The following is a 57,671-nucleotide window of genomic DNA, read 5'->3' on the forward strand; positions in this document are numbered from 1 at the left end:
ATGCACGGCAATTTAAGCTGGATGGTAAACGGGAAAGGGCATATCCACGAGTCCTTAAAATGAGCAAAAACAAGTTTCCGGTTAGACCAAAGAAAAATGCCGTTCACTCTTAAGTGAACGGCATTAGGCATTAGGCCGGTATTTTTAGTGGGATTAACCCTTAGCTCTGTTGTTCACGGGCAATGGCGCGATAGCCAATATCGGTACGGAAATACACATCATCCCAATGGATTTCATCAACCAATTGATAAGCGGCTTTTTGTGCTTCGGTCACTGTGTTTCCTAAGGCTGTGGCGCATAACACGCGGCCACCGTTGGTGACCACATGGCCGTCTTTCATCTCAGTACCCGCGTGGAAGACTTTGGCATCATGATTACCTAGGCTTAGGCCGTCAATCACATCGCCTTTGCGGTAGTCATCAGGGTAACCGCCAGCGGCTAATACGACACCGACTGCGGCGCGCTCGTCGTACTCAGCGGTGACTTTATCTAGCTCGCCGCGGGTTGCTGCTAAACAGAGTTCAACTAAGTCTGATTTTAAGCGCATCATAATAGGTTGGGTTTCTGGATCGCCAAAACGGCAGTTGTATTCCAGTACCTTAGCGCTGCCGTCTGGTGCGATCATCAGACCCGCATACAGAAAGCCTGTGTAAACATTGCCTTCGGCCGCCATGCCATCCACCGTTGGGCGGATAACGTTAGCGATTGTCCAATCGTGTACGCTTTGGGTGACCACAGGAGCAGGAGAGTAAGCACCCATTCCGCCAGTGTTTGGACCGTGGTCGGCGTTATCACGGGCTTTATGGTCTTGGCTGGTCGCCATCGCGAGGATATTTTTACCATCGACCATAACGATAAAGCTGGCTTCTTCGCCTTTTAAGAATTCCTCGATCACCACGCGAGAACCCGCATCGCCAAACTTATTGCCCGCAAGCATATCTTCGATGGCGGCATCCGCTTCGGCTTGGTCTTGGGCGATGATCACGCCTTTACCCGCCGCTAAACCGTCAGCTTTGATTACCACTGGGTAACCCGTCTTGCCTGTCAGTTCACGCACAAAGGTTTTAGCGTCTTGGATTTCGGTACAGTTTTTATAACCCGCGGTAGGGATATTATGGCGAGCTAAAAAGTCCTTAGTGAAGGCTTTAGAGCCTTCTAACTGTGCAGCCGCTTTGGTTGGGCCAAAAATGGGCAGACCCGCAGCGTTAAAGGCATCGACCACACCTAATACCAGCGGTGCTTCCGGGCCAACGATGGTGAGTTCGATCTGATTGGTTTTAGCAAAATCGAGCAGGGCAGGAATGTCAGTTGCACTGATATTTAAGTTTTCAAGCTTTGGCTCGAGAGCAGTGCCCGCGTTACCCGGTGCAACATAAACCAGTTCTACCTGAGGTGATTGTGCCGCTTTCCAAGCTAGGGCATGTTCGCGGCCACCGCCACCAATAACTAATACTTTCATGTTAAGTCATCCCTTTGAGTTTTAAATTCTGATGGTTAGATTCTTAGCGCTACAGAGTGCGATAAACGAAACAGCCAGCACTTGGCGTGCTGGCTGTAGGTGGCATTAGTGACGGAAGTGGCGCATGCCCGTCATCACCATGGCCATGCCGTGCTCGTCGGCCGCGGCGATGATTTCCGCATCGCGCATTGAACCACCTGGCTGGATGATGCAGCTGATGCCCGCCGCCGCTGCGGCATCGATACCGTCGCGGAATGGGAAGAAGGCATCGGACGCCATCACAGAGTTCACCACTTCTAAGCCTTCATCGGCAGCCTTGATACCCGCAATCTTAGCGCTGTAGACGCGGCTCATTTGGCCTGCGCCGACACCAATTGTCATGCCGTCTTTGGCGTAAACAATCGCGTTAGATTTAACGAACTTAGCCACTTTCCAGCAGAACATTAAGTCCTTCAGCTCGCTCTCGGTCGGTTGACGTTTAGTTACGACTTTAATGTCATCTAAGCCAACCATGCCTTGGTCGCGGTCTTGCACCAGCAGGCCACCGTTTACGCGCTTATAGTCTAAGGTCTTGGTCTTAGTATCCCATTGACCGCACTCTAACAGACGCACGTTGGTTTTCTTGGCCACTACATCGCGGGCACCTTGGCTCACGACTGGCGCAATAATCACTTCAACGAATTGACGCTCAACGATAGCGCTAGCGGTTGCTGCATCTAACTCGCCGTTGAAGGCGATAATGCCGCCAAAGGCTGACGTTGGGTCAGTTTGGTAGGCGCGGTTATAGGCATCGAGCAAGTCTTTACCCAGTGCAACACCACATGGGTTAGCGTGTTTAACGATAACGCAGGCGGGCTCGCTGAACTCTTTCACACACTCAAGGGCGGCATCGGTATCGGCGATGTTGTTGTAAGACAGTGCCTTACCTTGCAGTTGAACGGCAGTTGCGACTGAGGCTTCGTCGATCTTAGTGTCAACATAGAAGGCCGCAGTTTGGTGGCTGTTTTCACCGTAACGCAGATCTTGCTTCTTCACTAATTGAGTGTTGAAGGTGCGTGGGAACTTTGAGTCTTCGAAGCACTCATCAGTGCTATGCGCTGGAACCATAGTGCCGAAGTAATTGGCGATCATGCCATCGTAACCCGCAGTGTGTTCGAAGGCGGCAATCGCTAAATCGAAACGGGTCGCGTGAGTCGTGCTGCCATTGTTGGCGGCCATTTCGGCTAATACGCGGTTATAGTCGGCCGCATTTACCACGATAGTCACGTCTTTATGGTTTTTCGCCGCAGCGCGCACCATAGTCGGGCCACCGATGTCGATGTTTTCAATCGCATCTTCTAAGGTGCAACCGGCTTTAGCAACGGTATCGGCAAAGGGGTAGAGGTTAACCGCAACCAGATCGATTGCATTGATATTGTTAGCAGCCATGACATTTTCATCAAGACCGCGACGCGCCAAAATGCCGCCATGCACTTTCGGGTGCAGGGTTTTAACGCGACCATCCATGATCTCAGGGTGTCCTGTATAGTCAGATACTTCGATAACAGGCACGCCGTTATCCGCTAACAAGCGAGCGGTGCCGCCCGTTGACAGCAGTTCAACGCCTTGGGCGTGTAATGCTTTGGCGAATTCGAGAATTCCGGTTTTATCTGAAACGCTTAACAGCGCGCGACGAATGGGTCTGGCATTATTTGCAACAGTCATTTGGGTACAGGGTCCAGTTATTTTAGTTTCAAGGATCTTTCGGAAAACAGAACAACTTCAATCGGTTCTGCTTTCCAAAAGCCCCTTGGTCCTACTTATATTTTTTGTCCCAACGTCAGGCGCGCGTATTCTACCGTAAAACGGGATTTACGGGTGTTTTTTCTGCGCGATTTCACAATATTGATATCAGAACAAAGTGGAATGATTTTGGGGTGAAGTGTAAATTTGAAAATAGCCCTTGACCTTGGAGTAGGCTCTAAGGTTTATACTCGCTCCATCATATTGATTGTCAGTGTTGCTTGAGAAGATTCGAGTAAAACTGCAAAGGATTAACTATGTACCGAATTGGTGAGTTAGCCGATTTATGCGAGGTGAAGGCCGATACCCTCAGATTCTATGAGAAACACGGTCTACTTTCGCCTTCGAGCCGAACCGACTCTGGCTATCGGGTCTATACCGATGCCGACGCGGCTAGGCTGCGTTTTATTCTGCGGGCGAAGGCCGTGGGTTTTACCTTGAGTGAAATCAGTGAGCTGTTGTCTATCGATCTTGATAAATCCAATTGGGCCTGTGCCGATGTAAAGGGCATGGTGGACCTGAAGCTGGCGCAGGTACAGGCGAAGATTGCCGAGTTACTGCATTTTCAAACCAGTTTGCAGAGCTTGTCGGATGCCTGCTGCGGCGGGCCTCGTAGCGCCGAACATTGCTCGATTTTAGAGGCGTTAGAGTCGAGTACCGAACGAGTACGCGTTGAGCATGATCATGGTGCAGCCCACAGTGCTACAACCCCAGATAAGTCAGGGAATTAATTATGTTACTGAAGAATTTTATCGATCTGTTTTTAGATTCCGCCCCTTGGCTGCTGCTTGGCTTGATTCTGGCGGGTTTACTTAAAGTATTCGTGCCTATGGCCTGGATGCAAAAGCAGCTCGGCGGACATGGCTTTAAAACTGTGGTCAAGGCAGCGTTATTGGGCGCGCCTTTACCTCTGTGTTCCTGCGGTGTGATCCCCGCTGCCGTGGGGCTGCGCCGCTCTGGGGCATCGAAAGCGGCAACCACCTCCTTTTTAGTCTCCACTCCTGAAACTGGGGTTGACTCAGTAACGGTTTCCTACGTGTTACTCGGCCCTTTTATGGCAATAGTGCGCCCAATTGCGGCGATCACCAGTGCCATTGTTGCGGGCTTACTGGTGGGACGTGATGATGACGATGGCAAGCCAGCGGCTAAGGCCGAGGCCCTGTCAGACACGGCTCAGTTAGACAAGACTCAGTCAGACAAGGCATTAGCTAGCGCTGCGCCTGTCGCTTCATGCTGCGCCTCAAAATCCCCGTCGCCAGAGACAGTGGTAAAAGCCGAAGCGGTAAAAAGCTGCTGCGCCTCGACTAAGGCGCCTGCAATTACGCCGGTCAAATCTTCCTGTTGCGGCAGTGATAACGCGAAAGCGCCATCAACCGAACCGAAAATCAAAATGACACCTATGGCTAAGCCTAGTCTAATGGCGACTGGCGGCCCAAGCATAGGGGCTGTAGGTATGGTTAATGCGGCTAAAGTCAGTGCGGTCAAGGTTGAAAATGCTGGTTCATGCTGTGGTACTCAAACTGCCGCGCCTGAAAAAATAGTCGTAGTCAAGAAGGGCGCTTGTTGTGGTAGCTCAAGCGCGAAAACGGCTGAGAGCCATCAAGCCGAAGGCGAGAGCTGCTGTGCGTCGACTCAGGATATGGCGACTGAGTTGAAGTCTGAATCTGTGATTGCACGTATTGGTATTGGGCTTAAATATGCGGCGACGGATCTTGTGCGTGATACGACCCTCTGGCTGCTGGTGGGTTTATTCTTCGCAGCATTAGTACAAACCTATGTTCCTGCTGACTTTTTAGCTAAATGGGGCGATGGGTTGCTGGCCATGCTGGTGATGGTACTAGTGTCTGTACCTATGTATATCTGCGCAACGGCTTCGACACCGATTGCTGCGGGCTTGTTACTCGCTGGCGTGTCCCCCGGCGCCGTGCTGGTGTTTATGATGGCAGGTCCTGCAACCAATATCGCTACTTTAGGTGTAGTGACTAAGGAGCTGGGTAAGCGTGCGCTCTATGGCTATCTTGGCGGTGTGTTAGGTGTTGCCTTAATAGCTGGTGCCTTAGTGAACTATCTAGTGGCGAACTTTGGCTTTGAGGTAATGCCACAGATTGGTCATGAACACCAAATGCTACCAAGTTGGTTAGTGGCCACCTCGGGCATAGTACTGGCGTTGTTGATGGCGAAAGTGGTGTTTGAGAAGATCCCAAGAAGCTGGTTACGCCGCAGCGATTGCTGTTCATAGCGCTAACGCTAAATAAAAATCCCCAGCAATGACTGGGGATTTTTATGGTAAAGCCTAATGCGTATCGCTAGTGGCAAATAGCTTACTTGCGATGCTTAGTCGTTTGTTAGTTCGACTTCTTAGCATCGATAAAGGGCAGAGTGCCCGTTGGTAAGACTGTGGTTGGTAGTTTTCCATCCCATTTCTCGGCCTTGGTCAGTTCGACAAGGTTTTGATTTTGTGCCAGTGCCTCGGCGCGGCTCTTAATCGCAGAGGCTTCTGCATCCCCTTTAATCCTAATACTTTCGGCCTCAGCCTTCGCGCGGGCGAGTTGTGAGTCTGCTTCCGCTTGCGCTTGGGTCACGGCGATTTGGGCGCTGACTCTTTCTTTCTCTAAGTTTTGCAGTTGGGTTTGCACTTCAACCTCTGCGCGCATTCTGTCTTCAACAGATTTCTCATAAGCGTTGGAGAAATCGATATTTTCAATCTGTACCGAGGTGATCTCGATTGGCCCTTTCACCGATTGGGTGATGGCATTGGTCACATCGATACCAAATTTGATCCGCTCCTGTACCACTGAAATTGCAGTGTATTTACCAAAAATGTTTTCAACTTGCGTTGGCACTTGGCGGTCGAGTAAGCGCGCCACCATGGCATCGATACTTTTGAAGTTGGCATAGACTTCTTCGACCCGATCCGGCGGGACACTAAAGGTGACTGAAGCGTTAAGTGTCGCGGGTTGTTGGTCACGGCTATAGGCTTGTAGTGAACTGTAGCTAGTCGTGTGGGTTTGGGTTGAGATTTTTACTACGGTGTCAAACATGGGCAGTTTAAACCCAAGTCCCGGCTCTGCTGTACCAATGATCTTACCGTTACGTAGAATCACCCCGCGTTCACCTTGGTCAACCGTGTACCAACTGCCAAAGAGTGAGATAAATAGGATGAGTAAAATCACTAAAGGAATGATTTTAGATAGGCCAAAGGAACTTGGCAGGTTGAGTTCATTTTTTATCATTTAGCTTCCTTTGCTAGGGTCGTCGAGATGGGGTTGGAGTGAGCGCGGATCGTGTTGATGACTATTTATATCGAGACGAAACGGTTGCTGCAAAATGTATCTTAATGGTTAACGGCTGGCAACAATCGGGTATCTAGCTTATCAATATGTGACAGTAATATCACAACTCATCCTTACACTGTAAATCTTATTGCGAATTATTCTCACCATGGCTAGAGTCCTGAGATTCAAATTCTTCCATTGCTTTCATGCGTTTATCTTTTTATAGGATATACACCGAGCATAGGCAAATGGACTCGAATGCTAACGCTTTGTGGTGAGAGGAAAACATCCCGTGTTGCAACTTATATCTGTGTTAGCGACGCTGTTGGCCTGCTTGTTATTTTATGTGACGAATAAGCAGCAAAAACTATTTGCAAGCTCCCTTCCTAAGCGGCCTTGGCGGTTACTCGCCTATGCTTTTGCCTTTGCCAGTTTACTCGGTTGGCTCAGTCTCTTTACCCTTAGCGCCGCGATTTTTATTTGGTTAGCCCTGTTGATGTTATTGACGGGGTTAGTGCCTTTTGTCTCACTTTTGGGGCGGAAATAACTCATGGCACGTTTAGCTGAACAGGACAAATTACAGCCTGATTGGTGGACTAAATCACTGGCGGGATTGATTTTAGGATTTACCTTAGCGCTTGGATTGGTGGGGTTATTTGCCTGGTTTGGCCCAGGCGGTATCGATGCCGATACTAAAGTGCAGTTCAACATGTGGCTGATAACGCCTATCTGGTTATTGATCTTAAGTTTTAGCTTTATGTTTAAAACCGGACTCAGGGCAATTGGCTACTTGAGCCTATTTAACATTTTGACTTATATAGTGTTATATACCTTTAGGTGACAAGGATGAAAGTTCGCAGTGATGTGTTACGGGTGTATCAGTCTATCCATATTTGGACTGGTATCATCGCCGGAATCGTATTGTTTATCGGCTTTTATGCTGGTTCGCTCACCATGTTTAAGGGGGCGATTGACGCTTGGTCAATGCCGCCAGCCCTAACTTTGCCTCAAGTGCCCGCTGACAAACTGGATGATTTAGTTGCGCAAGTGTTAGCGCAGGATGATAAGGCCAAAACCGGTTTTAGTTTGCACTTAAATGATGAACATCAATCGCCGATGACCTGGTATCAGCAGGGCTCTGAGCGTGAACTCAGCATGAGTAATCAGCTTTGGCATGCCAGTCTTGACGAAAATGGGCAGCTACTGACACAGTTAAGTACGCCCAGTGAGTTGGCTGAGCTGATTGACCAATTACATCGCACCGCAGGGATTGCCGGCGAAGTCGGTCACGATCAAGCGGGCGTCTATGTGCTCGGCGTCGCCGCCTTCTTATACTTCTTGGCGCTGGTTTCTGGGGTGATTTTTTTACTGCCCACCTTAACCAAAAGCTTTTTCGCCCTGCGTAAAGATAAAGGTGAGAGTCGTTTCTGGCTTGATGCCCATAATTTAGTCGGTATTACCAGTCTGCCATTTCATTTAGTGATTAGCCTTACCGTGATTGTGTTTGCCTTCCATGATCAGCTTTACGATGGGCTTAAGCAGGTGGTTTATGGCGAAAAACCGCTCTTTGTCCAGCCCGCGCCTGACAGAACGCCCTATACACTTGCCGATTTGCCAAAGGTCACCACTGTGTTAGCCAAGGTGCAGCAAATCGCCCCCGATTATCAAGTGAATGAAATGACCTTTATGAACTTGGATAATCCCCGTGCGACCTTGCGCTTGGGGTTATATAACCCCAATGGTTTTATGCGTGGGCCTGTCACTGATTATTTATATCTGCATCCCTATAGCCTCAAGGTATCCAATAGCACGATTGACCAAAGTGATAAGGGGATTTGGGCCAGAACCGTTGCGGTATTCTTTGGATTACACTTTGGCAGTTATGGGGGCGATCTCGGGCGCTGGGTGTATTTCTTCTTAGGTTTGAGCGGCGCTTTTTTATTTTACAGTGGCAACTTGCTGTGGCTGGAAAAACGCCGTAAAAAGCAGGCCAGTGAACAAACCCGTGCTTGTCGTTTAATGGCCAGTGCCACAGTGGGGATTTGCTTAGGCTCAGTTGCCGCCTTAACGATAAGTATGTTGCTGGGTAAATGGTTTTACGCGCATGTGAGCAATATTAACCACGTCTATTTGTGGCTGTATTATCTGGTGTTTGGATTGCTGGTGGCTTACGCCTTTTGGCGTGGTGCAGCCAAGGCGGCGCTACTGATTTTGCCTTTGTGCGGCTTGGCTACATTGGCGATGCCAATCACGTCTCTAGTTGCGGTATTCGCGCCAAGTTTAGGTTTATGGGCGCCTTATTCTGCGGCAACGTTAGGCGTCGATCTGGTGGCGTTAGCCTTTAGTGGAGTGTTCTTTTATGGTTATAAGCTGACTCGCTATCGGGTGCTTAATGGGCCGCAGGACAGTATCTGGGCCATTCCCGCTACAGTGCCCGTGGCAGAATTAACCCAGCAAACATCGTAATAGCAATGGGCGCCGTTATCGGCGCCCATTGTTATTCACAAGGGGGAGAGACTTAACATTAACGGCTCTGGACTAAGCCTTCGCTGTGGGTAGGCGAGCTTTACTTCGGGCCAGTAAGTGCGCACTGAGGTAGCAAGCCGTGACTAAAAAACTTGCGGCTAAATACAGTGGTAAGCCATGTTCTACATCATCGAAACGACTGGCGGCAACCGGACCAATAACCGAACCCACAGAATAGCTGAGCAACATAATCTGAGTGGCGGAGACGATTTGGCTGCTGGGTAAATGATCGCACGCCAGACTGATGGCGATGGGATAGAGAGCAAAGGCGCAGGCGCCGAGTAACACAAAACCCAACCATAATCCCACAAGCGATGTTTGCATCAGTAACAACAGCGCCGCAGCACCCACTAAGCAAAAGGCGGTCATCAACACACTCTTTTGAATGCGGGGAGATAAATAGCTCACTAAGGGCTGGACTATCATGCCGCCCAAGATAATTAGCGCCATAAATTGCCCTGTTTGCTGGGCAAAACCCATGTCTCGCGACACATACACAGGCAATAAGCCGTAGATGGGACCTAGTAATAATCCCGAGACTAAACAACCGACCACGGCGGGTTTACTTAAGGTTTTTAGGTCGGAAAGGGCAATAGCGTGTTGTTCACTGGACTGTGGTTGGCCACGTTTAACCAACAGTGCAGGTAAACTGGCGGCGGCCAGCAAACCTATTACCACCAAGTAGGGTAAATTACCCGTGGTACCTAAATAATCTACGGCGAGTTGCCCAATGGCGGTGCCACCGTAGAGGGCGGTCATATATAAACCTAAACGTTTTGCCCGTTGTTTTTGGGTGTCGGCCATCAGTAACCAGGATTCAACTACCACAAAAATCCCCGCCACGGCGATGCCGGCAATCAAGCGTGCTGCTAACCAAACACTGCTCTGTGGCAGCAAAACCATCACCACAACGCTGCACAGTAAGATATTTAAGAAAAAAATAAAGGCCTTACTGTGCCCTATGCGGCTGACAATCGGTGCAATACAAGGTGCGCCCAGTAATAAGCCAAGGTAGAAAATACTCGCCAGCCAAGGAGCAAGATCAAGGCTCAAATCAAAGTAAGTGAGTGAGAGTGGGATCAAACTCATCAAGTAGCCTGACGCTAAAGCAAATAGACTAAGTCCTGCCACTGGAACAAAAAGCCCTGGCTTTTGATTGGGTTGAGCTAACAGCATATTTTCCACAAGCGGTACCAAAACAGGTAAAAAAATAAACAGGAGGCGAGAATACGGTCGCGACTCTAGGCTGGATTGTTGACGGGGTAAAGTGAGTTAGATTGACTGAGATGGTGAATAATATTTGTGTTTATTATTCATATAGATATTGAAGTTTAAATGTTATTGGTTTGGGTGAAAAAGCAACATTCAACGCGTTGTTTGGTGATCACTTACTTATCAGAACGAACAAAATCTAATCTCGAAATATTAACACGCTCTAGTGCTCATAAGCTTTGTTATTAGCGATGAAAAGTCAGTGGGATGATTATCTGGATGTTATGCAATTAATTAGCATTTTATATTGTTAAAAATTAATATTAAATTAAGGCTTTTATCACTTTGAATTATGCTGCGATTTGATCTTTGTCACAGTTTTAAATATTTATTTAGTTACAGCTTTATCAAGCTTTTGCAGTATTTTTATCCGTTTGAAAGTTTTGTTCATCACTTAAGATCAAAAATGGGTGGTTTTTATCGCGAAAATGGGTTTTTTGCGTTTTAAGTCTTAGCATTTTGTTGTTGCTGTGTAGCTAAAGTACAAAATAAACTGCTTTTACTAGTGTGACCTATGCCCTAAATTTGCTAGAAAAAATAATGGTATGAAGGTAGTAGTCACCATGTCCTTAACGCAATCAACGTCGGTTCCCCCTAATCATTCGCCCGCCAATACTGGGCTTGAAAAGAAAAATATGCTGGTCTTAATGGCGGATATTGTGCTGCTATTTGCACTGTATTACGGATTACCCTTTGAGCAGGGAGTGAATACGGGGCTTGCGATTTTAGTCTTTGCAGCCATTCTGTGGTTAACCGAAGCGATTCATATCAGTATTACTGCGATTTTAGTGCCTATTTTGGCGGTATTCTTTGGGGTATTTGAAACTAAAGAGGCCATGAGTAACTTTGCCAATCCAATTATCTATCTATTTTTCGGTGGTTTTGTGCTTGCAGCTGCATTGCACAATCAAAAGATTGATACCTTAATCGCGCAAAAATTACTGCTGGCCTCTAAAGGCAAGCTGAGTATTGCCTGCTTAATGTTGTTTGGGGTAACTGCGCTGCTGTCGATGTGGATCAGTAATACCGCAACCACGGCAATGATGCTGCCTCTGGCACTGGGAATTTTGCAGCAATTAGATCGTAAAACCTATCACAGTACCTATGTGTTCCTATTATTGGGGATTGCCTATTCCGCTAATATCGGCGGTATTGGTACTTTAGTCGGCAGTCCTCCCAACGCGATTGCCGCAGCGCAGGTGGGGTTAAGTTTTAGCGATTGGCTAAAATTTGGCATTCCAACCGTGATCTTAATGCTCCCTATGATGCTCATTGCGCTCTATTGGTACTTTAAGCCAGACTTGTCGGCTAAATGCGAGCTTGCACTTGAAGATCAAAAGCTTACGTTCCAAGGAAAACTGACGCTGGTTATCTTCCTTGCGACCGTATGTTGCTGGATTTTCAGTGTGCCGTTGGCAAAAGCGCTTGGCGGAATAACCCAGTTTGATACCGTCGTTGCACTCGGTGCTGTGGTATTACTGGCGGGGCTCGGTTTAGTTGGTTGGAAGAAGATTGAATCGACTACCGACTGGGGCGTGTTGATTTTATTCGGTGGCGGTTTGACCTTGAGTGCCGTGCTCAAAACTACCGGTACCAGTGTGTTCCTCGCGCACTGGATGACGGATATTTTTGGCAGCACCCACATGTCGCTGTTTGTGTTTGCGGTGATCGCCTTTGTGGTAATGCTAACCGAATTTGCCAGTAATACCGCGAGTGCGGCGCTGTTAGTGCCTGTATTTGCGGCTATTGCCGAAGCATTGGGGGTATCCCCCGTCATGCTATCCGTGCTAATTGGTATTGCCGCATCCTGCGCCTTTATGTTGCCTGTGGCGACGCCGCCTAACGCTATTGTTTACGGCTCTGGCCATATTAAGCAGTCGGAAATGGTGCGAGTGGGCATGATAGTTAACTTCCTCAGCATGATAGTGCTGGGCATTATTGCCCACACCTTCTGGGAAGTGTAATCGCCTCTGATTCATCCAAATAAAAATACCCAGCTTAGCTGGGTATTTTTATGGGCGAAGCACACATTAACTATAACGTTTTAACCATTGATCGAACGCTGGCTTAGGTAAGGCGCCAGCTTGCTGCGCGAGGAGTTGTCCCTGCTTGAAAATCATTAAGGTGGGAATGGAGCGTATATTAAATTGAGCCGCAAGTGCTTGTTGTTCTTCAGTATTGATTTTACCGAAGCGGAATCTTGGCTCCCATACTTTTGCGGCCTCAGAAAATATAGGCGCAAAACTCTTACAGGGACCGCACCAGCTGGCCCAAAAATCAACAACTAAGGGCAACTCTGATTTATGGGCATGATTGATAAAATTGGCACTTGTGAGTTCAATCGGAGTCGCCGCAAACAGATTCTGTTTGCATTTGCCGCAGGTCGGCTGCTCAGTTAACCGCTCTTGGGGTACGCGGTTTAAGGTGTCACAGTGGGGGCAAGCGATAATCATAATCTGGCTCCTAAGCTCGGGGATGATCTAGATATGGGGTTGAATAAGTGGAATTTAAAGGAGGATAGGATCAAGCAAGATTGGTATAAGCCACAAAATCCCCACTGCACGCCGACAAGTAGGAGTGCCGATGTTAGAATAAGCACTTTGATAAATCACTGTGTTAAGTGAAGAGTAAGAGATTAATTAAATGACTGAATTAGAAATAATCGATCTGGTTGTCGGTGATGGAAAAGAGGCCGTAAAAGGCGCGTTGATCACTACCCAATACCGCGGTTTTTTGCAAGATGGTACGCAGTTCGATTCCTCCTATGACCGTGGTCAGGCATTTCAATGTGTGATTGGGACTGGCCGAGTGATTAAAGGTTGGGACCAAGGGATTATGGGGATGAAAGTGGGCGGCAAACGCAAGTTATTGGTGCCAGCTCATTTAGCCTACGGCGAGCGCCAAGTTGGGGCTCATATCAAACCCAATTCTGATCTTACTTTTGAAATCGAATTGCTTGAAGTGCTGACTCGCGACTAAGTATGACAAGATAGTAAAAGTCTGTGTAAGCTCGATAGGGCGAGTATGACCTAGGGTCTTCTCGTCCTCCTCACTATGTCACTTCGGCATTGTTTGTTTTACACTGGACGAGGTTTCCCCACGTTAAGGAAAGAGATTTTTCTGTGGCATCGGATACGGCAGCAGAACAGATTAAGCAACTTCAGGCCGAAATTGCACAGCTTAAACGTGAAAACGCTCAATTAACGGCGTTGAATCGTCGTGCCGAAGAGAAACTATTCGCCGCCCTTGATGGCAATGGTTTGTGCTTATGGGAACAGCATATTCCAAGTGGGAATTTAACCATTTTCAATATGCGCTGGGGCGAAATGCTCGGTTTTAGCCCCGATGAGTTAGCAGCCCATGTTGATATCTGGAAAAGCAAATTACACCCAGAAGATAAAGACTGGGTAATCCAAGCCTTTGAAGATCATGTGAATGGCAAGGCCGATTATTACCAGGCCGTGCACCGAATGCTGCATAAAGATGGCAGCGTTACTTGGGTGTCGGATCGGGGCCGCATTGTTGAACGTTTACCTGATGGTACACCGCTGCGGATGATGGGCAGCCATATCGATATCACCCAAGAAAAGCGTTATGAACTCGATTTAGCGCTACTCGCCCATAGCGACCCACTTACCAACCTGATGAATCGCCAAGCTATAGCCAAGGCCTTCGATGAGTGCTTGCAGCCCGGCATGAGTGGTGCGTTATTTTTTATCGATCTTGATGGTTTTAAAGCCTTAAATGACCGTTACGGCCATAAATTTGGCGACAATCTGTTAGTGCACGTTGCAGATTCTTTGGTCGCTCATTCGGGTGAGCAAGCGAAGATCGCACGGTTAGGTGGTGATGAGTTTGTGATCATACTGCCATCCACCGAAATTGAATCATTAAGCATGCTTGCACAATCCTTGCTTGATGTTTATCGACAGGTTTTTTTACTTGAAGGTCATGAAGTGGCGATTGGACTGAGCATCGGCATTGATATTTTTAGTGATGGTGATAGTTTTGCTGAAAGTTGCGAACGTGCAGACGCAGCCATGTATCGCATTAAACATCAAGGGAAAAACGGCTACAGCTTCTCTCGTTAAGAGCATTATCGAGCGCTAATGGGCAGCATCGCGCCTTGCTTGCGCGTCTGTATAAAGTGATATTTCACTGCTCACAACTCCATACCTCAACAGCGGCATCTTGCTTATTTGGAGGGCCAAGCCAATGACTCATGGCTTGGCATTGCACTTTACCAGTGGCGTTGGCGAAACACAGCTCAAAATCTCCCGCTTCGGGGGTGCGACCTAAGCGTAATTTGGGCAGCTCGGGCAGCTTAGGCTGATAATGCCAACTTCCATTGTTAAACACCGCATCATCAGGGATTTCCATACCCGCACCTGTGCCTTTCACTCTGGCTTCAACTAACACTAAGCCTTGTGGTGTGAGCTGATAGTCTTCTTCCCAGCGAATTTTTTCGATGCTGTGGTTCCACGCGAGGGTGAACTGCTCTGTGGGCACTTGTGCCCACAGTGTGCCAGCTAGGCCTAAACATAGATCTAGCATGCTATTGCCTTACCTTTGCATAAAATTCCAAAACATTACCCCTGCTCGGCAAGACGTTTCAGTTTGCGGGCTCTGAGGCTGTGCTGCACGATAAACAGTAGCGCCAGTCCAAAGCCAATTTCATCACTGAGCGGGGTGGCAAGGATCAAACTGGCTCCAGCGAGGAAGCCGATAACCCGTTCCCACCAATAGAGTTTTTGCAGCAGGTAGCCGGTAAAGACCACTCCCCAAATCCCAATCGCGACAGTGACTTTGATCAGCACATAAATAGTGGCTAACCAGCTATCGCTTTGCAGCATTAGTGCGGGGTCATAAACCGCCATAAAGGGGATCACAAAGCCCGCGATAGCAATACGAATCGCCCACAGACTGATCTTAAGCCCCGACTCCTTTGCAATCGGCGCGGCCGCAAAACAGGCTAAGGCAACGGGTGGTGTTAAGTCAGCCATAATCCCAAAGTAAAACACAAACATATGGGAGACGATCAGCGGCACGCCTAAATCCAGTAACGCCGGTGCGGCAATTGAGCTGGTAATAATATAGTTAGGGATGGTGGGTATTCCCATGCCTAATACCAGACAAGTGAGCATAGTTAATACTAAGGATAAGAACAGGTTATCCTGCCCGACAGCGAGAATATAGCTGGCAAAAGTGGAGGCTATTCCCGTGAGCGAGACAATACCGATGATCACTCCCACTAAGGCGCACGCAATCCCAACTGGTACGGCATGGCGGGCACCTTCGACCAATGCATGTAAGCAAATAGTCAGAGTATCTTTACCGCCCTTGATAAACCAACAGATGGCCACGAGTATGGCAATGACTCCAAATACCACGCCAATCCCCATCTGGAAGAAGCCCGCGCACAGTACGCCAAGGGCAATCCAAAAGGCAAAACGCAGGGCATTAGAAGGCAGGCGCAGCACAATGGCTGAGCCTAAGATCACTATCGAGGTCAGCGCTAAACCGACCATGCCCGAGAACAGCGGTGTTCTGCCAGAAAACAGCAAATAAACCAAAATAAACAATGGAATAAGCAGATACCAACGCGCTTTAACCGCCGCCCAAGGATCGGGACATTGATCTTTAGGCAAGCCACAAAGATTGGCGCGTTTGGCTTCTAAATGCACCATCCAAAAAACGGAGCAAAAATACAGTAACGCTGGCAGTAAGGCCGCTTTGGCTATTTCAATAAACGGCACGTTAATGGTTTCGGCCATGATAAAGGCAACTGCGCCCATAATCGGCGGCATGATTTGGCTACCCATACTGGAGGTGGCTTCAACACCACCGGCAAAGGCGGGACGGTAACCAAAGCGTTTCATCAGTGGAATGGTAAATTGTCCAGTGGTCACCACGTTGGCGACGCCCGATCCTGTGATTGTCCCCATCATCGCCGAGGAAACCACGGCGACTTTGGCCGGGCCACCCAGTTTATGGCCGAATAAGCCCATCGCAAAATCGGTAAACAAACGGATCATGCCTGCTTGTTCTAAAAAGGCACCAAACAAAATAAACAGGAAGATATAAGTGGCCGACACATAAGTTGGAGTGCCATAAAACCCCTCGGTGCCAAAGGATAACTGGTTGATTATTTGATCAACGCCATAGCCGCGGTGCATTAAGTCGCCGGGGAGGTATTGGCCGAATAAGCCATAGGCTAAGAAAATACAGCAAATGATTGGTAATGCCCAACCCATCACCCGCCGCGCGGCCTCAAACACTAATACAATCAAAATAATACCCATGACCATATCGGCATCGGTTAATTCACCCGAACGTTGGATCAGATCGGCCTCAAAAATCCATTGATAGGCGGCCGTTGCCATGCCCGCAAGGCCAAGCAGCCAAGCTAAGGGTTGCCAAGGGCGAGACTTGCCCACGGCGGGATAACTTAAAAAAACCACTAAAAGTAAAAAACCAACGTGGGTTGCCCGCAGCACTTGAGTCGATACGGGGTGAAATGCGGCGGTAATGATTTGAAAAATCGAGAAAATAAGTGCCGTATAAAACAGCGCTTTGGGCCAGTCACTGGTGCTTGCACCTAGGCCTTGTTCGGAATCGCTCATATTTATGCCTCACAGCATTAGACAACAGAGGGCGACGCAGCACTTGGGGAATCGCCCAAGTGCTGAGTTGGAAAAGGGTCGCTCAGATTGAGGTTACACCCTTAGAGTGCGCCAACTTCTTTGAAATAACGCTCCGCACCTGGGTGCAGCGGCGCTGGTAGGTTTTTGGTCGCTTTGTCTAATTGAATCGCTTTTGCCGCTGAGTGCGCATTACCGAGACGATCTAAATGTTCAAACATCAGTTTGGTCATCTGATAGGCTAAATCGTCTGACACTCCCGCGTGAGTGACAAATAGGTTTTGAATCGCAACCGTTGAGACATCAGCAGTTTGACCTTCGTAGGTCGATGCGGGGATGACTCCATGCTGATAGGCAGGATTATTAATTTTGAGGATCACATCTTCGGGGACTTCAACAAAGTTGATTGGCATCGTCGCAGCTAAATCACGGATCGCCGCCATCCCTAAGCCCGAGGACTGTAAGGTTGCATCTAACTGACGGTTTTTAATCAGCTCAACGGATTCGGCGTAAGGTAAAAACTCAACCTTGCCCATATCCTCATAGCTTAAACCAGCCGCTTTGAAGATGGCGCGAGCATTGAGTTCAGTACCCGACTTAGGTGCACCGACAGAAATACGTTTACCTTTTAAATCAGCTAAAGTTTTAATGCCAGATTCTTTACTCGCCACTATTTGAATATAGTTAGGGTAAGCGGCTGCGAGTACACGCACTTTATCTAACGGTTTTTTAAAGCCTGCATCGGCATCGCCTTGATAGGCCGCAGCCACTGAATCACCTAAGGCTAAGGCCAGCTCACCACGACCGGCTTGCAGCAAGTTGAGGTTTTCAACCGAGGCTTTTGTGGCTTGTACTGAGGTCTTTGCGCCTTCAATACCTGTACCATAAAGTTGCGACAGTGCCACACCAATCGGGTAATACACACCACTGGTACCACCGGTCAGAATATTGATAAAGGCAGGTGCGGCCGCCATCGTGGCTGCACTGAGTGAGAGGGTTAAAGCGGCGCCCACGGCGATAAAACGTTTGTTGATTTTCATGCTTAAATATCCTTATTTTTATTGTGTTATATAGGTTAAGAACAATAGATATCATTGATTATTTATTTTAGTATCAGACCTTATATACCCAAAACTGTTCAAAATACAAGCTTTAACACGCCTTTCGATACAAGCTAGATGGTGATTTTTTACGGCTAATGTGCCGAGTTAATCGGGGTAACCATGAGTCGATAATGCGTAGATTACATCTGCATCTAGGAATATATCGGTAAATGTGTTGCGTTCAGAATGTGTGGATTTGGGTGAAGAAAACCATAGCAAAAGACTCAAGCATTGTAGATATTGCTTTAGTCTAGGTGAGGTCCTAAATAAAGGCGTTATAGCTTATTAATATTTAAAAAAATCAGTATTTTAGCGTTTTTGTGTTTGCGGAATAAATTATCGTTAAGTTGGTGAGAATAAAAAACGGGCTAATAAAAAGGGCTAACCGTAGTTAACCCTTAATCAAGATATTGGAAGCGCACCCTAAGGTGTCACAATATTACTTAACGTTATCGAGGAGGCCTTTAGTCGCGTTTTTGGCGTGCTTTGCAGCGCGTTTTTCCTTGATCGACATTAACGGCTTTTTCTTGGCCTCTTTGCGATTTTTTTGCTCTTTACTCATAGTTAACTCCATGTACTTTCAGTGGTTGTTCATCAGGCTAATCATGTAAGCCATTTGCATAAAACCCGTTCCATGATGTCCTGATTAAAGCGAAACGTTTAAACTCGAATTACACCATTTTTAAATCACAACTATTTAAAACGATTGGTAATTTATTTGAATTTGTTTGCCTCTCTGAGCTGTACTCGCAAAATAATCTTATCACCGAAATCCTAAGGAAGATCCACTCGCTGCTTAGAATAATTCACGCTAATGCTAGTGCTAATCTGTATATAAAATATGCGGTTCAGAACACGGTATTTACACATTTCATTACCTTACCTGCGAGTCGATTTTCCCAGTATACCGCCGAGTAATCCGCGTAAAATTTGTTTTCCGAGTTGATTACCAACGGTTCTCGCCGCTTGTTTCGACAAGGTTTCGGCTAATCCTTGGCGGCGTTTATTACCAAAGATAAGCTCGCTAAACCAGCCTTGCTCAGCTGCTTTGGTCGTTGACGTACTGGTTGTTTGCGCAGTACTGCTGCCATTCGTCTGTTCGGTATGACGTTGATTCAGTCGCTCATAGGCGGATTCGCGATTGACTAAAGTATCGTATTTACCACCAATCGGACTCTGATGACGGATAGCGGTTAACTCCTCGGTCGTGGCTGGCCCCATCCGGCAGCGTGGTGGTGCTATCAAGGTGCGCTCAACCATAGTCGGCACACCTTTCTCGGCAAGGGTTGACACTAAGGCTTCGCCCACGGCGAGTTGTGAAATTACCTCGCTGACCACCAATTTAGGATTCGATACAAAGGTTTCGGCTGCGGTTTTAACGGCTTTTTGATCCCTTGGGGTATACGCCCTGAGGGCATGCTGAATGCGATTGCCGAGCTGACCGAGAATTTCATTGGGAATGTCGTCGGGAAATTGCGAACAGAAATATACCCCGACGCCCTTGGAGCGGATAAGCCGCATAATTTGCTCTATGCGTTTAAGCAAACTTGCTGGGCAGCCCTCAAATAATAGGTGTGCCTCATCAATAAAGAAGACTAATTTAGGTTTATCGAGATCGCCGACTTCGGGTAAATTTTCAAAGAGTTCTGATAGCAGCCAGAGTAAGAAGCTGGAATAGAGGTTAGGGGTCAAGATGAGTTTATTGGCGGCTAAAAGGTTGATAATGCCGCGCCCTTGCAAGTTAGTGCGCATCAAGTCTTCGAGTTGAAGTGCAGGTTCACCGAAAAAGTCGTTACCCCCATCGCGCGCTAAACCAAGCACTGAGCGTTGAATCGCAGCAAGGGACTGGGCGCTGATAAGCCCATATTTGGCGGAGATGTCTTTGCGCTCATCGGCCACTAAGTTGAGCATGGCGCGCAAATCGTCGAGGTCGAGTAACAATAAACCTTGGTCGTCAGCCAGTTGAAACACTATGTCTAAAATACTGCTTTGGGTGTCATTGAGCTCGAGAATGCGCCCGAGTAAGGTGGGCCCCATTTCACTCACTGTGGTGCGCAGTGGATGTCCTTGAATCCCTGCTAAGTCCCAGAACACAACAGGATTTGCCTCGGTTTGATAATCCACTATCCCGATTTCAGCGGCCCTTTTTAGTAGCTTATCGTTTGGAGTACCTGCAACCCCGAGTCCTGAAATATCGCCTTTGATATCGGTGATAAATACTGGCACCCCTTGGCGCGAGAAACCTTCGGCTAGGGTCATCAGCGAAACGGTTTTGCCTGTGCCTGTGGCGCCAGCGATAAGTCCGTGGCGGTTGGCATATTTAAGATTTAAGTGAACCTGTTGCTCACCTTTACCTAAGAGTAGAGTATTCAAGCGCAGTCCTTGTCTTCATTAATGCCGTAATGAATCGATTGAGCATCGATCGTGGCTGGATAAAAAATCATCATCCAGTGTTTGCCTTTAGCCAATTTCTGTCAATGCTGATGAATGCATAATCGATACAGCTCAAGTAAAGCTTGGTAATGTTAGTTTGGCTAAGTGTAGTTATTTTGTAGCATTTGTTGCGGAGTCGAAGATGAAAACCCCATTGATTATGTTAGTCTTGTCCACATTATTATTGACCTCTGGCTGTGCTGAGTTGGCCTGTTCCGCCCGGACGGATGTCGACCCCTATGAGCCAATGCTAGATAAACAACGCTGCGTGGCGGAGGCGGATAAGCAGTTAACTGCCCATGAAAAGGCCAAAAAGGCTGAAGAGGAACAACAGCTTAAAGAAGCTGTGGATCGAGCGATTAAACAACGTCAATAAAAAGGATTGGTATGAAGGGAGCGGGAGGAACACAGGGCGGTATTGGCCAGTTTTTTATCGGGCTTGCTATGATGTGTGCGGGATTTTATCTATTATTCAATGCGATACAGGTAAGTTCCAGCTTTGGGCTAGGTTACGGCCTCTATCGCATGAATGCCTTTGGACAGGGATTTTCGATCACCACAGGTATGGTGATGCTGCCGTTTATCATCGGGATAGTGATGGTATTTTTTGATGGCAAGACCAAGCTCGGTTGGCTGCTCACCTTAGGCTCGTTAGTTGCCTTGATTACTGGCGTTATCAGCTCGATTCAGTTTCACTTTAGGGCCATGTCGGCCTTCGATTTGATTGTGATTTTAGTGTTAGCCTTTGGTGGACTCGGGCTGTTTTTGCGCTCGTTAAAAGAGGCGCCCACTGAGCAGAATGATCCCAAATAACGGCTAAACTGAAATGTCTATTGCATACCCATAGCCGAGGAAATCCAATGCGTTGGCGTGACAGTGACCGCAGCTCCAATATCGAAGACAGACGGGACCAACAGATGGCCTCCGCGGGTGTGCCCAGTGCGCTCCTGCTTAGGTTATTGCCTTTTCTGCTGCAAACTAAAATCGGCCGAGTGATATTGCTACTAGGCGGGTTATATTTTGCGTTTCAATACTTTACTGGCGGATTATCCCTCGAGCCGAGTAATCAAGCGGGATTTAGTCAGTCACAATCGGCCAGCAATACCACGGCTCAAGATGAAAATGCCCAGTTTGTGGCGGCGATTCTCGGCACGACGGAAACCGTTTGGAATCAATTGCTACAAGGGCGATATGTCGAACCTAAGCTAGTGCTTTATCGCAATATGACCTCAACCGGATGCGGTATGGGGCAGGCGCAATCTGGGCCTTTCTATTGCCCCGCTGACAGCAAAGTCTATATCGATTTGAGTTTTCTCGAGGAGTTGAAAAAACTCGGGGCGCCGGGGGATTTCGCCTTTGCCTATGTAATTGCCCACGAGGTCGGTCACCATGTGCAGAACCTACTCGGCACCAGCACTAAAGTGCGTCAGGCGCAGCAAGCCGCTAGCAAGGCGCAGGCCAATCAACTGAGTGTTGCCCTCGAATTGCAAGCCGACTGTTATGCTGGCGTGTGGGGGCATTATGTCGATAGACAGCTCAATTTGCTTGAGCCTGGCGATGTAGAAGAAGGCATTGCCGCCGCCAGTGCAGTGGGGGATGATCGCTTGCAAAAAATGGCGGGTCGCGCGGTGCAACCCGAAGCCTTTACCCATGGTAGTTCGGCTGACAGAGTGAAATGGTTTAATATCGGCTTTGCCTCCGGCAAGCTCGCTAGCTGCAATACTTTTAATAGCAAATAGCGAGCAGGTAATCGCGCCAACGTAGGATGGGTAGATGGCATTTGAAGATAGGTTTCGGCTCAGTAGTCATGCAGTGATCACCAATGAGTTAGGGCAAGTGCTGCTGCTTAAGGCGAACTATGGCAATTTTGCTTGGGGTTTACCCGGCGGCGCCTTAGAGCTTGGAGAGACCATTCACGAGGCCTTGCTGCGCGAATGCCAAGAGGAATTGGGGCTTGGGGTTAACATCCATTACCTAAGCGGCGTTTATTATCACAGCGCCTATCAATCCCAAGCCTTTATCTTTCGCTGCGAGCTAGTACAACCCTCGCCTGATACGGCAATTTGTTTAAGCCACGAACATTCAGAATTTGCCTTCCATGATATCGACACGCTTAGCGCGGTTCAGCAGCAAAGAGTTAGAGATTGTCTTAATTTCAACGGTGTTGTCGTGAGTGCGAAGTTTTAAGGCTTGGCCAGTAAGTATCTACAACAATAAAAAGAGACAGCAATGAAACTCGGTCGTAACGATCCTTGCCATTGTGGCAGTGGTAAAAAGTTTAAACGTTGTTGTATGAACAGCGTTTTCCAGCAACATGCCCAAGTGTTCGATGATGTTGAGGCCATGTTGGCAATGAACCCAAATTTGAGCCTTGATGAACTTAACGCAGCTTTACAATACAAAGTGCAAGACCGCAATAATCAACCTCATCCCGATTTTTGTGGCGTAACACCAACACAAATGGCCAATTGGCTTTATGCGCCGTTTGAGCAATTACAGTGGGTGACAATCAGCACACCAGACGATCTTTCAACCAGTCCGGTGATGCGTTATCTAGCGCTAATTCTTGATGAGGCCATGGCGCAAGAAGGCTCCTTCAAAGCCACAAGTAAAGGCAGCTTACCGACTAAGTTGGTTAAACAGGCCAGTGAGTTATTACCTGAGTTTGCCGTTGCTCAGTTTCCAATAAATATTAGCATCAGCGAGTTTGCGGGCAGTAACGAAGATAAATTTAATGCCTTGCACTACACCCGAGTGTTAGCCGACATTTGCGGTATTATTTACCTTCGTAGTGGCCGTTATCACGTTAAAAAGTCAGCGCAAAAGCAGTATCAAGCTCTAGGCATACAGGCATTTTTTAAACCTATGTTAGAGGCCGCCATCAGCCAATATAACTGGGGATATTTGGACGGTTTTGAATACGATATCGACTTGCGACCCTTTTGGCTGTTTATGCTGTGGCGCCTACAAGGTCATCACAGTGTAGAAAAGCTGGTGAAAGAGGTGATGACAGCTTTCCCCGATTTACTTCAGTCCTTGCCTACGGATGATTACTTCTCGCCAGAAAGAAGTTTAAGCATGCTCATCGAATCAAGATTTATTGAGCGATTTTTACAGTTTTGGGGATTTTTGATCATTGAGCCAAGGCGTTACAAAGGCGCTGAACCGATCGGCAGAGTTGTTAAGGTACAGCCTTTGTTAAAACAAACTTTTCAATTCACCATTAACGCATAGCAAGGCCATCGTGAGCGAATATCAATACTATAAATTCGAGCGTCTGGATGGTTACTTAGATGCTAAGGCGCGCCAAGCACTCAGAACCATTTCAAGCCGTGCGGACATCACTGCTACGTCCTTTCAGGTGTATTACACCTACAGTGACTTAAAGGCGGAACCTTCTACGCTGATGTTAAAATACTTCGATATCGGGTTTTACTATGCCGATTGGGGCTCAATCGATGTATACATCAAGTTACCTGCCGGAACGATCCCTGAAGCGTTGCTTGCCTTTTCAAGCGATGGGCTTCATGTACATCAAAGCGATGAGTGGCAACTGCTGATTTTTTCCATCGAAGAGTATGGCGAGTATTTTGACGATGAACAGGCTGACGACTTTTTCCAGCATTTAGCTGGGTTACGTAGCGAGTTAATCCACGGGAATTGGTGTCTTGTGTACTTTATGTGGCTCAAAGCGTTTGATTGTAATGAAGAACCTGAAGAAATACCGTTAATTCAATACGATTTTGAGCATCTCAGTGAAGAGGTGCAGACGTTTGCGGCGCTGTATGATATTCCGTTAGCATGGGTTAAGGCACTTGCGATGGTGCTGAACGAACAACCAAGTCACCAAGCCAAACAAGCCCAATTTCAGTTTGATGCGTGGCTGCATAATCTCACGGATGCGGAGAAAGACACGCTATTACGCACGCTGTTTGAGCAAGGCCAGCTAACCCGTCACCAAGCCTTAGCACTGACGCGAAAAGAATCGGCCAACACCGACGAAATCTATCAATACTGGTTAACCCCCGACTTGATTTCCCCTTTCATAGAGCAAGCGCAAAGCCAATTACAGCAAGAGCAAGCTGAGGCGCTCGCAAAAAAATTAGCCATCGAAAAAGCGGAAAAAGAGAAGATGTTGACGGATATCTACAATCAGCGTGAGCACAGCTGGCAGCAAGCACAAGAGCAAGCGAATCGCACCTGCGCCAGTGGCTATGATGAGGCAGCACGCTATTTGCATCAGCTGTTTGAGGCCTATCAGTTTAAAGCGGATAACGTGGCGTTTGAGCAACGTTTTAAGCGCTTTGTTGTGACTAATAATGGTCGTAAAGCGCTGTTAAACCGGTTAAGTGATTTGCTTTAAATAATGGGGTTACAGACAGGCCAAGCGTTGTTAGCAAAAAATATCGTTCAGTTTTGATTGGCTGAAAGCTTGTATGCTCCTTAGGTCTACAGATTGTTACTCATAAAGTCACTTTGTGTCGACCTCGGGATGCTAAGCAAGGCTCTTTACCATCTCTGTGGTAAATACTGGGTGAAATACAAAGGCATTACAATATTGGTTTGTTCTAACGCCGATGAGCCTTGTGTGCCAGTTAACTTAAAGGTTTTACTTGGAGCACATTTTTCAACGTAGGATGCCAACGATTTAGCTCTGGTACGTTTGCCACTTTTGACTTCAACAGGGATGATATCGCCTTCATCGGTTGCCAAAATAAACTCGATTTCGGCGCGAGCGTCATTCCATGAATAGCTTGGGTCAACGCCAATAGCAGTGAGCTCTTGTTGTACAAAGTTTTCAGCCACATAGCCTTTGTATTCGTAATTTTGTTGCTTAATCTCTTTATAACTGCTGCCCAGCATATGATTGAGCAGCCCCACATCAAATAGAAACAATTTAACCATATTTTCTTTTTTATAGGCCGCCAGCGGCGATTTCGGCAGCCCTTCAATAGGGTAGTTTGGCAAGGCTAAGCGGCAGCAGTGAAGCCAATGGATCGCGGTCTCAAAATCGCTATAACGAGATTTGCGCTCATGCACATGTTTAAATTTAAAGCGTTTAACGGACTCATCACTTACAAGTGATAGCTGCGCTGGAATACTGTTAAACACAGATTCAATCAGTGTGGCATCGACCTTGCCCGCGTACTTGCCAAAATCGCGGCGATAACCTTCAACTAAATCGGCATGAATTTTTGTGACTTTTTCAACCCGCTCTAAAATGCTCGCATCTTTCAACCTATACCAAGCGGAAACGGCTTCTGGCATACCACCGGTAAAAAAGTAATCTGTAAGTTTATCCATCAATTTAGTGTGCACCGCCGGTGTGCTTGCTTGGGCTTCAAACGCTTTGATCAGTGCTTGCTCGTTGGATGCGTAAATAAACTCTTGGAAGGTCAGAGGTCGTAAATTGTATTGTTCTACCTTACCTACAGGGAAGGTGTTGAGCAAACCAATATTCGAGCCGCTTGCTGCGACAAAATAGGACGGTGCTTTTTCAGCAAAATACTTTAGTGAGGTAACGGCACGCTCACATTCGCCAATTTCATCTAATATCAGCAGATCGGTTTCTGGGTTGAACGCCTGATTGGTCAACAGCTCAATGTTCATTATTAGCTTGTCTGGTGACAGTGAGCCATCGAATGCTTGTTTGTAGGCGGGATTTTCAAGAAAGTCGATACGCAGGATGTTGGCAAAGGTGTTACCAAACAACTCTTGCAGCAGATAGGTTTTACCCGTTTGTCTTGCGCCATCGATCAATAATGGCTTGCGCACAGGTTGATTTTTCCATGCGATTAAGGCGTTGAGTAGGTTGCGCTGCATTGTCATTTCCCGTCAATTAAGATTGTTAACGGCCTATACTATAACTCATTCTACACTTTTACGCGCATAAAAGTGCGGAATTTTACACTTTTATGCGCATAAAAGTGATAATTCGATCTGTTTCATGCATGTTACTCTTTATTTAATTTAAAATTAACGAGTTACCGATTGTTCAATTTATAAAATCAAAGTCAAAGTCAAAGTCAAAGTCAAAGTCAAAGTCGTGGGGTTTCATCCCCTGATTTTTAATCAAGAGTCGACCAAGGAGGACTGCTCGTCCTATCCTCCTTTGATTATGAAGTTTGCTATTGGTCACTTAAAGCATCAAAGAGTTGAGGATGTCCTGTTTCAACCTCACCTTATTCGGTCCTTGTGTAGCAAAATTTAACAATGGGTGTCTCAATAAACTATTCGTAAATATCTATTACGTGCTTTGGCTCAAACCATACTTCCATACCAGATCTTATTTCTTCCGTGCAGTAAGGGTCATTATCAAGTTGACCTCTATAAATGTTATTGATGCGGTCTTTAACGATCACCCACATGCGCTCTACATTTAGCTCTTCCACGCCAGCGTCATCCTCCGTAATTATCTGGAAGATGAGTTTAACCAGTTGTCCTGTTTTAAGATTGCTCCTTGCCTCAAAAGAGGGAATCCAGAAAGTGTCTGAATGCTGATGGTGAATGGCCTCACCATCATTGAGTTCCCATCCATCAATTTCTATGCGGGCAAATTTATCTTCCATAGTGCCTCAGTAATCTAACGTTTAAAGCAAACGCGTGGTGCGAGTTTGTTAGGGTCTTATGCCAGTTTATATATGACACAGTCCCCTAAACGGTTTTAGTTTTATAGCCGAAAGCTAGCTTGCCATATATGGGAATACTCACACAATTGCTCAATTATCCATGCTGCAATTCCGAGGGATGGTGTATTCCTTTAATTGTTGAGTTGTTTTGGGTGACTTAAAACATTGAAGAGTTGTGGATATCTTGTTTCACCTTGTGCCTACGATTGTTAGATGGGCCATTCTACCCACCAACCGAACTTATAACTTTGTGTACGAAACCCAAAACAAACAACGCTAGAACCATTAACACCAACACCACGGGAACTCCAACGATAATACGCAGCCCACTTGGCATGCGCTTAAAGAATGACGCATCCAATACGAATTCGCCTGTAAACTCCAGTATCACCCAAGCCGGAATACCTAAAAAGAATAAAGCGACCCAACCTAAAAATGATCGGGGAATTGTGGGGTAAAAATGCATCACTAGCAGGATGGAAATAAATCCAGTTATTCCAACGAAACTCAGTATACCCTTGACATTCATATTAGCTCTCATGCCTCACACATTGGTTTGGTGTCTCGTTAAACTCTCTCACGCAACGAACGCAAATGCCCTGCGGCAACTCCGAGGGGATGGCATATTCCTTTGATTGTTGAGTTGTCTGTTGGTCACTTAAAGTATTAAAGAGTTGAGGATGTCCTGTTTCAACCTCACCTTATTTGGTCCTTGTGTAGCAAAATTTAACAATGGGTGTCTCAATAAACTACCTGCGAAAGCTAGCTCGCCATCCATGGCGAGACTCACGCAATTTGTCTAATCGCCCTGCGGCAACTCCGAGGGGATGGTGTATTCCTTTGATTTTTGAGTTGTCTGTTGGTCACTTAAAGCATCAAATAGTTGTGGATTTTCTGTTTCACCCGCAAAATTTAACAGTGGGTGTCTCGTTAAACTCCGGAGGGGCGCAGCCCAAACCCTGTTTGATTTCTTTAATAAAAGCAAAGTCAAAGTCGTGGGGTTTCACCCCACACCCGACCAAGGAGGACTGCTCGTCCTATCCTCCTTGGATGCTCCAAGACGCCCCTAACGGAGTTGAAAGCCCCTTGGACTCATTGCCAAATTTGCTATCGCTTCCGAAGGATGCGTCCCTGCACCTGCGAAAGCTAGCTCGCCATCCATGGCGAGACTCACGCAATTTGTCTAATCGCCCTGCGGCAACTCCGAGGGGATGGTGTATTCCTTTGATTTTTGAGTTGTCTGTTGGTCACTTAAAGCATCAAATAGTTGTGGATGTTCTGTTTCACCCGCAAAATTTAACAGAGGGTGTCTTGATAAGCTTTTTTATGATGGGCGTGTCGATAAACTTTTAATAAAAAGTCGTTAAACTTTCCGACAAGTGTTATTAATATATCCACATTAATTGCTGGGACAAGCTAATGAATAATATTTATTTTTTAGGTTTTATACCTAAACCATATGTGTGGGTTGTAGTCGATGCCGATGAGCATTGGTATGATTTCAACGATAAAAATAATAAATCTCTTTTAATAAGAGATGTGGTTTTTGCTGCTGAAGGGAAAGATCTTTCTATAAAAGTAACAAGACCAGGCATGGTTTGGATATCAAGCAACACAAAGAGATTAACAATAAGCCAAGATGATGACTATTTCAAAGCTGTTGAGTTGCGTAAAACGTTAATTAAGATAGCTAACGTTTATAACTATCTACTAGCTTTGACATCTAAGGAATATATTTCAGGCTTTTCCACTTCTATTATCCCAATAGAAATCACACTACATGAAACCATGTGCATGAAATTTTTCGGTGAAATCGGTCAAAACCTTAATGAACCAACAACATTTATCCCGACATATCCTAATTTAACTTCAGTTATGAATCTTGAATTCAAAGAGTTAGGAAGTCGAGATGGTCAGATTTCGGTTGATGCATACAAAAAGGCTTTTGATGTTTTAGAACGTTTAGACGAGAAGGGAATTGAATGCTTAAACACTCTATCAAAATCTGAAAGCGAATATATAAATAGTGATTACAGTACCTCATTAATTCTCTCTTGGTTTATCATTGAACATATAATACTTGATATTTTCTTAAATGAAGCTAGTGGTGAAATGACTACAAAGGGGCATTCCCCTAAACTCGATGACATGCTTGTAAAAATAAAAACCACTGAAAACTATAATAAGTATGAATCAGTTGTCCCATTGATAGAAAAAGCCCGAGAAGCACGAAATGGCTTTGCCCATCGAAATGAGCAAGTGGATAAGTTTTCCGCAGAAAACTCCTTGAATGCAGCATTCGCTTTAGCTTCCTACAAATTAAAGATCGATTTGAAACATAGTATTTGTGTACCCCAATTTCTTTCTTATGCCAATTAGGGTTTATCAAAGTTTATGAGTTTAACGAAACATCCATTGTTAAATTTTGCCTAAGCTATTGGTTTGTGCCCAACTTGCTCAAAGATATATACCTGCTGAGATGATTCGCTCAATTTACACGTCACACTTAGATGCCGTTTCAGACTGAAAAAATACGATTTAGCTCGCGTAATTAAGCACTGGCATGTAAGTGACCGTTGACGGCATGGATGCCGTCGTCGAGCCCTCAGGGATGAGTTAACGGCGTGTCACTGGAATGACAGTGCTTAATCGCTGATACAGAATTAACGAGCCATCAATTATTTAGTTTTCTTTATCTTGCAAAGGCTTCGTGAGCCAAGCCATTCGTATCTGTGTAAGCTCGATTCGGCAAATCTTGCAGAGAAAGTGCAAACCAAGGTGTGGCAACTTGTCATTCTCCTTATGCCTCTTGTCTTGTGGATCAGGCGCGCAGGTGGGATTTCTTCTGTTATAATGCCCCCTCGATTTTTTGGAGGCGAGAATGGACGTATCTTCTTTACTAGACGGCCTGAATGATAAGCAGCGCGAGGCTGTCGCGGCACCGCAATCTAGCATGTTAGTGCTTGCGGGGGCGGGCAGTGGTAAAACGCGGGTGTTAACCCACCGTATCGCGTGGTTAATGCAGGTTGAACAGCAGAGTCCTTACTCGATTTTAGCCGTGACGTTTACCAATAAAGCTGCGGCCGAGATGCGCGAGCGGGTTGAAAAAGTCGCTGGCACCAATATGGGGCGGATGTGGATTGGCACCTTCCACGGGCTGGCGCATCGTTTATTACGCACTCACTTCCAAGATGCAGGATTACCGCAGAGCTTCCAAATTCTTGATTCAGACGATCAGCTGCGTTTGCTGAAACGCATCCTGAAAAGTTTGAATCTGGATGAAAAACAATATCCTCCCCGTCAGGCACAGGGCTATATCAATGGTAAAAAAGACCAAGGATTAAGACCAAAGCATATCGATGCGGGTGGCTTCCCGATTGAACAGAATCTACTGAAAATTTATCAGGTTTATCAAGAGTCTTGTGATCGCGCAGGTCTTGTCGACTTTGCCGAAATCCTGCTGCGTGCCCACGAGCTTTGGCTCAATAAGCCGCATTTGCTGGCACATTATCAAGAACGTTTTAAGCATATTCTGGTGGATGAGTTCCAAGATACCAACGCCATTCAATATGCCTGGATCCGCGTGCTGGCCGGCCAAACCGCCAATGTGATGATAGTGGGTGATGACGACCAATCGATTTACGGTTGGCGTGGTGCTCAGGTTGAAAACCTGCACCGCTTCCTGAAGGATTTCCCCACGGCGACCACGATTCGCCTCGAACAAAATTATCGCTCCAAGGGTAATATTTTGAAGGCGTCGAACGCCCTTATTGCCAATAACCCCGAGCGTTTAGGTAAAGAGCTGTGGACCGACGAAGCCGATGGTGAGCCGATTTCCCTCTACTGCGCCTTTAACGAAATGGACGAGGCGCGCTTTATTGTCGGCCGGATCAATGATTGGTACGAAAAAGGCGGCAATTTAAGTGACTGCGCGATTCTCTATCGCTCAAACGCTCAGTCGCGCGTGCTCGAAGAAGCCTTATTGCACAAAGGTTTAGCTTATCGTATTTACGGTGGCCTACGCTTCTTCGAACGCCAAGAGATTAAAGACGCTATGGGTTATATGCGGCTAATCAGCAATAAAAATGACGATGCCGCCTTCGAGCGCGTGGTTAATACGCCGCCCCGTGGGATTGGCGATCGCACCTTAGATATTCTGCGTTCGACCGCGCGTCAGCAGGAACTCACCCTGTGGCAGGCTTGTTTACGTTTGCTGGATGAAAAAGTGCTTGCGGGTCGTGCTGCCTCTGCGGTACGTGGTTTTATGGATCTTATCGTCACCCTACAGGAAGAAACCCAGGATATGGCGCTGTACCGGATGACGGACACAGTGATCCAAGCCTCTGGCCTCAAAGCCATGTACGAAGCGGAAAAGGGCGAAAAGGCCCACGCTCGTATCGAAAACTTAGAGGAACTCGTTACCGCCGCGCGCACCTTCGAAATGCCAGAGGAGCTTGAGGATATGGGCGAGCTTAACGCCTTCCTATCCCACGCTGCCTTAGAGGCGGGCGAAGGTCAGGCCGATGCCTTTACCGATGCCGTACAGTTAATGACACTGCACTCGGCCAAGGGGCTGGAGTTTACTATGGTGTTTATGGCGGGTGTCGAGGAGGGGATCTTCCCGAGTAAGATGGCGCTCGAAGAGGGTGACAGACTCGATGAGGAACGCCGACTCTGTTACGTGGGCATGACCCGCGCGATGGAAAAACTCTATATCACCTATGCCGAGTCCCGCCGTATTTATGGCCGTGAAGATTACGCCCGTCCATCGCGTTTTATTAAGGAAATCCCGCCGCAATATGTGGACGAAATTCGCTTAAAGGCGCAGGTGTCGACGCCGATGGCCAATAATCGCTTCAGTGCGCAAAAGTCGGCGGTCGCCAACGATACTGGCTTTAGCGTCGGCCAAAGAGTGCATCATCCAAAGTTTGGTGATGGCAAAGTGACTAACTTTGAAGGCAGTGGCGCACAGGCGCGGGTACAGGTGAATTTTAGTGATTTTGGCAGTAAGTGGCTGGTGGTGGCTTACGCGCGCTTAGAGGCGCGTTGATTGGTATGAATGTCATGATTTTGTGACAGTTTCAGCCTGCGCAAATTCGCTTAAAAGGGGGCTAGGGTATATGATGTTTACCCTAGCAACCGAGATAAAAAATTAGGTTTGGGAGTAGTTAGTTAATGAATCTAAAGCAGAAGTGGGACGTGTATTCCCGCCTGACTCGACTCGACCGTCCTATCGGCACCTTGTTATTACTCTGGCCGTGTTTGATGGCGCTGGTGCTAGCAGCAGGTGGTATGCCCGATCTTAAGGTACTCATTATCTTCATTATTGGTGTGGTGATTATGCGTGCCTGTGGCTGCATTATTAACGACTATGCCGATCGCGATCTCGACTCCCATGTTGAACGTACCAAATCCCGCCCTCTCGCCAGCGGCGAAATCAGCACCAAAGAAGCGTTATTACTGTTTGTGATCTTAGGTTTAGCCGCTTTTGGTTTAGTCTTACTGCTCAATGGCTTAGTGGTTAAATTATCCGTTGTAGGCATTATCCTCACCATTATTTACCCCTTTACTAAGCGGGTAACAAACATGCCGCAGATGTTTTTGGGTGTGGTATGGAGCTGGTCTATCCCCATGGCCTATGCGGCGCAAACCGGTGAAGTGCCCATCGAAGCTTGGTGGTTATTTGCGGCGAATTGGTTTTGGACCGTGGCCTACGACACTATGTATGCCATGGTCGATAGGGATGATGATTTAAAAGTCGGTATCAAATCGACCGCCATTCTTTTTGGCAAATACGACCGTCAAATCATTGGATTATTTCAACTGGCTGCACTGCTGTGTTTTATTGCAGCCGGTTGGAGTGCCGACCGTGGCCTGCTCTATGGTCTAGGATTGCTGACCTTTGTTGGTTTTAGCACTTACCAACAGATGTTGATTTTTGGCCGCGAGAGAGCCCCTTGTTTTAAAGCCTTTCTCAACAATAACTGGGCAGGGTTAGCCTTATTTATTGGTCTGGGAGCCGATTACCTGTTTTAAGTTTTCCTCTCCGTTGGTATGAGTGCTATCAGGCGTGTCGCCTGATAGCCGTTCAAAACTTAGTTCAAGCCGCGACTCACTGACTCGAAGTGGTATCCTGCGTCGCATCAATCTGCGGATACTGACTGGCTGAACTTTGGATGTCAGAGCATTGGTAAGCATTTCCCATCATAGTCACAGAGCCTAAAAACTTAAGCGGTTGATAGAGATAAACAGTATCGGCGCCGAGCGCATGGCTTTTGATGCGCATCTCGTTGAGTGTACCCCACACCATATCCCTATCACTGTGCAGCCAATAATCATAGAAATGCCCCTGCGAACCAATCACTGTGCCTTTATAAGTACAGTTTTCAATAGCTGCGGAGTTTTCCCATAATATTTTGACATGTGCCGATTCCTCAGTAGGAAAGGTAACACACGCTGTTACATTAAGGCCGAGTAATAACATTAATATTGTGCGAAAATTCATTTATTTATGACTCATATTCAGACTATTAATAGAAATCGGCTAGCTGAAAGAATATTATTAGCTGATTAATACTTATTGTTGATGACTTAAGTTATTTACGTCCTAATACTTTTATCCCAGCTTTACTACGATCTGAGTTTCCATATACTTCAATTTTTTTAACACAGCGGCGGGCGCCTAATGATTTCCATTCCGAGTGTTCATCTTTGTCGATATCGGTATCAAATTTGATGGTGCGGGTTTTATCATCCCCATAGGTGACGACAACGCGATCGATACTCACATCTCTTTCTGCTTTGATTTTGATATATTTTGCCTGTCGGCAAATGATCAAAGGTATGGTGGCTGGATGATCGCCAATGCCGAGTAATATGGTGCGGCCAAGGGTGATTTCATCGTCATTATCATCTTTTTTTGCATAGGCAACGGATGTGGTAAACATCAAGAGTAAGCAGATAATTATTCGATTAATATTGAACGTCGAAAATAGACTAGATTTTATTAACATATGGCCTCCAAAAAATGGGGGCGAATCATAAAGTATTTAATGTAACCTAAATAGTTTTTTTATCGCTTAGTGCGGCTGATATCACGGGTTTTATTTGAATAAGGTCAATATGTGTTTTGCATTATGATACAAATGTAATTTAAATTATGCCGATATTATTTTTACTTTTAATTAGACTTAAATATCCCTTAACGCATGACATTTTATGATCTAAGCCAATTTACCGATTTTTCAATATTTGGCAAATACTACAAGTTGCGTGCAGTTTTCTGGTAGATTGTGATAAATGCCACTCAGTTTGGTGTTAATCGTTGTTTAAGCTGGCGGTCTCGGAGTGAGTAACTGCTGCGGAGTGAGTGACAGCAGGATTAAGTTCAAAGGAGGTGAAGTATGCCGTGTCGACTTACACGATTATTTGGGATTGAATTTCCGATTATTCAAGCGCCTATGGCTGGAGTGCAAGGCAGTACGCTTGCTATCGCCGTGTCTGAGGCGGGTGGTTTAGGTTCATTACCTTGCGCCATGTTATCCCTCGAGGCGCTTGAAGCTGAGTTAACCGAAATTCGAGCCAACACGACTAAACCTATCAATGTGAACTTCTTTTGCCATAGCGAGCCTCTGCCACAGGCGGCCAAGCAAGCGACTTGGCTCGAACAGTTAGCCCCCTATTTTGCGGAATTTAATCTCGACTCAAGTGTGCAGCCTGCTGGCGCCCAGCGTACACCCTACAGCAAGTCACAGGCCGAGGTGTTAGCCAAATTTAAGCCCGAGGTGGTGAGTTTTCACTTTGGTTTGCCCGATGAAGAATTGCTGCTGGAAATTAAAGCTTGGGGATCAAAAGTTATCTCTACGGCGACAACCGTCGAGGAAGCACTCTGGCTTGAGGCCCACGGCGCCGATGCGATTATTGCCCAAGGCCTTGAGGCGGGTGGGCACCGAGGGCACTTTTTATCCGAGGATTTAACCGAGCAGCTCGGCACTTTTAGCCTACTGCCGCAAATTATTGCGGCGGTGGATATTCCGGTGATTGCCGCAGGTGGCATAGTGGATGCGAAAACCGTGCGCGCTGCCATGACGATGGGCGCTTCGGCCGTGCAAGTGGGGACTGCTTATTTACTCTGCCCTGAGTGCAATACCAGTGCAATCCATCGTGAGGCGCTGCAAAGCGATGCCGCGCAGCATACGGCGCTGACTAATTTATTTTCTGGTCGACCCGCTCGCGGCATAGTAAACCGCTTTATGGCTGAAATGGGGCCGATGAATGAGGCAGTACCGGATTTCCCCTTGGCATCCTCAGCGGTTGCAGGCTTAAGGACGGCGGCGGAGCGACAAGGATTTGGCGATTTTAGTCCGCTGTGGTGCGGGCAAAATGCCAGTGGTTGCCGAACGATTCCCGCAGCCGAACTGACACGGCAATTGGCTTTAGGCTTTGGGTTTAATATCCAATAAATAGTTACAGGCGCAAAGCCTGCATCTACTGTTAATTCCAAGGCTCAAGGCCGCGCCATAAGGATTTTCAGCCATTTGGCCTTCGAGACATTTGAATACCTTTGGGGATGCAAGCACCACTGATACACTACTCACGCTTTTGTTAAATGTCGTTGCCCATGGAAAGCACTGCGCAATAAACTGGCTAACAAAATGGGGAACACCCAAAGGCTGGTTGTTGCTTGGCACTCTGCCGAGTTTTCCACCTTGTTGTTGGATTCTATTGTGGGAGTATGTGGATGGCACAGATTATCAGTAATGCTGCGGTGGGTCGTACCCTATTGATTTTATTGCTGTGTGCTGGTGTTTTCTTTTTTATCGATTTTTTAGTTCCCGCCTTGGCCGCCCTGATCGTCTGCTTCTCCAGTTGGCCGCTGTATCAAAAATTATTGGTTAAATGCGGTGGTCGCTCGGCGCTGTCTGCCACTATCGCGTTAGTTTTGATTATTGTCGGGCTAATTACACCGCTGATATTTGTTTTTTCCTATGCTTTACAAGAGATTAGGATATGGGCTGAATGGTTGGTGTATGCTAACCAGCATGGCGCGCCCGTTCCCCTTTGGATTAAGGATTTACCTTGGGTTGGTGCGTGGTTTACCCAACAATGGCAACAGTTTATTGGGGAACCCCATGAACTGGGCAAGATAGTCAGTGCAATTAGCGGACAAAATTTGACAGGCATTTCCCGTTGGGTGCTGCAATTGGGCTGGAATACTTTAGGCTTGCTGCTGACCTTGTTGTTTATGCTGATCACCTTATTTTTCTTATATAAAGATGGCGCGTCGGTGGCGAAGCAGATTGATATTGTCGGTGAGCGTATTCTACCCGCCCGCTGGTATCACTTTTCCCGCGTGGTGCCCGCGACGGTAAGTTCAACCGTTATCGGCATGACGCTTATCGCCATCGGTGAGGGCATAGTGCTGGGGATTGCCTACTGGATTGCGGGTGTGCCTTCGGCTGTGGCCTTTGGGGTGTTGACCGCGTTTATGGCCTTAGTGCCAGGCGGCGCGCCAACCATGTTTACCCTGATCTCACTATACTTAGTCGGCACTGGCGATATGACTGCTGGGGTCGGCTTATTCCTCTGGGGCAGTATCGAGCTGTTTATCGTCGATAAAACCCTGCGCCCTAATCTGGTTGGTGGGCCTATTAAGCTGCCTTTCTTACCGACTTTTTTCGGCTTGATTGGTGGGGTGAAAACCATGGGCTTTGTGGGTCTGTTTGTCGGCCCCGTGTTGATGGCGCTGTTAGTCGCTATCTGGCGCGAATGGTTAAGGGATGACCCTGATAGTTCGGTTGTAACTGAATCCCTTGAATCACCGCAGGAATACGGCCATTCAAATTAAGGACGAGTGAGTGCTTGTTTGCGCTCCTCGGTATAAAACCACCAAGGTTGAGGATCGTCGCCCGCCATAAAGCGGGTAATCGAAATAAACACATCGAGCATACAGGGATCGTGTCTTTGCCCCGTTTTGTCACACAGGGTTTGATACATTTCATAGGGATTTCTCCCAAGCAATTGCACTGGCGTTTCTATGCCGAGCAGACGTAGATCCGCCGCGCAGGCCTTACCAATATTCGGTAAATCCGTTAATTGTTTTACTTGGGTTCTGACAACCTTTGCTGGATTCATTCTTTATCCCTAACCAACTGAAATATTCCATCTTTAAGTATAGATTGTTACGGTTTTCTGCTCGTTATCCGGCATGATCTTGAGAGCTGAAGGTGAGCTTATATATAAAATCTAGGCTAGTTTGCCGCCTTTCTCTTCCTTGGTAAAGGCGGCAAAAGTTTAGAGCTTACTGATGTCGACGTTCAAGCTGTCTAAGTGTTTTAGAATTTCAGGATTCACATTGGTGTCGACACGCCCACCTAAATGCTCAGCAAAAAACTGTTCGGTGGCGACAATCGAGGCTAGCTTGTTGGCACGTTTACTAAAGCCATGTCCTTCGTCTTTTGCCAGTACGTACTTAACGGGTAAAGACTTTTGATACATCTTCTTGGCGATATTATCCGACTCAATTTGCGTGACGCGTGGATCGTTCGCCCCTTGGATCAGCATCAATGGCGCCTTGATATTATCGACATAGTTAATTGGTGAGCGATTTTCCATATCTTGCTTCTGCTCGGCAATTTGCGGGTCGCCAACCGACTCAAACCATTGACCTAAATAGGGACGCCAGTAGTCGGGGAAGGAATTCATCAGTGTCACTAGGCTCGATGGCCCTACATAGGCGATCACAGCATGGTACAAGTCAGGTGTAAAAGTCGCGCCAGACAGTGCCGCATAACCACCGTAGGAGGCGCCGAAGATCCCTAAACGCTGTTTATCGGCAATACCCTGTTCGACTAAGTAATTGGCACCATCGGTGAGATCGTGCTGCATGCTGCCAATCCCCCAGTTACGGTTGCCTAAGTTTAAGAACTTCTTACCGAAACCCGTCGAGGCACGGAAGTTAGGTTGTAATACGGCATAACCACGGTTGGCATAGAACTGGGCAATCGCGTGGAAGTAGCCCGAGTCGAGCGTCCAAAAATCCCGTGCCCAAGGTCCGCCATGGGGCAGGATAATGGTCGGTAGCTGAGTCTGTTTGCCTTTCGGTAGCGTTAAATAAGCTTGGATTTTCACGCCATCCCGCGCGGTATACAAAATCGATTGGCGTGGCGAGAGTTGATCAGCTGGAATGCTGGCCGGAATATCCACTAACAGGTGGATATCCCCCGTGGTGGCATTGTATTGATAGTCAGCGCCTGCGGCTCGGTCGCTGGCGACATGAATTTGCCACAGATGGGTTTTCTCGTTCATCTCGCCAATCGTGATTTCAACATCTTGATTAAAATGACGATTAATCACATCCCAATGACGAGCAAACTCGGCATTTAAGGGATAAACCCGTAAGCGTCCACCATAGTAACCAACCGCTAAGGGCTCACCCGCGTCGCTAAACTGTACCCCAAAGACGTCGGCCTCGTTATCGGGATCCTTGTGAATGGTTTCATATTTACCCGTCATCAGATCGACTTTCAGCAATTCCTGCTTATCGCGATCGCCGATATTGGCGCTGATATAGGCGAGTTTTTTGGCATCATTCACTTTAAGAATATCGATGCTCTCACCCTTGGCACTTTGAATGATCTTGCGCCACTTACCGTCGATCAGCACATACAAGGCATTGGTGTTATCGAGATTACTGCTGCTGGCAATCACAGGTTGACCCTGCTTGTTAAACTTCACCTGAGTAAAGCTATGCTCGTTCTTCAGGATAGGGGTTAACTTGCCGTCGTTGATATTGAGCAGATAAATATCCATGCGGCTCGAATCGTCGTGGTTGGCTTGAACAACCAACAAATCGGGATTGTCTTTTACCTGCTCGAGCACGCTATATTGCACATCGTCCTTATGGGTTAAGCGCTGCTCTTTGGCGGTGATCTTGCCGGCTTTTTCCTCAAAACTCAGCTTATAAATTTGCGTATTTTCGTTACCGCCTTTGTCCTTCATAAAGAATAAGTCATTACCCTTGGCGGACCATTCGAAGGCGCGGATGGGTTCTACCGATTTGGTCAGTGGTGTGGCACTGGCAAGGTCGGCCTTATCGGCCATCAGGAAGATATTGCTGGCTCCTTGGTACTCCTTCACAAAGGCAAGCCACTTGCCATCGTCGGACATTTTTAGATGGCGAATGCTTTGCTCATTGAAGAAGTTTTCGATAGGAATGAGCGGCGCCTCGGTTTGCTGTGTCGCGGCAACTTGAGGTTGCTCGTTGCGAACATCCGCCGTAGTGCAACCCGTCAGCAGCAGTGCGGCGGCAATGGCAGCACTGCATAACTGACTCGTAAAAGGAAATTTTTGCATTGTCGTAACCTTAGTTTAGGAAAATTGACATTATGCTAATACGAAAATTAATTATCGTAAAACAATAAAATTATATTTCTTTGTAATATTTTTTGTCGAAGGATTATACTGGTGTTCGTTCGCTATGAACGGCTTGGGATGATGTTTGGGTGAGTGGATGAATCAAAATTTTAAAAAATTAATAAAAATCAGTGGCTTTTGTCGCTGGCTGGTGCTCTTGTCTGCTGTGGCGATTATCGCCCATCTGCTTTATAGCTATTGGGCCTATGATGAGATCCGCTTCAATACCAGTAATTCCCAGTTCCTCGAACTGTGGAACTTGCCGAACGCTAACCGAAACCTGTTGATCGTCATGCTAACCCCATTATTTATCTCATTTTTAGTCGGTGTTTATTGGCTACAACGGCTCTTATCCTGCTATCAACGGGGGTTATTTTTCAGTGATGAGAGTATGAAATGTTACTTGTGGCTCGTATGGCTGAAAGCCGCCGCTTTAGTGTTTGAAATGCTACAAAACTTAGGCATAGGCTATTATCATCAGTCATTTTTTGAGGATGGTCGCATCGAATTAGTGCTTGATTTTGGCAATATCACCACGATTTTATTGATGTTGCTTATCGTGTATTTGCTTAAAGCCGCCCGCGATTACGAGGCGGAAAACAAAGAGTTTGTTTGATCTTGAATATTATCGTTAATTTAGACGTCATGATGGCGATGCGAAAGGTGAGTTCTAAAGAGCTTGCCAAGGCAGTAGGCATTACCGAGGCTAACTTGTCCTTGCTTAAGCGGGGCAAAGTCAAAGGGGTGCGTTTTGATACCTTGGCGAGTATCTGTGAATACTTAGCCTGTCAGCCGGGGGATATTTTGGAATACCGAAAGGATGCTGAGCAAGATACGTCGGACTAAGGGGAGATGCCTAGGCTGCATGCTGTGCAGCCTAGGTTTGCGGTTTTACGCTTTTACTAACTGAGTTAAATCCGCTGGGCGGTAATAAACGGATTTCAGTACCTTGCCTTGGCGCACGACTTTACCGGCCATTTCTACATCTTTAGCGCATTTGGCGATGATAAATTCGCCCTTTTTACTGCCGACGATGTCAACGCCTTGCTCGGCATAAAAAGCAATGGTTTCGGCTAGCTCTTGCTCGTTGCGGCACACTTTGCTCATATTGCTCGAATGGACTTCGTCCCAGCAGGCGATAAAGTCAATTTCACGGTTTTTGGCGACACACAGCAGCAAGTCGATAAGGTAGCTGATTTCTAATTTGTCATGCATGTGCTCGGCGCCTAAGTGCACTAAACGCCCCATCAACACATACACTGAATCGACAATCGCATCGGCTTGTTCGATACGGCTATCGGCTTCGGCAAGTTCAGTTAACTCTTCAATAATCAGCGAAGTATGTAAGGTGTCAGCCTTATCATCCAATGAGCTGGAATCGTTGACGGCGAGGTCGAAGGTACTGCGAAACTCACTGATATCACGATACAAGTGGTCATAAATAGGTTGAGTTAAACAGCTGAGTTTCATCGGAGTGCCTTAGATTTTATCAATAGGTTTTACAAATAGATTGGTGAAATCGATTTATGGATAACTGCGGCAATTCTAAAGAAAGGTGGCGCAGAATACAAAGTGTGCTGGCCTTGAAGTAAAAAATACCCGCTGCCAAATCGGGGAGCAGCGGGTTTCGGCAAAGATTAGGGTGGACACCGAATGGAGATTTGATTAACAGGCACGGACTAAGTCACTAAAGACCTCGTCATTGACCGCTGGGTTAACGGCTTATTGCGCGTATTTGGCGATCAGCTTATCCAAATAAGGGGCAACCTCTTTGTCAGACCAATCTAAATAGCCACGAACAAATCCAACAAGATTACCTTTTGCATCAAATAAATAAGTCGCAGGAACCACATTGGCAGGAATGATCTGCTCGATATTTTTGTTGGGGTCGAGCCAAGTGCTGTATTGATTAAAACCATGCTGATTAAGAAACGGGCGTACTTCTTTTATCTCTTCATCAATTGAAATTGGCACAATAGCGATTTTTTTATCGGCAAATTGCTGTTGTAGTTTTTGCAGCTCGGGGATTTCCCTTAAACAAGGGACACACCAGGTTGCCCAGAGGTTTACTAGCGTAAGCTTACCTTGATGTTGTTTGAGGCTTTGTGCTTGCCCAGCTTCATCCATAAAAGGCACTTCGGGTATCCCGCGGGCATGTTGCATCTCAATAAAACCCGTCATGACTCGTGGTTTTGGAATTGCTTCGCCAGTGTCATAGAGTTTGTTTTGCAGAGAATGGGCCTGCACGACGCAGCTCAGCAGCAATGAAGTGCAAAGGAGGGTGAGCTTGGCTGTGGATGATTTCATGGGTTTATCCTTATATTCAAACTGAGCGAGTCGCGTTGTTAGCGGAAGGTGACTTGCGTTTTATCAGGGTAAGACCTAAGCCTAACCCTATGATTAATAACGCCAGTGGGCCTAGCCAAAGCGCCAGTGTTGAGGGTTTTAATTCTGGCTGATAACGGATTTTTTCACCGTAGCGCTGCACCATAAAATCGAGGATCTCATCCCGTTTATAGCCTTGTTCTAGCAGCGAAAAAATTTGCCCCTTGAGCTCATGGGCGATAGGTGCCTGCGACTCGAATAAGGTTTGGTTGGTCGCCATCGGGCAGCGCAGTACTTTGCTGATCGCTATTGCCTGTTGCTGATAGGATGTGCCCATATCCGAGCTTTCCTGTGCCGTCGCGAGAAAGGTTGTTCCGCCAAAACAGAGGATGAGTGACAACAACCAAAACAATAAACTCAAATAGGGGGAGCGAAATAATGGATTCATGGGGTTACAGTCTCCCTAGCTGAGGGGTACCTGCTGCCCTCAGTGCTTCTGTGTGTTCAACATGGCGAACTTGTCTGACGGGCCACGCTGCGATTGCTCCTGCGAGCATCATCAACATGGCGCCTAGCCAAATCCAAGTCGCTAATGGTTTATAGCTAATGCGGATCAGGTACTCAGTGTCGCTCAGTTGCAGTCCCATTGAGACGTAAATATCGCGCCAAAAACCGTGGTCGATGCCCGCGTGGGACATCTCCATACCATTGCTTTTAAAGGTTTGTCTTTGTGGTTGGATATAGCCCAGTACTCGATCGTCCTGCTTGGCATCGCGTACACTGATATTGGCCTGAATAGCAGTAAAACTTTGGCTCTCAACTTGCTCGGTACTCTCATACACCAGCACATAATCCGCTAACGGTTTACCTTGGCCTGGCCCCATTCGTAGCAGGGCTTCCTGCTCGAAAAAAGACACCGATGTTGCGCCGATAATCGTCACTACAACCCCGAAGTGTCCGAGCATCATGGCGACCCTTGCGCGCTTTGATGCTGACGGCTGGATTGGTCGTGCCGTGGATAAGTGTTCTGGAGCGCCGCGTGGTGGCTTGAGTATCATCTTTAGACTCAAACCAAGGCATAACAATAAAAATAACGCGCTGGCACTGCCAAGAACGAGGAATAATGCGCCATCGCCTTTAGTTTGATAACCCAGCACTGTTGCAATAATGGCAATGGCTACAGTGGGGACGGCCAATACCTTGAGTGGTTTGTGGGTGGATTGCCCCCAATTGAGTAGCGGGGCGAGGCCCATTAAGACGACAGCGATAAAGGTCAATGGGACAAAAATCGCATTAAAATAAGGTGCGCCCACCGACAAAGTACCCAGGTTTAACAGCTCATATATCAGGGGATAAAAGGTGCCAAGTAGTACGGAAAAAGCCGCGACTACCAGCACGATCACCCCAAGCAGTAATAAGGTCTCTTTGCTTAATAGAGCATGGGTGACTTCTCGTCTCAGTGCTGGGGCTTTTATCGCAAAAATAAATAGGGCAGCACCAACAAAAAGCACTAATAAACATAGGATTGACATACCTCTGGTTGGGTCAGCAGCAAAGGCATGTACCGATTGCACGATACCGGAACGCACCAAAAAGCTGCCTAACAAACTGAGGGAGAATGCTAATAAACATAAAAATAGTGTAGTAAGAGTAAAGCCCTGTGTTTTTCGGGTGAGCACTAAAGAATGCACCAGCGCTGTCGCAACCAGCCAAGGAATAAATGACGCGTTTTCAACGGGATCCCAAAACCACCAACCGCCCCAGCCCAGTTCGTTATAAGCCCACCAAGAACCAAAGGCATTGCCCCCTGTGAGGAAAATCCACGCCAATAGCACCCAAGGGCGCATGTATTCGAGGTGGCGAGTCGGTAACTTTCCTCCCAGTAACGATGCCAGTGCTGCGGCAAAGCAAACCGTTAGCCCGACATATCCCAAAAACAGCATAGGTGGATGCAGTATTAAGCCTATGTCCTGCAATATGGGGTTAAGGTCGCGCCCTTCGACTGGAATATTTGGTAGCAAGCGGGCAAAGGGATTGGAGGTAAAGAGTAAAAACAAATTAAAGCCGAGGATCACTAAGGCCAAAATTGCGAGGACTCGGCCAAAGTAAGCCTTATCAGCCTGTAAACTGGCACTATCGAGATTAACCTTATTCGTTGCTTGGCGCCAATTGATCACTGCGCCCCATAGGGCAATGGCGAACACCCAAAATAACATTGAGCCTTCATGGCTGCCCCACACGGCCGCAATTTTATAGCCCACAGCGAGTTGACTATTAGAATGGTTGGCAACATAGGCGACTGAAAAATCATCGCTAATAAAGCTAAATATTAAGCTACACAGTGCGGCAAATAAGGTAATAAATAGTGCGTAAAATAATTTATTGCCAAAGTGGATTAGGTAAACGTTATTCCGATAGCTACCAATTAAATGATTCGTTGCCGACAATAATGCAAAAACAGTGCTCATGATTAGCAATATGTGCCCTATTTCTGGAATCATATTTATCATTGATATTTCCTGCATGGCATTAGTTATCGATTTACATTAATACTGAAATTAATGAGAAGTTACTTTTTAGCGGTTAATCGGTACAGACTTATTTGTTTTTATCTAGGTAAGTTAGATGTTGAGTCTTTACCCATTCCACGATTGGCTTGCAGGGTAACTGAGTTTTAACGGAAGGAATGTGATCTGTCTCGGTATTAAAATCGTCATTTGTGGCTTTGGTTCTTTTTGAAAAATCAAAGCTGTTTTTAGGTTTTTTTAGATGTAAAAAAACAGATTTAAAATCTAAAAAATCACTAATAAAATTTTATCAAGTTTATGATTTGTTTGTATTTTTTGATTTTTAGCTCTATTGATTTCTGAATCAAAATTTAATGTGCTCTAGCGCAGATTTTTTGCTTTTTCTCTCATTCATTATGCCGTCACTGGTCAATTGTTTATGTCGTTCAGTGAACAGTTAGGTTCAGTGGAAAATATAAAACTAATGATAAATTAGGAGTGAATGATGAAGCGATGGAAAACCAAAACAGCCTTAGGCGTGCTGTTTTGTTTAGGTTCTGCCGTAAGCGCTACCACAATCGCATCCGATGCTAAATCGGATGGTAAAGTGGTCCCTGGTGTGGGTAATAAACAACAAACTCACTATACTCAAGATATCTTGGCTAACCCCAATTTAAATGAAAATTTAATGGAGAAATCCCGTGGTGTTAAAACACTGCAGGATTATATTGTTCAAGAGCAAGAATTGTTTGATTTTCTATTTGAAAATCACCCAGTTTTTAAATATGACGCAGAAGGTCGTTTAAAAGGCACTTATAAAGTCAGTGACCGTGGTGAAGAATATTTACACGGTGGTGACAGTGTTGCTTACAGTAAACACAGTAAAGAAGTGAACTCAACCGATGGCACCGCTGTACGTTATAGCTCTTATAACGATGGTCAGCGTCCAAAAGCACTGCAATACCGTTTAGGGGCAAAATCGATTTTAGATTTCCCTAACAAGTTTGTGGGCCCAGAAAAATGCGGTGAGTGTCATGGGCCGCAATACGAAAAATGGAGACGTTCACGTCACTCTAAGACGATTCGCTTCCCTGGCGAACATCCAGAAGTCGATAACGACCTGAAAAAAACCATGTATACCACCAAAGATACCACGATTCTGCCATCGGGTATTACGCCAGACGCTATCTACGCGACTGTGGGTACGCCACGTACTAAATATGGTTTTATCGACGCCTACCTAGTGCGCGGTACTTACCATGTGAAAGACGGTCTGTTGAAAGATGGCACTGGTACTATGGTCGCTGGTGGTAACCAATTCTCCCGCGGTTGGGCTGAGTGGTTAACTCCTGAAATGGCTGCAAAAATTAACAAAGCTATTCCAAGTTTCCCCGTCAAAATGGAAGATTTTGGTACCAGCGGTTCACACCAATGGGGCATGAGTTCATACGGTGCTAAGTATGAGAAGGAATTCCTATTCCAACCAGCTAGCTCCTATTGCGAAATGTGCCATAGCTTCAAGTTTGACTTCCAAACGAAAGATGAATTCTTCGCTGCTTTAGGCAACCCGAAAGAGCTGCAAAAACACACGATTTCTAAAGGGATTACCTGTGAAGAGTGTCATGGCGCAGGCGGCCACTTAGACGGCGGTATTGGTGGCGGTATGCCATCTAACTGTGAACGTTGTCACCAACGCTTCAACTTTGTTGAAGAGTTAGCTGAAACGCCACAGGGTAAAGAGAAGCTGGAATATGCCTTCAACGTGAAGATGAAATCTTCTTGCCCATCTTGCGGTACTGAAGGTTCACAAATGTTTGCCTCTGCTCACTATGACAAAGGTATGCGTTGTTCAACCTGTCACGATCCTCACGAAGTGACCGATGGTGATTGGAAGTCAGGCATTACTAAACCAAAAATCATCAAAGAGTGTACTGAGTGTCATACGGCTCAAGCCGAGATTGCTAAGAACACTAACACCCACAGCAACCAAACTTGCCAAAGCTGTCACATGCCAAACATGGGAAGCTGTGAAAACTTCACTGCGATCCAATTCCCAGATATGGCGGGCTTCGACAACGTTCGTAAGTCACACATGTGGAAGATTGATGTCGATCCACTGCGTAAGACCCTTAACCCACCAGAAGGTAAGTCTCGCGATGCGACGACCAAAGGTTGGACTGTGGCGAAAGATGAAAACGGCTACAACTACCTCGACCTAATGTGGACCTGTGCCCGTACTTCGGCTTCAGACCACGATGTAGTGGAAAACAAAGGTTGTCACAGCCAGTTCCAATCTGAACTTGAAGTGGGTCTGCACTTTGAAGACCAGATGGAAATCTACGGTGAAGTTCAAAAGTGGCAAAAACCAGTTAAAGAAACTTTTGCCCAAGTAGAACAAGCCCTTGCCCGTATCGACAAGCTGTTAGAAGTCACCAAGCTGTCGGTAGAAGACAAGACTCAAGTGCTGATGTTGACCGACAAAGCCCAAGATGTTGTTCGCCTGATCAAGGCTGACGGCTCATGGGGTGCGCACGGCCCAACTTACTCACTGAAACGTCTCGATGCAGCCTTAACCTATGTCACTCAAGCCCAAGCCATTATCGATGGTAAAGGTCTGAGCGCACAGAAAATCTAGTTCGACTCGAGTCTAACTTGTCCCCGGCACATCCGTGCCGGGGAATATACGAGGCCAAATAATGAATAACGTGATCCGACAAAGCCTGATAGGCGGCTTAATGGCACTGAGCTTGGGTGGCATCAGCCTTCCAGCCATTGCAGGGGGCGGTTCTGATATTTCTGAAGCACCCTATAACGAAATTCAGTTGAATCCTATTTCCATGCGGGAAGCAGAGACCTTAGTCGGTAAGCAAGGGGTTTATTTTTTCGACGTAAACACGCTGGAAATCTGGGCGGAAGGTTTTATCCCCGGGGCGGTTTTTTTCAATGTTCAAAATTGGAGAGAGTTACTTCCAAAGAATAAAGATGCGGTGATGGTGTTTTATTGCGCTAACCGCCTTTGTACCGCCAGCAACATGGCTGCACGGGAAACCATGAAGCTAGGTTACACCGGTGTACGCCATATGGCCGATGGTATTTTCGGTTGGCGCATGTCTGGAAGAACAACAGAAAAACCCTAGTAATCAAATAAATATATTAATCGGTTATGGGCAATGTCCATACGTTTTCGGCTAACGCACCAAGCCCCAGGGCTAAATTGTAGAGAACATAAAATGAAAACATCTATGCCAACGTCTTTTATCCCAAAAACCATCACAGTGGCGACCTGCGCCGCACTGTTTGTGTCTATGGCGAGCTTTGCCGCCCCAAGCCTTAAAACCGATGCAGATAAAGCGTCTTACAGTATCGGTGCCTCTGTCGGTAACTACATTTCTGGCCAGGTTTATAACCAAGTGGAACTGGGCGCAGAAGTGAATGTGGACTTAGTGGTTCAAGGTTTTGTGGACGCGCTGAAAAAACAACAGCAATTAACCGATGAAGAAGTGGTGACGTATCTCAATCAACGCGCCGAAGAATTAAATCAAGTGAGAAAAGCCAACGCTGAAAAATTAGCTGCTGAAAATACCAAGGCGGGTGAAGCCTTTCTTGCTGAAAACAAAAAGAAAGCTGGCGTGATTGTGACCGAATCTGGCCTGCAATATGAAGTGTTAACCCAAGGAACCGGTAACAAACCTAATCCTGAGGACGTGGTCACCGTTGAATACGTTGGCAAGCTTATCGATGGTACTGAATTTGAAAACACCGTTGGCCGCAAAGACCCTACGCGTTTTGCCTTAATGACGGTAATCCCTGGTTGGGAAGAAGGCTTAAAACTGATGCCAATGGGCTCTAAATACCGCTTTGTTATCCCAGCAAACTTAGCCTATGGCAATGAATTTGTGGGTGAAATTCCACCGCAATCTACCTTGATCTTTGAAATCGAACTGAAAAATATCGAAAAGCCAAGTGAGAAAAAAGAAGCCCGCATGATGGGCATGATGCCTGCTCACTAAGAGCAAACATCGGGGACTGAGCGTTCGGTTTTGTTCGCTCAGTCATAAGCTTGGGGCGGCAAGCAAAGAGGTTAGGTATGGCAAGTTTAGGGTTCACCATCGCACTCCTATTAAGCGGATTTGTTGCTTGGATATTTTGGCAACACGCACGCTTAAATCAACAGCAAACCGTTGCGGGGCTGCCTTTAGTCTCCCCTGGGTTGCCAGTGCTGTGCAGTGGTGTATTGCTTGCTATGACGCTCGCTATCTACAGCCAAACGGGGCGTTACCAGGATTGGGATAAGGGCATAGTCAATGAGCATATTGACTACTTAGTGGCAGCCGATATCACCAAAGCCGTTCGCCTGGTGGACGATCAACCACAAAACCCGCTGGCATTGATGTCACTTGCCCAGGCCTATAGCGCGGGTGGTTTATATAGCGATGCGGTGCAGACCTTGGACAAGTTGCTTGCGTTGGTGGGAGAAGATGCCGAGGTGCTAGGCGCTAAAGCGAATGCACTCTATTACCGCGATGGTCGCCAAATGACGCCGCAAACCCAAGCGCTGATTGCACAGATCTTGGCATTTGCGCCCTTTGAGCCGCAGACCCGCATGTTACAGGCCACCGATGCGTATCTTCATGGGCGTTACCAAGAGGCGACAGACCATTGGCAGGCACTACTGTCACAGCCAACGGCAGAGATTAATCGTGAGGCCATTTTAAACGCCATTGGCAAGGCCCAAAGCAAATTGAATGAAAGTGGATATTAATCAAGTCGCTAGCCATTTTCAGGCATGTAGGAACGATAACGATATAAATAAAAACGTCGGTATAAAACCGATAGATGGAGGATGTTGTGAGTGAAAATATAGAGAGACGGAGGTTCCTTAAAAGCGCTGGCATGTGCTCTTTGATGTTAACACCTTTAGCGGGTTGTTCGGTCAAAGAAGATGCTGACAGCGCCCATAAGTCCCATTACGTCATGGTGTTTGACCAAAATAAATGTGTCGGTTGTGGTGATTGTAAAACCGCCTGTAACCAAGCAAACAACTTACCCGCGGGTGTTTCTCGGGTGATCCTTGAGCAGCAAAGTGGTCGTGTTGAAGGTCAAGCCTGCCCTCATTGCGGCAAGATGAGTTGTGACTGTGAGCGTAAGTTTGTGCGGGTTTCCTGCCAGCAGTGTAAAAACGCCCCCTGTGTCACTGTTTGTCCAACGGGCGCGGCGCACCGCGACGCGAAAACGGGCATCGTGACTATGGATGCGAGCAAATGTGCGGGTTGTAAGTACTGTATTGGTGCTTGCCCTTACAACGCTCGTTACATCAACAAAGAGACGGATGTGGCGGATAACTGTGACTTCTGTTTGCATAGCAAGCTGTCTAAGGGCGAGCTACCCGCCTGCGTACAGAGCTGTAAGTACGACGCGCTGATCTTTGGTGATGCCAATGATCCTCAGTCCTATGTGAGTAAGTTATTGGCGGTAAAAGACTCAGTGCGGATTAAGCCGCAGTTTGGTACTGAGCCGAGCTTACGTTACATACCAATCGTCAAACTGGGAGTGTAAATATGGATACCAGTATGGAATTTACCCTCGGCTTATCCCAAGGCGTTGCTTGGCCTTGGCCGATTGCAGTGTATTTATTTTTCGCGGGGATTTCGGGCGGGGCGTTAACCATTGCGCTGGCGCTGCGTTTTTACCTAGGCCAGGTTGAAAATACCGCCTTCTTAAAAGCCGCGACTTTGCTGTCCTTTGTAACCATTAGCTTAGGGATGTTATGTCTGGTACTCGACTTGACTAACCCCTTATTCTTCTGGCGAATTTTGGTGTTTTATAACTTAAATTCTGTGATGTCGATTGGTGTTATTGCGCTGTCGGTGTATATCCCGTTAGTGGCAGTGGTGGCACTTTTAGCCCTCGAAAAAGAGCTGATGGCCATCCCACAATTGAAGTTTTTAGCGCCGATTATTGCCAAGTTAAAAGGCTTTAGACGCCCAATGGAAGCGCTCGTTTTAATACTGGCGTTATCAGTGTGTGCTTACACAGGCTTCTTGATTTCTGCGCTGATCCGCTTCCCGCTGATCAACACCTCGGTACTCCCTGCGCTGTTTATTGCCTCGGGTCTATCCGCGGGTGGCGCTTCAGCCAAAATGCTGGCGGTGTGGTTATTTAAAGAGCCCTTGCACAGCGGCGAAATGAAGATTCTACACGGCGCTGAGTGGCCGATTATGTTCGCCGAAGCCATGTTTATTTTCATGATCGCGACAGCACTATTAACGGGTAATGCCGGTGGTCAATTTGCTTTTGCCGCCTTCCATGAAGGTGTGTGGGCAAGCGTATTTTGGATTGGTGTTGTAGGTATCGGCTTTGCCGCGCCACTGCTACTGAACTTTGCGACGGGTAAACATTTTAGCCATTCGGCCAAAGCGTTTTATATGTCGGGAATGTGTGCGGTAGTGGGGATGATGTGTCTACGACTCTTTATCCTGTTAGCGGGCCAAAACTACGCGATTTAACGATGTACTAAGGCCTCGGCCTTTGATGAACCATTTTTTTATCAACCCTCGTCGCAAGAGGTCTGTCCCTGCAAGGTGCCTTGGCGAGGCGTTGATATTTTTCAAAGGATTAACAGCATGAAAAAGTTCTTTGGGTTGTTACTACTCGCTCCTTTGTTATTAGGCTGCAATAAGAGCGAAGCGACCGATCACCAACACAAAGCCGAGATGATCCACGAGCATGATCGTTGCCACCTATGCGGTATGGTGATCACTAAATACCCTGGACCAAAGGGTCAAGTACACCTTAAGGCCGAGAAGATGGTGCCTAAGTTTTGCTCTAGCCGCGATATGTTTAACTTTGCCTTACAGCCTGAAAATAAAAGACAAATTGCTTACATGATGGTGCATGACGCCGCGACAACCGATTGGGAACAGCCTGATGATGGCGCCTTTATCGATGCCGCCAGCGCATTTTATGTTTACGGCACCAGTAAAAAAGCCGTGATGGGGCCAGCAGTCGCACCTTTTAGCACTAAAGCCGCCGCCGAAGCCTTTGCAAAGGAATACGGTGGACGCGTATTAACCTTTGAAGATATCACTCTCGAATTACTCGCTGGCGATAAGTAGGCGATTGATCATGCTGCGTTTATTGCTCCTCTGTTGGCTCTGCACCTTATCCTTTATCGGTGTGACGCAGGAGTTAAGGGTTAAAGATACTGCCTCTTTAACCCACGCATTGGCGCAGGCGCAGGACGGTGACACACTCGTACTTGATACCGCAGTGTATGAAGGTAATTTCAGTGTCACCCGCTCCATTCATATTAAAGCCGAAGCGGGCGCGACCCTCGATGCCTTACGCCAAGGCAGCGCCCTCACCATTACTGCACCCAAAGTGATTGTCGAAGGACTCAATATCCGCCATTGGGGGCGGGATCTTTATTATCACGATGCAGGCATTTTATTGCAGCCCGGGGCAGACGAGGTGCTTATCAAGGGCAATCGGCTAGTGGGGGATGGCTTTGGGATTTATGGCGAACAACTTGCTGCGCCCCGTATTCTTGAAAATAGCATCAGTGGCAATGGCGCTATCTATGTATTAGACCGAGGCGATGGGATTTTCCTTAAGCATGTGACCGCGCCCGATGTGCAACAAAATCATGTTATCTTTGTCCGTGATGGGGTATATCTCGAGTCGGTGACGGACAGCAAAATTCACCATAATCAATTCGCTAAGCTTCAATACGGCATCCACTACATGTATACCCGAGGTGATGAAGCCTCAAACAATCAAGCGATTAGCGTCGACGGCGGCTACGCATTGATGAATTCACAACAAATCTACCTGCACCATAATCGCGTCAGCCAAGCGCGGGACTTTGGCATTCTGCTCAATATCACCAACGACTCTCATATTCAGGCGAATATCGCCACAGACGTGAAGCATCCCCAAGGTTCGGTAGAACTCGGTAACGAAGGCAAGGGCATTTTTATCTACGCCGCGCAGAATAATCGCATTCAAGATAATGAATTTAGTCACAGTGATACTGGGATCAGCATGGCGATGGGCGGTGAAGCAAACCGCCTTTGGCATAATCGTATTTTGGCCAATCAGGCCCAAGTTAAGTACGTCGGCGAGGCGCAGCTGGAGTGGAGTTATCAGGGGCAGGGCAATTACTGGTCTGAATACCGCGGCTGGGATGCTAATGGCGACGGAGTGGGGGATGTTACCCACAGACCTAACGACAATTTAGACAAGCTATTTTGGCTCTATCCCGAGGCGAAACTACTGATGGAAAGCCCGGTGGTATTGCTGCTGCGTTGGGTAGAGCGGCAGTTTCAGCCAACGAGTGTCAGCGGTGTGAGTGATAGTTTCCCCTTAATGCGACTGACCACAGAGGGAGATGGAATATGAGCCATTTTACCAACAATGCCATCGATCCACAGGCGCTGACATTAATGACAAAGCAAACTGCCGCCCAAGGGCAAGTGGCTGTTAAGGCCGTGGGATTGAGCAAGCGATATGCAGAGTTTGAAGCGGTAAAAAATCTTAATTTTGAAGTGTTTACAGGCCAAACTTTGGCGCTGCTTGGCCATAATGGTGCCGGTAAATCTACCCTGATCAAAATGATTTTAGGCTTGGTATCCCCAAGCGCGGGCCAGTTGTTTGTGCAGGGACAAGAGGTGCAAGCCAAACGGGTAAATGCGAGTTTGTCTTTGGGCTATTTACCTGAAAATGTAAGCTTTTATGACAGTATGACGGCGCATGAACTCTTAAGCTACTTCGCCAAACTTAAGGGTGTCCCCCCTGTGCGAGTCAGCCTTTTACTCGAAGAGTTTGGTCTGATGGCGGCTAAGGATAAACGGCTGCGCACCTTTTCCAAGGGGATGCGCCAACGTTTAGGCTTAGCGCAGGCGGTGCTTGCTGATCCTAAAGTGTTGCTGCTGGATGAACCGACTGTCGGGCTCGACCCTCTGGCATCGGCCTTTTTGTATCAAAAAATGGCGCAACTTAAGGCCCAAGGCTGCGCGATTATTATCAGTACCCACGAGTTAGGTTTAGTGCAAGATCAAATGGATAGCGCGCTGATTTTAGGCCAAGGCCAGATGCTTGCCTCAGGGAATTTGCTCAGTCTTAGGGCTGCAACCTCGCTACCTAGCCTGATTGAATTGCATCACTTTACGCCGCTGCAATATCAGCAGTTGCTAAGCCAAGCGTTGTTCGCCTCACTGTTAGAACCCTCAGCCTCAGACCGAGTGTGCTTAAGGGTGCCTGATGCGCTAAAAGCCAAGGTCATACAGCAATTACACTCCCTGAAGATCCATGAGTTTTCTATTGTGCCGCCGAGTTTACAGGATATTTTCCATTGTTATATGGCGAATCTTCAGCCCCAGAGCGCGTCCAGTTGCAACACCTTTGCTGGTACAGAAAACCTTAATTCGGAGTTAGTGGCATGAGCCAAATCTGTCAGTTAGAAAAGCAGCAAGGCTTGTCGAGTTTTCGTCCTCCTATGGCGCTGACATTGATTCAAGCCGTTGCGGCAAAAGAATTTAAAGACAATCTGCGTAACCGTTGGTTATGGCTTATGGCGGGTATGTTATTGATTCTTTCGCTGTGTGTGAGTTTTATGGGCAGCGCAGTATCGGGCAGTTTAGTGGTATTTGAGAGCGCGCAAATTTTTTCTGGTTTAGTCACGCTCGCGGTGTTTATTTTACCCTTGGGTGCCATTTTACTTAGCTACGATAGCTTTGTTGGTGAGCGGGAATCGGGCACCTTACTGTTGTTGCTGACTTACCCCTTAGCCCGTTGGCACTTGGTGTGTGGCAAATTACTCGGCCACGCCTATGTAATGGCCACTGCCTGTTTATTAGGATTTGGCTTAACGGCCTTGTTGCTGCTTGTCCTTGGAGCCGAACACGCACGGCTGGCCTTAGTGATTGGCTTTATTCATCTGATGGGTAGCGGAATTTTATTGTCCTTAGTGTTTGTACTCTTAGGTTACTGCGTAAGCCTGTGTGTGCGGGAAAAAGCCAAAGCCTTAGGTGTATTACTGCTGCTCTGGTTTGTGTTGGTGTTGGTCTACGATTTGGTACTATTAACAGCCCTCGTCAGTATGGCTGAAGTACTCAATCGTCAACTATTTAACCTATTGATTTTAATCAATCCTACCGATCTTTTCCGGGCTTTAAACTTACTCGCAAACCCTGCCGATACCTTATCGGCAAAGAGTACTCTCGCCCTAATTTCCCAAACGGGTATGGGCTTGCCCTTAATGTATGGTGTATTTGTGGGCTGGTTGACTGTTTTGCTACTGGTTTGTTGCGTTATTTTTAATCGCCAAGAAGTTTAGATACCCCTGCATTAGTTTAAATTTACGCTTAAAAAACAATAGGTAAACTGAGTGTAGAGTCACAGTATTTTATGTTGTTAAAAGGTAAAATAAGCCATCTTGATTTGGTAGCCACAAGTCACGGTTGCTCTCGGGTGAAACTGAGTTTCACTGTGTTTGCCCGTTGTTAGCGCAATCATAGTCTATTGTTTTGGCTTAGTTTTGGGCGCTTAACATGCATAAAATTACTTCATACCTCATGCTAGATGAACAGGCCAAGCTGCTGGTTGACCATGTTCATGGAACCGAGATCGGCCTGACTTTTTCAGAAGCCGCCGTACTCGTGTTGCTGCTGTCATCGCCGAATGCCATTTTTACCAAGGAAGAATTGCTACAAGTAGGCTGGCCAGATCGCGTGGTCGCACCAACCTCTTTGACTCAATGCATCAGCACATTACGTAAAAAATTAGAGCCTTATACCGAGGTACAGCTCAAAACTGTGGCACGCCGCGGTTATCAATTGCATGTCTCAGAACAGTCCCATGTAAAAATGTTGGCGATTAACGATGCCGATGCTATCCGCGATGCGATTGTGGGTGTCTCTGCTTGGACTAAGGTTGCTGGTATCGTCATGCTGGGGATGATCCTCACCTTGATCTGGTACTGGAGCGATCACCATGCTGTGGTGAAGCATGTCGCGAAATGGAATGCCGATAAATATATCAGCCTGAATATTGGTGGCACCTTAGGTACGGCGCAGGTGTTGTATATCGATGATGAAGAGCATTTACACCCCTCGTGGTGGCAAAAACATTTAGCACCAGAAGGTAACCATATCGATGGCTTACCTTATTTCAGTGCCTTTGCGTCAACGGATGGTAAAAACTATTCGATGGCAATATGCCCTGCGTTAGATGCCAAGGATTGTACTGGCAAAGGCATCATCAATATCACTTCGATTGATGCTAAACCCGCTGGCCTGAGCATGGCGGAATTTATTCCACTTAGTAAAAAGATGGAAGAGCGGATCCGCTACAACCGCGTAGTCTTACCCGTTGATGATAAAGGGGTTGGGGAGCTACTGGAGCATAACTACCATGCGGATATTTATTTTCCGGTGGCTGGTGAGTTACTGGTTCGCACGGATCTCAGCATGTCGCTGGTGTACGAGGGGCAAAGTCGAGGCAAGTTTTACTCCACCTCATGCATTACCGATCAGGACTGTTTAACTACACCGATTAAGTACACCATTCGGGGCGATTTTGAGCAATATCAAACCCAGATAGGTGATCTCAATGTGGATGTTTTTCATGTCAAAGTATCACAAAAAGAGCTGACTAAACCCGATGAGGTGAGCCATTCGGCCATGCAGTTTTACCGTGCGATTCGCAAACACGATATTCGCGATGAAGATCTGTTCTATTATCGGGTTTATCAAAATAAGGACACTGCCGTTTGGATCGTCCCGCAAATGGGGCAGTTGCTGGCGTGGACTCAGTACACTCAAGTTAAGCTTTAATCACAAAACCATCTAAACAGCCGATAACCATCGGCTGTTTTGCTTTTTGCTAGAAGCATCCGCTTGCCAAGAGATAGAGTGTATTAAAGACTTTGCATTAACTTTCTATCATAAAGTGTGAGTTTCTTTTACATCCCACCATATCGCCAGTTACACTGCCTCGCCATGCTGGAAAGCATTTAAATAGCCAAAATACCAAAAATACAAGAATAACAACGGAAGGAGTCTCATATGTCGGACCGCCTGATCCCCGCCATATTACTGTCGACGACAGTGCTGACAGGGTTAACTGCCTGTGGTGATAACACCAAGGAAACCGCCGCTGCCGCCAGCGATAATGCTGCAAAAGTACAAACCAGCGCAGCGCCTGCTGCCAGCCAACCCGCCACGCCAATCGGCATTAACCTCGCGGCCATGTCGCCCAAGGTGAAACCCGGTGATGACTTTTATACCTACGCCAATGGCGAGTGGATGAAAACCACAGAGATCCCCGCCGATCGTTCAGGCACAGGCGCTTTTTTAGTGGCTTTCCAAGAGACGGAAAAGCATAAAACCAGCCTGATAGCCGACTTAGTTAAGGCCGAACACCCCGCTGGCAGCGATGATGCGCGCATTGCCGATTTCTACAAGGCGTACACTAACACCGCGGCAATCGATGCGGCGGGCATGAAGCCAATGGAAGCCGATTTAGCCCGTTATCAAGCCATTGCGGATAAACAGGCTTTATCGGCGGCGCTTGGTGCTAACCTGCGCGCCGATGTGGACCCGCTCAATGCCACCGACTTTTTCACTGAAAACCTCTTTGGTATTTTCGTCACCCAAGGTTTGGCGACACCGGGTGAAGTACTGCCTTACCTGCTGCAAGGCGGTTTAGGTTTACCCGAGCGCGAATACTATCTGTCGGACGATCCTAAAATGGTCGAGATCCGCACCGCTTACCGCGCTTATATCGAAACCCTGTTGACCGATGCGGGCATCAGCGATGCTGCTAGCCGTGCAGATCGTATTTTTGCTCTCGAACACAAGATCGCTAGCGCCCACGCCAGCCGTGAAGACAGTGAAGATTTCACTAAGGCATCGGGTGTGTGGAGCCGCTCCGACTTTGACGCTAAAGCCCCTGGCATCGACTGGACAGCCTTTTTGGATGCCGCCCAGCTTGGCAAGCAAGATAGATTTGCCGCTTACCACGCCAGTGCCATTACTGGGCTGTCGGCGTTGGTGGCCTCTGAGCCGTTGGATGCGTGGAAAGACTGGCTGGTGTTCCACCATATCAACAGCCACGCCGATGTATTGCCATCGGCTATCGATAACGCTTCTTTTGCCTTTAACGGCACTAAACTGTCGGGCACACCCGAGCAGCGCAGCCGCGATAAACGCGCATTGAGTGCCTTGGATGAGTACCTTGGTGATGCCGTGGGCCGCGCCTACGCCGAGCATTATTTCCCGGCCTCGGCCAAGGCCGAAGTTAGCA

General features: G+C 47.1%; 54 protein-coding genes (1 of these 54 running past the window's edge). 33 read left to right on the top strand and 21 right to left on the bottom strand.

Going from position 1 to position 57,671, the window contains the following annotated elements:
* Positions 1-160: 160 nt before the first annotated feature.
* Together purD and purH are read right to left on the bottom strand one after the other, a co-directional pair.
* Positions 161-1,459: a phosphoribosylamine--glycine ligase gene (gene purD, locus IEY09_RS15855; RefSeq protein ID WP_188871817.1), complete on the bottom strand. Its 1,299-nt coding sequence runs from the start codon at positions 1,457-1,459 to the stop codon at positions 161-163.
* Positions 1,460-1,564: 105 nt separating this feature from the next.
* Positions 1,565-3,163, bottom strand: a complete 1,599-nt coding sequence (gene purH / locus IEY09_RS15860; RefSeq protein WP_023268923.1) for a bifunctional phosphoribosylaminoimidazolecarboxamide formyltransferase/IMP cyclohydrolase — start codon at positions 3,161-3,163, stop codon at positions 1,565-1,567.
* Positions 3,164-3,498: 335 nt separating this feature from the next.
* Between purH and zntR the strand changes: the two genes are divergently transcribed.
* Positions 3,499-3,972, top strand: coding sequence for a Zn(2+)-responsive transcriptional regulator (gene zntR / locus IEY09_RS15865; RefSeq protein WP_069453735.1), 474 nt, complete (start codon positions 3,499-3,501; stop codon positions 3,970-3,972).
* A 2-nt stretch (positions 3,973-3,974) separates the two neighbouring features.
* A complete protein-coding gene (locus tag IEY09_RS15870; RefSeq protein WP_188871819.1) occupies positions 3,975-5,480 on the top strand; it encodes an SO_0444 family Cu/Zn efflux transporter in 1,506 nt (501 codons plus the stop codon).
* A gap of 106 nt (positions 5,481-5,586) precedes the next feature.
* Here IEY09_RS15870 and IEY09_RS15875 read toward each other — a convergent pair whose 3' ends face one another.
* Positions 5,587-6,474: a prohibitin family protein gene (locus IEY09_RS15875; RefSeq protein WP_037413580.1), complete on the bottom strand. Its 888-nt coding sequence runs from the start codon at positions 6,472-6,474 to the stop codon at positions 5,587-5,589.
* Positions 6,475-6,808: 334 nt separating this feature from the next.
* Here IEY09_RS15875 and IEY09_RS15880 point away from each other — a divergent pair, with 334 nt between their 5' ends.
* The 3 genes from IEY09_RS15880 to IEY09_RS15890 are packed head-to-tail and all read left to right on the top strand — an operon-like array spanning position 6,809 to position 8,982.
* Entirely contained in the window at positions 6,809-7,063 is a 255-nt protein-coding gene (locus IEY09_RS15880) for a hypothetical protein (RefSeq protein ID WP_037413578.1), read from the top strand.
* 3 nt (positions 7,064-7,066) lie between these two features.
* Entirely contained in the window at positions 7,067-7,357 is a 291-nt protein-coding gene (locus IEY09_RS15885; RefSeq protein ID WP_088586212.1) for a hypothetical protein, read from the top strand.
* 5 nt (positions 7,358-7,362) lie between these two features.
* Entirely contained in the window at positions 7,363-8,982 is a 1,620-nt protein-coding gene (locus IEY09_RS15890) for a PepSY-associated TM helix domain-containing protein (RefSeq protein ID WP_188871820.1), read from the top strand.
* Positions 8,983-9,054: 72 nt separating this feature from the next.
* Here the strand turns inward: IEY09_RS15890 and IEY09_RS15895 are convergent, their stop codons facing one another.
* Positions 9,055-10,227: an MFS transporter gene (locus IEY09_RS15895; RefSeq protein ID WP_188871822.1), complete on the bottom strand. Its 1,173-nt coding sequence runs from the start codon at positions 10,225-10,227 to the stop codon at positions 9,055-9,057.
* 650 nt (positions 10,228-10,877) lie between these two features.
* On the opposite strand from IEY09_RS15895, the gene IEY09_RS15900 reads away from it, so the two are divergent.
* Entirely contained in the window at positions 10,878-12,278 is a 1,401-nt protein-coding gene (locus IEY09_RS15900) for a DASS family sodium-coupled anion symporter (protein WP_037413570.1), read from the top strand.
* Positions 12,279-12,344: 66 nt separating this feature from the next.
* Here the strand turns inward: IEY09_RS15900 and trxC are convergent, their stop codons facing one another.
* Positions 12,345-12,767 (bottom strand): thioredoxin TrxC, encoded by a 423-nt coding sequence (gene trxC / locus IEY09_RS15905; RefSeq protein WP_047535126.1) that lies wholly within the window; start codon positions 12,765-12,767, stop codon positions 12,345-12,347.
* Between the two features lie 190 nt (positions 12,768-12,957).
* Here trxC and IEY09_RS15910 point away from each other — a divergent pair, with 190 nt between their 5' ends.
* Entirely contained in the window at positions 12,958-13,293 is a 336-nt protein-coding gene (locus IEY09_RS15910; RefSeq protein WP_011070807.1) for an FKBP-type peptidyl-prolyl cis-trans isomerase, read from the top strand.
* Positions 13,294-13,436: 143 nt separating this feature from the next.
* Entirely contained in the window at positions 13,437-14,405 is a 969-nt protein-coding gene (locus tag IEY09_RS15915; protein ID WP_037427374.1) for a sensor domain-containing diguanylate cyclase, read from the top strand.
* 64 nt (positions 14,406-14,469) lie between these two features.
* Here IEY09_RS15915 and IEY09_RS15920 read toward each other — a convergent pair whose 3' ends face one another.
* The 5 genes from IEY09_RS15920 to IEY09_RS15935 form a co-directional block, all read right to left on the bottom strand.
* Complete coding sequence (locus tag IEY09_RS15920; RefSeq protein WP_188871824.1) at positions 14,470-14,868, bottom strand: DUF1850 domain-containing protein; 399 nt, start codon at positions 14,866-14,868, stop codon at positions 14,470-14,472.
* A gap of 35 nt (positions 14,869-14,903) precedes the next feature.
* Positions 14,904-16,937, bottom strand: coding sequence for a TRAP transporter permease (locus IEY09_RS15925; protein ID WP_188871826.1), 2,034 nt, complete (start codon positions 16,935-16,937; stop codon positions 14,904-14,906).
* A gap of 101 nt (positions 16,938-17,038) precedes the next feature.
* A complete protein-coding gene (locus IEY09_RS15930; RefSeq protein WP_172589274.1) occupies positions 17,039-17,995 on the bottom strand; it encodes a TAXI family TRAP transporter solute-binding subunit in 957 nt (318 codons plus the stop codon).
* Positions 17,996-18,497: 502 nt separating this feature from the next.
* Positions 18,498-18,620 carry a hypothetical protein gene (locus tag IEY09_RS20320; RefSeq protein ID WP_037413559.1) on the bottom strand — a complete coding sequence of 41 codons (123 nt, stop codon included), beginning with the start codon at positions 18,618-18,620 and terminating at the stop codon, positions 18,498-18,500.
* A 317-nt stretch (positions 18,621-18,937) separates the two neighbouring features.
* The gene (locus tag IEY09_RS15935) at positions 18,938-20,431 is read right to left on the bottom strand and encodes a helicase HerA-like domain-containing protein (RefSeq protein ID WP_188871828.1); all 1,494 of its coding nucleotides are present in this window, start codon (positions 20,429-20,431) and stop codon (positions 18,938-18,940) included.
* Positions 20,432-20,633: 202 nt separating this feature from the next.
* Between IEY09_RS15935 and IEY09_RS15940 the strand changes: the two genes are divergently transcribed.
* From IEY09_RS15940 to IEY09_RS15965, 6 genes are read left to right on the top strand one after another with little or no spacing between them, the layout of a single operon-like run.
* Complete coding sequence (locus IEY09_RS15940) at positions 20,634-20,867, top strand: hypothetical protein (protein ID WP_188871830.1); 234 nt, start codon at positions 20,634-20,636, stop codon at positions 20,865-20,867.
* 11 nt (positions 20,868-20,878) lie between these two features.
* Positions 20,879-21,304, top strand: coding sequence for a hypothetical protein (locus IEY09_RS15945; RefSeq protein ID WP_188871832.1), 426 nt, complete (start codon positions 20,879-20,881; stop codon positions 21,302-21,304).
* 47 nt (positions 21,305-21,351) lie between these two features.
* Entirely contained in the window at positions 21,352-22,230 is an 879-nt protein-coding gene (gene ypfJ, locus IEY09_RS15950) for a KPN_02809 family neutral zinc metallopeptidase (RefSeq protein WP_188871834.1), read from the top strand.
* A 34-nt stretch (positions 22,231-22,264) separates the two neighbouring features.
* A complete protein-coding gene (locus IEY09_RS15955) occupies positions 22,265-22,678 on the top strand; it encodes an NUDIX hydrolase (RefSeq protein WP_188871836.1) in 414 nt (137 codons plus the stop codon).
* Positions 22,679-22,720: 42 nt separating this feature from the next.
* Positions 22,721-23,725 carry a YecA family protein gene (locus IEY09_RS15960; protein WP_037427358.1) on the top strand — a complete coding sequence of 335 codons (1,005 nt, stop codon included), beginning with the start codon at positions 22,721-22,723 and terminating at the stop codon, positions 23,723-23,725.
* A 10-nt stretch (positions 23,726-23,735) separates the two neighbouring features.
* A complete protein-coding gene (locus IEY09_RS15965) occupies positions 23,736-24,854 on the top strand; it encodes a hypothetical protein (RefSeq protein ID WP_037413538.1) in 1,119 nt (372 codons plus the stop codon).
* 146 nt (positions 24,855-25,000) lie between these two features.
* Here IEY09_RS15965 and IEY09_RS15970 read toward each other — a convergent pair whose 3' ends face one another.
* The 3 genes from IEY09_RS15970 to IEY09_RS15980 form a co-directional block, all read right to left on the bottom strand.
* On the bottom strand, positions 25,001-26,314 hold the full coding sequence (locus tag IEY09_RS15970) for an ATP-binding protein (protein ID WP_188871838.1): 1,314 nt from the start codon (positions 26,312-26,314) through the stop codon (positions 25,001-25,003).
* 407 nt (positions 26,315-26,721) lie between these two features.
* Complete coding sequence (locus IEY09_RS15975; protein WP_188871839.1) at positions 26,722-27,060, bottom strand: DUF2314 domain-containing protein; 339 nt, start codon at positions 27,058-27,060, stop codon at positions 26,722-26,724.
* A gap of 283 nt (positions 27,061-27,343) precedes the next feature.
* A complete protein-coding gene (locus tag IEY09_RS15980; protein ID WP_188871841.1) occupies positions 27,344-27,661 on the bottom strand; it encodes a hypothetical protein in 318 nt (105 codons plus the stop codon).
* A gap of 878 nt (positions 27,662-28,539) precedes the next feature.
* Between IEY09_RS15980 and IEY09_RS15985 the strand changes: the two genes are divergently transcribed.
* The 3 genes from IEY09_RS15985 to ubiA all read left to right on the top strand — a co-directional run bounded on the left by IEY09_RS15985 (position 28,540) and on the right by ubiA (position 33,156).
* Positions 28,540-29,499: a hypothetical protein gene (locus tag IEY09_RS15985; protein ID WP_188871843.1), complete on the top strand. Its 960-nt coding sequence runs from the start codon at positions 28,540-28,542 to the stop codon at positions 29,497-29,499.
* 502 nt (positions 29,500-30,001) lie between these two features.
* Complete coding sequence (gene uvrD / locus IEY09_RS15990; protein ID WP_188871845.1) at positions 30,002-32,170, top strand: DNA helicase II; 2,169 nt, start codon at positions 30,002-30,004, stop codon at positions 32,168-32,170.
* 125 nt (positions 32,171-32,295) lie between these two features.
* Positions 32,296-33,156, top strand: coding sequence for a 4-hydroxybenzoate octaprenyltransferase (gene ubiA, locus IEY09_RS15995; RefSeq protein WP_047536808.1), 861 nt, complete (start codon positions 32,296-32,298; stop codon positions 33,154-33,156).
* A 76-nt stretch (positions 33,157-33,232) separates the two neighbouring features.
* On the opposite strand, the gene IEY09_RS16000 is transcribed toward ubiA, so the two are convergent.
* On the bottom strand, positions 33,233-33,625 hold the full coding sequence (locus IEY09_RS16000; protein WP_047536811.1) for a DUF4156 domain-containing protein: 393 nt from the start codon (positions 33,623-33,625) through the stop codon (positions 33,233-33,235).
* 91 nt (positions 33,626-33,716) lie between these two features.
* Positions 33,717-34,133, bottom strand: a complete 417-nt coding sequence (locus IEY09_RS16005) for a DUF2541 family protein (RefSeq protein WP_047536814.1) — start codon at positions 34,131-34,133, stop codon at positions 33,717-33,719.
* A gap of 390 nt (positions 34,134-34,523) precedes the next feature.
* Between IEY09_RS16005 and IEY09_RS16010 the strand changes: the two genes are divergently transcribed.
* The gene (locus tag IEY09_RS16010; RefSeq protein WP_188871847.1) at positions 34,524-35,582 is read left to right on the top strand and encodes an NAD(P)H-dependent flavin oxidoreductase; all 1,059 of its coding nucleotides are present in this window, start codon (positions 34,524-34,526) and stop codon (positions 35,580-35,582) included.
* A 278-nt stretch (positions 35,583-35,860) separates the two neighbouring features.
* Positions 35,861-36,967, top strand: coding sequence for an AI-2E family transporter (locus IEY09_RS16015; protein WP_188871849.1), 1,107 nt, complete (start codon positions 35,861-35,863; stop codon positions 36,965-36,967).
* Here the strand turns inward: IEY09_RS16015 and IEY09_RS16020 are convergent.
* Both IEY09_RS16020 and IEY09_RS16025 read right to left on the bottom strand, forming a co-directional pair.
* The gene (locus IEY09_RS16020; RefSeq protein ID WP_188871851.1) at positions 36,964-37,254 is read right to left on the bottom strand and encodes a helix-hairpin-helix domain-containing protein; all 291 of its coding nucleotides are present in this window, start codon (positions 37,252-37,254) and stop codon (positions 36,964-36,966) included. The two genes, IEY09_RS16015 and IEY09_RS16020, sit on opposite strands and share 4 nt — an antisense overlap.
* Positions 37,255-37,413: 159 nt before the next feature.
* Complete coding sequence (locus IEY09_RS16025) at positions 37,414-39,474, bottom strand: prolyl oligopeptidase family serine peptidase (protein ID WP_188871853.1); 2,061 nt, start codon at positions 39,472-39,474, stop codon at positions 37,414-37,416.
* Between the two features lie 157 nt (positions 39,475-39,631).
* Here IEY09_RS16025 and IEY09_RS16030 point away from each other — a divergent pair, with 157 nt between their 5' ends.
* Both IEY09_RS16030 and IEY09_RS16035 read left to right on the top strand, forming a co-directional pair.
* Positions 39,632-40,150, top strand: coding sequence for a DUF2975 domain-containing protein (locus IEY09_RS16030; RefSeq protein WP_069453716.1), 519 nt, complete (start codon positions 39,632-39,634; stop codon positions 40,148-40,150).
* 2 nt (positions 40,151-40,152) lie between these two features.
* The gene (locus IEY09_RS16035) at positions 40,153-40,380 is read left to right on the top strand and encodes a helix-turn-helix domain-containing protein (protein WP_039978987.1); all 228 of its coding nucleotides are present in this window, start codon (positions 40,153-40,155) and stop codon (positions 40,378-40,380) included.
* A gap of 45 nt (positions 40,381-40,425) precedes the next feature.
* Here IEY09_RS16035 and IEY09_RS16040 read toward each other — a convergent pair whose 3' ends face one another.
* The 4 genes from IEY09_RS16040 to IEY09_RS16055 form a co-directional block, all read right to left on the bottom strand.
* Positions 40,426-41,004 carry a nucleoside triphosphate pyrophosphohydrolase family protein gene (locus IEY09_RS16040; protein ID WP_144375726.1) on the bottom strand — a complete coding sequence of 193 codons (579 nt, stop codon included), beginning with the start codon at positions 41,002-41,004 and terminating at the stop codon, positions 40,426-40,428.
* 252 nt (positions 41,005-41,256) lie between these two features.
* Entirely contained in the window at positions 41,257-41,841 is a 585-nt protein-coding gene (locus IEY09_RS16045) for a TlpA family protein disulfide reductase (RefSeq protein WP_037413878.1), read from the bottom strand.
* A 16-nt stretch (positions 41,842-41,857) separates the two neighbouring features.
* Entirely contained in the window at positions 41,858-42,307 is a 450-nt protein-coding gene (locus IEY09_RS16050; RefSeq protein WP_037413880.1) for a cytochrome c-type biogenesis protein, read from the bottom strand.
* Between the two features lie 4 nt (positions 42,308-42,311).
* Entirely contained in the window at positions 42,312-44,369 is a 2,058-nt protein-coding gene (locus IEY09_RS16055) for a heme lyase CcmF/NrfE family subunit (RefSeq protein WP_186293735.1), read from the bottom strand.
* Between the two features lie 502 nt (positions 44,370-44,871).
* Here IEY09_RS16055 and sirA point away from each other — a divergent pair.
* From sirA to IEY09_RS16115, 12 genes are all read left to right on the top strand, one after another.
* A complete protein-coding gene (sirA, locus tag IEY09_RS16060) occupies positions 44,872-47,001 on the top strand; it encodes a dissimilatory sulfite reductase SirA (RefSeq protein WP_037413884.1) in 2,130 nt (709 codons plus the stop codon).
* Between the two features lie 61 nt (positions 47,002-47,062).
* Positions 47,063-47,503, top strand: coding sequence for a rhodanese-like domain-containing protein (locus tag IEY09_RS16065; RefSeq protein WP_037427342.1), 441 nt, complete (start codon positions 47,063-47,065; stop codon positions 47,501-47,503).
* 93 nt (positions 47,504-47,596) lie between these two features.
* Positions 47,597-48,376, top strand: coding sequence for an FKBP-type peptidyl-prolyl cis-trans isomerase N-terminal domain-containing protein (locus tag IEY09_RS16070; RefSeq protein WP_037413888.1), 780 nt, complete (start codon positions 47,597-47,599; stop codon positions 48,374-48,376).
* Positions 48,377-48,453: 77 nt separating this feature from the next.
* Entirely contained in the window at positions 48,454-49,128 is a 675-nt protein-coding gene (locus IEY09_RS16075; protein WP_188871855.1) for a tetratricopeptide repeat protein, read from the top strand.
* 86 nt (positions 49,129-49,214) lie between these two features.
* Positions 49,215-49,922, top strand: a complete 708-nt coding sequence (locus tag IEY09_RS16080) for a 4Fe-4S dicluster domain-containing protein (RefSeq protein WP_037427340.1) — start codon at positions 49,215-49,217, stop codon at positions 49,920-49,922.
* A 2-nt stretch (positions 49,923-49,924) separates the two neighbouring features.
* Positions 49,925-50,872 (top strand): NrfD/PsrC family molybdoenzyme membrane anchor subunit, encoded by a 948-nt coding sequence (nrfD, locus tag IEY09_RS16085; RefSeq protein WP_037427338.1) that lies wholly within the window; start codon positions 49,925-49,927, stop codon positions 50,870-50,872.
* 117 nt (positions 50,873-50,989) lie between these two features.
* Entirely contained in the window at positions 50,990-51,481 is a 492-nt protein-coding gene (locus IEY09_RS16090; RefSeq protein ID WP_037413896.1) for a nitrous oxide reductase accessory protein NosL, read from the top strand.
* Positions 51,482-51,491: 10 nt separating this feature from the next.
* Positions 51,492-52,766, top strand: coding sequence for a nitrous oxide reductase family maturation protein NosD (nosD, locus tag IEY09_RS16095; RefSeq protein ID WP_188871857.1), 1,275 nt, complete (start codon positions 51,492-51,494; stop codon positions 52,764-52,766).
* Positions 52,763-53,809 (top strand): ABC transporter ATP-binding protein, encoded by a 1,047-nt coding sequence (locus tag IEY09_RS16100; RefSeq protein ID WP_188871859.1) that lies wholly within the window; start codon positions 52,763-52,765, stop codon positions 53,807-53,809. Before nosD ends, IEY09_RS16100 begins: the two co-directional genes overlap by 4 nt.
* On the top strand, positions 53,806-54,702 hold the full coding sequence (locus IEY09_RS16105) for an ABC transporter permease (protein WP_037413901.1): 897 nt from the start codon (positions 53,806-53,808) through the stop codon (positions 54,700-54,702). The genes IEY09_RS16100 and IEY09_RS16105 overlap by 4 nt, the downstream gene beginning before the upstream one ends.
* Before the next feature lie 214 nt (positions 54,703-54,916).
* On the top strand, positions 54,917-56,200 hold the full coding sequence (locus tag IEY09_RS16110) for a winged helix-turn-helix domain-containing protein (protein ID WP_037413903.1): 1,284 nt from the start codon (positions 54,917-54,919) through the stop codon (positions 56,198-56,200).
* Positions 56,201-56,431: 231 nt separating this feature from the next.
* A protein-coding gene (locus tag IEY09_RS16115; protein WP_188871861.1) for a M13 family metallopeptidase crosses the window boundary here: on the top strand, positions 56,432-57,671 show its 5' portion. It continues 893 nt past the right edge of the window; the window shows 1,240 of its 2,133 coding nt (coding positions 1-1,240); its start codon is at positions 56,432-56,434; the stop codon falls past the right edge of the window.

The organism is Shewanella xiamenensis (assembly GCF_014647135.1).
GTDB classification, from domain to species: Bacteria; Pseudomonadota; Gammaproteobacteria; order Enterobacterales; family Shewanellaceae; genus Shewanella; species Shewanella xiamenensis.

What these genes read in the sequence shown, in the direction of transcription:
- purD (WP_188871817.1), bottom strand. Translation starts at nt 1,459, where the DNA reads ATGAAAGTATTAGTTATTGGTGGCGGTGGCCGCGAACATGCCCTAGCT.
- purH (WP_023268923.1), bottom strand. Translation starts at nt 3,163, where the DNA reads ATGACTGTTGCAAATAATGCCAGACCCATTCGTCGCGCGCTGTTAAGC.
- zntR (WP_069453735.1), top strand. Translation starts at nt 3,499, where the DNA reads ATGTACCGAATTGGTGAGTTAGCCGATTTATGCGAGGTGAAGGCCGAT.
- IEY09_RS15870 (WP_188871819.1), top strand. Translation starts at nt 3,975, where the DNA reads ATGTTACTGAAGAATTTTATCGATCTGTTTTTAGATTCCGCCCCTTGG.
- IEY09_RS15875 (WP_037413580.1), bottom strand. Translation starts at nt 6,474, where the DNA reads ATGATAAAAAATGAACTCAACCTGCCAAGTTCCTTTGGCCTATCTAAA.
- IEY09_RS15885 (WP_088586212.1), top strand. Translation starts at nt 7,067, where the DNA reads ATGGCACGTTTAGCTGAACAGGACAAATTACAGCCTGATTGGTGGACT.
- IEY09_RS15890 (WP_188871820.1), top strand. Translation starts at nt 7,363, where the DNA reads ATGAAAGTTCGCAGTGATGTGTTACGGGTGTATCAGTCTATCCATATT.
- IEY09_RS15900 (WP_037413570.1), top strand. Translation starts at nt 10,878, where the DNA reads ATGTCCTTAACGCAATCAACGTCGGTTCCCCCTAATCATTCGCCCGCC.
- trxC (WP_047535126.1), bottom strand. Translation starts at nt 12,767, where the DNA reads ATGATTATCGCTTGCCCCCACTGTGACACCTTAAACCGCGTACCCCAA.
- IEY09_RS15910 (WP_011070807.1), top strand. Translation starts at nt 12,958, where the DNA reads ATGACTGAATTAGAAATAATCGATCTGGTTGTCGGTGATGGAAAAGAG.
- IEY09_RS15920 (WP_188871824.1), bottom strand. Translation starts at nt 14,868, where the DNA reads ATGCTAGATCTATGTTTAGGCCTAGCTGGCACACTGTGGGCACAAGTG.
- IEY09_RS15925 (WP_188871826.1), bottom strand. Translation starts at nt 16,937, where the DNA reads ATGAGCGATTCCGAACAAGGCCTAGGTGCAAGCACCAGTGACTGGCCC.
- IEY09_RS15930 (WP_172589274.1), bottom strand. Translation starts at nt 17,995, where the DNA reads ATGAAAATCAACAAACGTTTTATCGCCGTGGGCGCCGCTTTAACCCTC.
- IEY09_RS20320 (WP_037413559.1), bottom strand. Translation starts at nt 18,620, where the DNA reads ATGAGTAAAGAGCAAAAAAATCGCAAAGAGGCCAAGAAAAAGCCGTTA.
- IEY09_RS15940 (WP_188871830.1), top strand. Translation starts at nt 20,634, where the DNA reads ATGAAAACCCCATTGATTATGTTAGTCTTGTCCACATTATTATTGACC.
- IEY09_RS15945 (WP_188871832.1), top strand. Translation starts at nt 20,879, where the DNA reads ATGAAGGGAGCGGGAGGAACACAGGGCGGTATTGGCCAGTTTTTTATC.
- ypfJ (WP_188871834.1), top strand. Translation starts at nt 21,352, where the DNA reads ATGCGTTGGCGTGACAGTGACCGCAGCTCCAATATCGAAGACAGACGG.
- IEY09_RS15955 (WP_188871836.1), top strand. Translation starts at nt 22,265, where the DNA reads ATGGCATTTGAAGATAGGTTTCGGCTCAGTAGTCATGCAGTGATCACC.
- IEY09_RS15960 (WP_037427358.1), top strand. Translation starts at nt 22,721, where the DNA reads ATGAAACTCGGTCGTAACGATCCTTGCCATTGTGGCAGTGGTAAAAAG.
- IEY09_RS15970 (WP_188871838.1), bottom strand. Translation starts at nt 26,314, where the DNA reads ATGCAGCGCAACCTACTCAACGCCTTAATCGCATGGAAAAATCAACCT.
- IEY09_RS15975 (WP_188871839.1), bottom strand. Translation starts at nt 27,060, where the DNA reads ATGGAAGATAAATTTGCCCGCATAGAAATTGATGGATGGGAACTCAAT.
- IEY09_RS15980 (WP_188871841.1), bottom strand. Translation starts at nt 27,661, where the DNA reads ATGAGAGCTAATATGAATGTCAAGGGTATACTGAGTTTCGTTGGAATA.
- IEY09_RS15985 (WP_188871843.1), top strand. Translation starts at nt 28,540, where the DNA reads ATGAATAATATTTATTTTTTAGGTTTTATACCTAAACCATATGTGTGG.
- uvrD (WP_188871845.1), top strand. Translation starts at nt 30,002, where the DNA reads ATGGACGTATCTTCTTTACTAGACGGCCTGAATGATAAGCAGCGCGAG.
- ubiA (WP_047536808.1), top strand. Translation starts at nt 32,296, where the DNA reads ATGAATCTAAAGCAGAAGTGGGACGTGTATTCCCGCCTGACTCGACTC.
- IEY09_RS16000 (WP_047536811.1), bottom strand. Translation starts at nt 33,625, where the DNA reads ATGAATTTTCGCACAATATTAATGTTATTACTCGGCCTTAATGTAACA.
- IEY09_RS16005 (WP_047536814.1), bottom strand. Translation starts at nt 34,133, where the DNA reads ATGTTAATAAAATCTAGTCTATTTTCGACGTTCAATATTAATCGAATA.
- IEY09_RS16010 (WP_188871847.1), top strand. Translation starts at nt 34,524, where the DNA reads ATGCCGTGTCGACTTACACGATTATTTGGGATTGAATTTCCGATTATT.
- IEY09_RS16015 (WP_188871849.1), top strand. Translation starts at nt 35,861, where the DNA reads ATGGCACAGATTATCAGTAATGCTGCGGTGGGTCGTACCCTATTGATT.
- IEY09_RS16020 (WP_188871851.1), bottom strand. Translation starts at nt 37,254, where the DNA reads ATGAATCCAGCAAAGGTTGTCAGAACCCAAGTAAAACAATTAACGGAT.
- IEY09_RS16025 (WP_188871853.1), bottom strand. Translation starts at nt 39,474, where the DNA reads ATGCAAAAATTTCCTTTTACGAGTCAGTTATGCAGTGCTGCCATTGCC.
- IEY09_RS16030 (WP_069453716.1), top strand. Translation starts at nt 39,632, where the DNA reads ATGAATCAAAATTTTAAAAAATTAATAAAAATCAGTGGCTTTTGTCGC.
- IEY09_RS16040 (WP_144375726.1), bottom strand. Translation starts at nt 41,004, where the DNA reads ATGAAACTCAGCTGTTTAACTCAACCTATTTATGACCACTTGTATCGT.
- IEY09_RS16045 (WP_037413878.1), bottom strand. Translation starts at nt 41,841, where the DNA reads ATGAAATCATCCACAGCCAAGCTCACCCTCCTTTGCACTTCATTGCTG.
- IEY09_RS16050 (WP_037413880.1), bottom strand. Translation starts at nt 42,307, where the DNA reads ATGAATCCATTATTTCGCTCCCCCTATTTGAGTTTATTGTTTTGGTTG.
- IEY09_RS16055 (WP_186293735.1), bottom strand. Translation starts at nt 44,369, where the DNA reads ATGATAAATATGATTCCAGAAATAGGGCACATATTGCTAATCATGAGC.
- sirA (WP_037413884.1), top strand. Translation starts at nt 44,872, where the DNA reads ATGAAGCGATGGAAAACCAAAACAGCCTTAGGCGTGCTGTTTTGTTTA.
- IEY09_RS16065 (WP_037427342.1), top strand. Translation starts at nt 47,063, where the DNA reads ATGAATAACGTGATCCGACAAAGCCTGATAGGCGGCTTAATGGCACTG.
- IEY09_RS16070 (WP_037413888.1), top strand. Translation starts at nt 47,597, where the DNA reads ATGAAAACATCTATGCCAACGTCTTTTATCCCAAAAACCATCACAGTG.
- IEY09_RS16075 (WP_188871855.1), top strand. Translation starts at nt 48,454, where the DNA reads ATGGCAAGTTTAGGGTTCACCATCGCACTCCTATTAAGCGGATTTGTT.
- nrfD (WP_037427338.1), top strand. Translation starts at nt 49,925, where the DNA reads ATGGATACCAGTATGGAATTTACCCTCGGCTTATCCCAAGGCGTTGCT.
- IEY09_RS16090 (WP_037413896.1), top strand. Translation starts at nt 50,990, where the DNA reads ATGAAAAAGTTCTTTGGGTTGTTACTACTCGCTCCTTTGTTATTAGGC.
- nosD (WP_188871857.1), top strand. Translation starts at nt 51,492, where the DNA reads ATGCTGCGTTTATTGCTCCTCTGTTGGCTCTGCACCTTATCCTTTATC.
- IEY09_RS16100 (WP_188871859.1), top strand. Translation starts at nt 52,763, where the DNA reads ATGAGCCATTTTACCAACAATGCCATCGATCCACAGGCGCTGACATTA.
- IEY09_RS16105 (WP_037413901.1), top strand. Translation starts at nt 53,806, where the DNA reads ATGAGCCAAATCTGTCAGTTAGAAAAGCAGCAAGGCTTGTCGAGTTTT.
- IEY09_RS16110 (WP_037413903.1), top strand. Translation starts at nt 54,917, where the DNA reads ATGCATAAAATTACTTCATACCTCATGCTAGATGAACAGGCCAAGCTG.